This window comes from Streptosporangium sp. NPDC049078, from assembly GCF_040648855.1.
Lineage (GTDB): Bacteria > Actinomycetota > Actinomycetes > Streptosporangiales > Streptosporangiaceae > Streptosporangium.
In genome coordinates, this window is sequence record NZ_JBEZEL010000008.1 from 323,786 (window position 1) to 370,201 (window position 46,416).

Annotated in this window: 47 protein-coding genes and 1 pseudogene (1 of these 48 running past the window's edge); 24 read left to right on the forward strand and 24 right to left on the reverse strand. The window is 68.8% G+C overall.

Annotated elements, in window-relative coordinates:
• The 4 genes from aroC to aroQ form a co-directional block, all read left to right on the forward strand.
• Positions 1–1,124, forward strand: the 3' portion of a protein-coding gene (gene aroC, locus AB0B90_RS16070; protein WP_350946803.1) for a chorismate synthase. Its footprint begins 55 nt before the window's first position; 1,124 of the gene's 1,179 nt are visible here — the last part of the coding sequence; its start codon lies beyond the left edge, outside the window; the stop codon is at positions 1,122–1,124.
• A 64-nt stretch (positions 1,125–1,188) separates the two neighbouring features.
• Positions 1,189–1,692 carry a shikimate kinase gene (locus AB0B90_RS16075; protein ID WP_350946804.1) on the forward strand — a complete coding sequence of 168 codons (504 nt, stop codon included), beginning with the start codon at positions 1,189–1,191 and terminating at the stop codon, positions 1,690–1,692.
• Positions 1,689–2,765: a 3-dehydroquinate synthase gene (gene aroB / locus AB0B90_RS16080; protein WP_350946805.1), complete on the forward strand. Its 1,077-nt coding sequence runs from the start codon at positions 1,689–1,691 to the stop codon at positions 2,763–2,765. The genes AB0B90_RS16075 and aroB overlap by 4 nt, the downstream gene beginning before the upstream one ends.
• Positions 2,766–2,829: 64 nt before the next feature.
• Positions 2,830–3,264 carry a type II 3-dehydroquinate dehydratase gene (gene aroQ, locus AB0B90_RS16085; RefSeq protein WP_350946856.1) on the forward strand — a complete coding sequence of 145 codons (435 nt, stop codon included), beginning with the start codon at positions 2,830–2,832 and terminating at the stop codon, positions 3,262–3,264.
• 191 nt (positions 3,265–3,455) lie between these two features.
• Here aroQ and AB0B90_RS16090 read toward each other — a convergent pair whose 3' ends face one another.
• Positions 3,456–5,546, reverse strand: a complete 2,091-nt coding sequence (locus AB0B90_RS16090) for an ATP-dependent DNA helicase (RefSeq protein WP_362923091.1) — start codon at positions 5,544–5,546, stop codon at positions 3,456–3,458.
• 265 nt (positions 5,547–5,811) lie between these two features.
• On the opposite strand from AB0B90_RS16090, the gene AB0B90_RS16095 reads away from it, so the two are divergent.
• The gene (locus AB0B90_RS16095) at positions 5,812–7,221 is read left to right on the forward strand and encodes a hypothetical protein (RefSeq protein ID WP_362923093.1); all 1,410 of its coding nucleotides are present in this window, start codon (positions 5,812–5,814) and stop codon (positions 7,219–7,221) included.
• Between the two features lie 293 nt (positions 7,222–7,514).
• The gene (locus tag AB0B90_RS16100; RefSeq protein ID WP_362923095.1) at positions 7,515–9,098 is read left to right on the forward strand and encodes a Na+/H+ antiporter; all 1,584 of its coding nucleotides are present in this window, start codon (positions 7,515–7,517) and stop codon (positions 9,096–9,098) included.
• Between the two features lie 75 nt (positions 9,099–9,173).
• Here AB0B90_RS16100 and AB0B90_RS16105 read toward each other — a convergent pair whose 3' ends face one another.
• Complete coding sequence (locus tag AB0B90_RS16105) at positions 9,174–10,148, reverse strand: YafY family protein (protein ID WP_350946809.1); 975 nt, start codon at positions 10,146–10,148, stop codon at positions 9,174–9,176.
• An 88-nt stretch (positions 10,149–10,236) separates the two neighbouring features.
• Between AB0B90_RS16105 and AB0B90_RS16110 the strand changes: the two genes are divergently transcribed.
• Positions 10,237–10,644 (forward strand): VOC family protein, encoded by a 408-nt coding sequence (locus AB0B90_RS16110; RefSeq protein WP_362923097.1) that lies wholly within the window; start codon positions 10,237–10,239, stop codon positions 10,642–10,644.
• Positions 10,645–10,797: 153 nt separating this feature from the next.
• Here the strand turns inward: AB0B90_RS16110 and AB0B90_RS16115 are convergent, their stop codons facing one another.
• Positions 10,798–11,055: a UBP-type zinc finger domain-containing protein gene (locus AB0B90_RS16115; RefSeq protein WP_362906063.1), complete on the reverse strand. Its 258-nt coding sequence runs from the start codon at positions 11,053–11,055 to the stop codon at positions 10,798–10,800.
• A gap of 213 nt (positions 11,056–11,268) precedes the next feature.
• Between AB0B90_RS16115 and AB0B90_RS16120 the strand changes: the two genes are divergently transcribed.
• The 3 genes from AB0B90_RS16120 (at position 11,269) to AB0B90_RS16130 (ending at position 12,515) form a co-directional block, all read left to right on the forward strand.
• Positions 11,269–11,670 carry a hypothetical protein gene (locus AB0B90_RS16120; RefSeq protein ID WP_362906061.1) on the forward strand — a complete coding sequence of 134 codons (402 nt, stop codon included), beginning with the start codon at positions 11,269–11,271 and terminating at the stop codon, positions 11,668–11,670.
• A 163-nt stretch (positions 11,671–11,833) separates the two neighbouring features.
• Positions 11,834–12,175, forward strand: a complete 342-nt coding sequence (locus AB0B90_RS16125; RefSeq protein ID WP_350946813.1) for a DUF202 domain-containing protein — start codon at positions 11,834–11,836, stop codon at positions 12,173–12,175.
• Between the two features lie 7 nt (positions 12,176–12,182).
• A complete protein-coding gene (locus tag AB0B90_RS16130; protein ID WP_350946814.1) occupies positions 12,183–12,515 on the forward strand; it encodes a DUF202 domain-containing protein in 333 nt (110 codons plus the stop codon).
• A gap of 107 nt (positions 12,516–12,622) precedes the next feature.
• On the opposite strand, the gene AB0B90_RS16135 is transcribed toward AB0B90_RS16130, so the two are convergent.
• Both AB0B90_RS16135 and AB0B90_RS16140 read right to left on the reverse strand, forming a co-directional pair.
• Positions 12,623–12,997: a transglycosylase SLT domain-containing protein gene (locus AB0B90_RS16135; protein ID WP_350946815.1), complete on the reverse strand. Its 375-nt coding sequence runs from the start codon at positions 12,995–12,997 to the stop codon at positions 12,623–12,625.
• A 460-nt stretch (positions 12,998–13,457) separates the two neighbouring features.
• The gene (locus AB0B90_RS16140) at positions 13,458–13,847 is read right to left on the reverse strand and encodes a transglycosylase SLT domain-containing protein (RefSeq protein WP_362923099.1); all 390 of its coding nucleotides are present in this window, start codon (positions 13,845–13,847) and stop codon (positions 13,458–13,460) included.
• 222 nt (positions 13,848–14,069) lie between these two features.
• Here AB0B90_RS16140 and AB0B90_RS16145 point away from each other — a divergent pair, with 222 nt between their 5' ends.
• Positions 14,070–14,555, forward strand: a complete 486-nt coding sequence (locus AB0B90_RS16145; protein ID WP_350946817.1) for a glutathione peroxidase — start codon at positions 14,070–14,072, stop codon at positions 14,553–14,555.
• Here the strand turns inward: AB0B90_RS16145 and AB0B90_RS16150 are convergent.
• Positions 14,527–15,525 (reverse strand): substrate-binding domain-containing protein, encoded by a 999-nt coding sequence (locus AB0B90_RS16150; RefSeq protein WP_362923101.1) that lies wholly within the window; start codon positions 15,523–15,525, stop codon positions 14,527–14,529. The genes AB0B90_RS16145 and AB0B90_RS16150 overlap by 29 nt on opposite strands.
• Positions 15,526–15,702: 177 nt before the next feature.
• Between AB0B90_RS16150 and ugpC the strand changes: the two genes are divergently transcribed.
• The gene (ugpC, locus tag AB0B90_RS16155) at positions 15,703–16,923 is read left to right on the forward strand and encodes a sn-glycerol-3-phosphate ABC transporter ATP-binding protein UgpC (protein ID WP_350946819.1); all 1,221 of its coding nucleotides are present in this window, start codon (positions 15,703–15,705) and stop codon (positions 16,921–16,923) included.
• A 117-nt stretch (positions 16,924–17,040) separates the two neighbouring features.
• On the opposite strand, the gene AB0B90_RS16160 is transcribed toward ugpC, so the two are convergent.
• The 3 genes from AB0B90_RS16160 to AB0B90_RS16170 form a co-directional block, all read right to left on the reverse strand.
• Positions 17,041–17,796, reverse strand: a complete 756-nt coding sequence (locus AB0B90_RS16160; protein WP_362923104.1) for an SDR family oxidoreductase — start codon at positions 17,794–17,796, stop codon at positions 17,041–17,043.
• 338 nt (positions 17,797–18,134) lie between these two features.
• Complete coding sequence (locus tag AB0B90_RS16165; protein ID WP_362923106.1) at positions 18,135–18,791, reverse strand: hypothetical protein; 657 nt, start codon at positions 18,789–18,791, stop codon at positions 18,135–18,137.
• A complete protein-coding gene (locus tag AB0B90_RS16170; RefSeq protein ID WP_362923108.1) occupies positions 18,788–19,192 on the reverse strand; it encodes a hypothetical protein in 405 nt (134 codons plus the stop codon). Before AB0B90_RS16170 ends, AB0B90_RS16165 begins: the two co-directional genes overlap by 4 nt.
• 313 nt (positions 19,193–19,505) lie before the next feature.
• Between AB0B90_RS16170 and AB0B90_RS16175 the strand changes: the two genes are divergently transcribed.
• Positions 19,506–20,336, forward strand: coding sequence for a helix-turn-helix transcriptional regulator (locus tag AB0B90_RS16175; RefSeq protein ID WP_362923110.1), 831 nt, complete (start codon positions 19,506–19,508; stop codon positions 20,334–20,336).
• Positions 20,315–20,530: a DUF397 domain-containing protein gene (locus AB0B90_RS16180; protein WP_362923113.1), complete on the forward strand. Its 216-nt coding sequence runs from the start codon at positions 20,315–20,317 to the stop codon at positions 20,528–20,530. Before AB0B90_RS16175 ends, AB0B90_RS16180 begins: the two co-directional genes overlap by 22 nt.
• 29 nt (positions 20,531–20,559) lie before the next feature.
• On the opposite strand, the gene AB0B90_RS16185 is transcribed toward AB0B90_RS16180, so the two are convergent.
• Genes AB0B90_RS16185 through AB0B90_RS16195 form a run of 3 tightly spaced genes read right to left on the reverse strand, consistent with a single transcriptional unit; the run spans position 20,560 to position 22,682 of the window.
• Complete coding sequence (locus AB0B90_RS16185) at positions 20,560–21,444, reverse strand: IS630 family transposase (protein ID WP_362923115.1); 885 nt, start codon at positions 21,442–21,444, stop codon at positions 20,560–20,562.
• Positions 21,372–21,569 (reverse strand): helix-turn-helix domain-containing protein, encoded by a 198-nt coding sequence (locus AB0B90_RS16190; protein ID WP_362923117.1) that lies wholly within the window; start codon positions 21,567–21,569, stop codon positions 21,372–21,374. Before AB0B90_RS16190 ends, AB0B90_RS16185 begins: the two co-directional genes overlap by 73 nt.
• Before the next feature lie 15 nt (positions 21,570–21,584).
• The gene (locus AB0B90_RS16195) at positions 21,585–22,682 is read right to left on the reverse strand and encodes an IS630 family transposase (protein WP_362923119.1); all 1,098 of its coding nucleotides are present in this window, start codon (positions 22,680–22,682) and stop codon (positions 21,585–21,587) included.
• A gap of 89 nt (positions 22,683–22,771) precedes the next feature.
• Between AB0B90_RS16195 and AB0B90_RS16200 the strand changes: the two are divergent.
• From AB0B90_RS16200 to tgmC, 5 genes and pseudogenes are all read left to right on the forward strand, one after another.
• Positions 22,772–24,661 (forward strand): annotated as a pseudogene (locus tag AB0B90_RS16200) (LamG-like jellyroll fold domain-containing protein); the annotation flags it as partial.
• A 108-nt stretch (positions 24,662–24,769) separates the two neighbouring features.
• On the forward strand, positions 24,770–25,420 hold the full coding sequence (locus AB0B90_RS16205) for a DUF6461 domain-containing protein (RefSeq protein WP_362923121.1): 651 nt from the start codon (positions 24,770–24,772) through the stop codon (positions 25,418–25,420).
• Between the two features lie 354 nt (positions 25,421–25,774).
• Entirely contained in the window at positions 25,775–26,047 is a 273-nt protein-coding gene (tgmA, locus tag AB0B90_RS16210; RefSeq protein ID WP_362923123.1) for a putative ATP-grasp-modified RiPP, read from the forward strand.
• Positions 26,048–26,071: 24 nt separating this feature from the next.
• Complete coding sequence (tgmB, locus tag AB0B90_RS16215; protein WP_362923125.1) at positions 26,072–27,034, forward strand: ATP-grasp ribosomal peptide maturase; 963 nt, start codon at positions 26,072–26,074, stop codon at positions 27,032–27,034.
• A complete protein-coding gene (gene tgmC, locus AB0B90_RS16220; RefSeq protein ID WP_362923127.1) occupies positions 27,027–28,160 on the forward strand; it encodes an ATP-grasp peptide maturase system methyltransferase in 1,134 nt (377 codons plus the stop codon). The genes tgmB and tgmC overlap by 8 nt, the downstream gene beginning before the upstream one ends.
• A gap of 109 nt (positions 28,161–28,269) precedes the next feature.
• On the opposite strand, the gene AB0B90_RS16225 is transcribed toward tgmC, so the two are convergent.
• The 3 genes from AB0B90_RS16225 to AB0B90_RS16235 are packed head-to-tail and all read right to left on the reverse strand — an operon-like array spanning position 28,270 to position 29,877.
• Entirely contained in the window at positions 28,270–28,668 is a 399-nt protein-coding gene (locus AB0B90_RS16225) for a hypothetical protein (protein ID WP_362923129.1), read from the reverse strand.
• 52 nt (positions 28,669–28,720) lie between these two features.
• Positions 28,721–29,584: a methyltransferase domain-containing protein gene (locus AB0B90_RS16230; protein ID WP_362923131.1), complete on the reverse strand. Its 864-nt coding sequence runs from the start codon at positions 29,582–29,584 to the stop codon at positions 28,721–28,723.
• Positions 29,584–29,877, reverse strand: a complete 294-nt coding sequence (locus AB0B90_RS16235) for a hypothetical protein (RefSeq protein ID WP_362923133.1) — start codon at positions 29,875–29,877, stop codon at positions 29,584–29,586. Before AB0B90_RS16235 ends, AB0B90_RS16230 begins: the two co-directional genes overlap by 1 nt.
• Before the next feature lie 58 nt (positions 29,878–29,935).
• Here AB0B90_RS16235 and AB0B90_RS16240 point away from each other — a divergent pair, with 58 nt between their 5' ends.
• The 5 genes from AB0B90_RS16240 to AB0B90_RS16260 all read left to right on the forward strand — a co-directional run bounded on the left by AB0B90_RS16240 (position 29,936) and on the right by AB0B90_RS16260 (position 35,392).
• Positions 29,936–30,571: a TetR/AcrR family transcriptional regulator gene (locus AB0B90_RS16240; protein ID WP_350946836.1), complete on the forward strand. Its 636-nt coding sequence runs from the start codon at positions 29,936–29,938 to the stop codon at positions 30,569–30,571.
• Positions 30,572–30,897: 326 nt separating this feature from the next.
• Complete coding sequence (locus AB0B90_RS16245) at positions 30,898–32,100, forward strand: PQQ-dependent sugar dehydrogenase (RefSeq protein WP_362923135.1); 1,203 nt, start codon at positions 30,898–30,900, stop codon at positions 32,098–32,100.
• A 309-nt stretch (positions 32,101–32,409) separates the two neighbouring features.
• Entirely contained in the window at positions 32,410–32,820 is a 411-nt protein-coding gene (locus tag AB0B90_RS16250) for a hypothetical protein (protein WP_362923137.1), read from the forward strand.
• A gap of 22 nt (positions 32,821–32,842) precedes the next feature.
• Entirely contained in the window at positions 32,843–34,570 is a 1,728-nt protein-coding gene (locus tag AB0B90_RS16255; RefSeq protein ID WP_362923139.1) for a DUF4012 domain-containing protein, read from the forward strand.
• 138 nt (positions 34,571–34,708) lie between these two features.
• Positions 34,709–35,392, forward strand: a complete 684-nt coding sequence (locus AB0B90_RS16260) for a hypothetical protein (protein ID WP_362923141.1) — start codon at positions 34,709–34,711, stop codon at positions 35,390–35,392.
• On the opposite strand, the gene AB0B90_RS16265 is transcribed toward AB0B90_RS16260, so the two are convergent.
• The 9 genes from AB0B90_RS16265 to AB0B90_RS16305 all read right to left on the reverse strand — a co-directional run.
• A complete protein-coding gene (locus AB0B90_RS16265; RefSeq protein ID WP_362923143.1) occupies positions 35,370–36,722 on the reverse strand; it encodes a polysaccharide biosynthesis tyrosine autokinase in 1,353 nt (450 codons plus the stop codon). The genes AB0B90_RS16260 and AB0B90_RS16265 overlap by 23 nt on opposite strands.
• A 4-nt stretch (positions 36,723–36,726) precedes the next feature.
• Entirely contained in the window at positions 36,727–37,764 is a 1,038-nt protein-coding gene (locus tag AB0B90_RS16270) for an MraY family glycosyltransferase (protein WP_350946842.1), read from the reverse strand.
• Entirely contained in the window at positions 37,761–38,750 is a 990-nt protein-coding gene (locus AB0B90_RS16275; RefSeq protein ID WP_350946843.1) for a GDP-mannose 4,6-dehydratase, read from the reverse strand. Before AB0B90_RS16275 ends, AB0B90_RS16270 begins: the two co-directional genes overlap by 4 nt.
• 60 nt (positions 38,751–38,810) lie before the next feature.
• Complete coding sequence (locus AB0B90_RS16280; RefSeq protein WP_362923145.1) at positions 38,811–39,776, reverse strand: NAD-dependent epimerase/dehydratase family protein; 966 nt, start codon at positions 39,774–39,776, stop codon at positions 38,811–38,813.
• The gene (locus AB0B90_RS16285) at positions 39,773–40,954 is read right to left on the reverse strand and encodes a glycosyltransferase (protein WP_362923147.1); all 1,182 of its coding nucleotides are present in this window, start codon (positions 40,952–40,954) and stop codon (positions 39,773–39,775) included. The genes AB0B90_RS16280 and AB0B90_RS16285 overlap by 4 nt, the downstream gene beginning before the upstream one ends.
• A 252-nt stretch (positions 40,955–41,206) precedes the next feature.
• Positions 41,207–42,538: a hypothetical protein gene (locus tag AB0B90_RS16290; RefSeq protein ID WP_362923149.1), complete on the reverse strand. Its 1,332-nt coding sequence runs from the start codon at positions 42,536–42,538 to the stop codon at positions 41,207–41,209.
• 3 nt (positions 42,539–42,541) lie between these two features.
• Positions 42,542–43,630: a glycosyltransferase gene (locus tag AB0B90_RS16295; RefSeq protein ID WP_350946847.1), complete on the reverse strand. Its 1,089-nt coding sequence runs from the start codon at positions 43,628–43,630 to the stop codon at positions 42,542–42,544.
• On the reverse strand, positions 43,627–44,742 hold the full coding sequence (locus tag AB0B90_RS16300) for a glycosyltransferase family 4 protein (protein WP_350946848.1): 1,116 nt from the start codon (positions 44,740–44,742) through the stop codon (positions 43,627–43,629). The genes AB0B90_RS16295 and AB0B90_RS16300 overlap by 4 nt, the downstream gene beginning before the upstream one ends.
• A 1-nt stretch (position 44,743) precedes the next feature.
• The coding region (locus tag AB0B90_RS16305) for a hypothetical protein (RefSeq protein WP_350946849.1) at positions 44,744–46,416 on the reverse strand (1,673 nt) is incomplete at its 5' end.

Consider the following 46,416-nt stretch of genomic DNA (forward strand, 5'->3'; position numbering starts at 1 on the left):
TGGAAGGACTGCCCGCCGGGGTGGAGGTGACCACGGCACAGCTGGACGAGGCGCTGCGCCGTCGCCGCCTCGGCTACGGGCGCGGGGCGCGGATGAAGTTCGAGCAGGACGTCGTGACCATCGTGGGCGGAGTCCGCCACGGCCGGACGCTCGGCAGTCCCGTCGCCATCCGGGTGGGCAACACCGAGTGGCCCAAGTGGGAGACGGTGATGGCCGCCGACCCGGTCGACCCGGCCGTGCTGGAGGGCCAGGCGCGCAACGCGCCGCGTTCCCGCCCCCGTCCCGGCCACGCGGACCTCGCCGGGATGCAGAAGTACGGCTTCGACGACGCCCGCCCGGTGCTCGACCGGGCCAGCGCCCGCGAGACCGCCGCCCGCGTCGCGCTCGGCCAGGTGGCGCGGAGCTTCCTCAAGCAGGCGCTCGGCGTCGACATCGTCAGCCACGTCGTCTCGATCGGCGGGGCCGCCACCACCCCGGGTGTCGTCCCCGGCCCCGGCGACCTGGAGGCGATCGACGCCGACCCGGTGCGCTGCGCCGACCCCGCGGGCAGCGCGGCCATGGTCGCCGAGATCGACAAGGCGCACAAGGACGGCGACACCCTCGGCGGCGTCGTCGAGGTGATCGCCTACGGCCTGCCGCCGGGCCTGGGCAGCTACACCCACTGGGACCGCCGCCTCGACGCCCGCCTCGCCGCCGGTCTGATGGGCATCCAGGCGATCAAGGGCGTCGGTGTCGGCGACGGGTTCGAGACGGCCCGCCGCCCCGGCTCCCTGGCCCACGACGAGATCGAGAACACCGCCGACGGCGTACGCCGGATGACCAACCGGGCCGGTGGCGTCGAGGGCGGCATGACCAACGGCGAGCCGTTGCGCGTCAGCGCGGCGATGAAGCCGATCTCCACCGTCCCCCGGGCGCTCGCCACCGTCGACGTGCTGACCGGCGAGGCCGCCAAGGCCCACCACGAGCGCTCCGACGTGTGCGCGGTCCCGGCGGCCGCGATCGTCGCCGAGGCGATGGTCGCGCTGATCCTGGCCGACGCCGCGATCGAGAAGTTCGGTGGCGACTCCGTCGAGGAGGTCGCCCGCAACCTGTCCGGTTACCTCTCCTCGTTGGTGATCAAGTGAGCGGGCGTCCCGGCGAGGCCGCTCTCGGTTCCCCGACGGGCGGGCCGGCGTCGAAGGAGATCGTATGAGTCCCCGAGCAGTGCTGATCGGTCCTCCAGGATCGGGCAAGTCGACCGTCGGGCAGCTTCTCGCCGAGCGGCTCGGGGTCGCCTTCCGCGACACCGACACCGACGTGGAGCAGGTGGCGGGCAAGCCGGTGAGCGACATCTTCGTCGAGGACGGCGAGGAGGTCTTCCGCGAGCTGGAGGCCGACGCCGTACGGCGGGCGCTGGCCGAGCACGACGGGGTGCTCTCCCTGGGCGGCGGCGCGATCCTCGCCGAGGCCACCCGCGCGTTGCTGGCCGGACAGCCGGTGGTCTACCTGGAGGTCGGGCTCTCCAACGCCGTCCAGCGGGTGGGCCTGGGCTCGGCGCGACCGCTGCTCGTGCTGAACCCGCGCAGTCAGCTGAAGAAGCTGATGGACGCCCGTCGCCCCGTCTACGAGGAGCTCGCCACGATCGTGGTGGCGACCGACGAGCGCGAACCCGGCCAGATCGTCGACCAGATCGTGGAGGACCTGAAGCCGTGACGATCTCCAGGATCGGTGTGCCCGGCGAGAGCCCGTACGAGGTGGTGGTCGGCACCGGTGTGCTCGGCGAGCTGCCAGGCCTGCTGGGGGCGGGGGTGAGCACCGTCGCCGTGATCCACCCGGAGAGCCTGCCGGAGATCGCCCGTCCCGTCTGCGGCGCGATCGAGGCGGCCGGGTACGAGGTCGTCGCGCTGCCGGTGCCCGACGCCGAGCGCGCGAAGACGGTCGAGGTGGTCGCGGAGCTGTGGTCGGCCTTCGGCCGCGCGGGCGTCACCCGCTCGGACGCCGTGGTCGGCGTCGGCGGGGGAGCCACCACCGACCTGGCGGGGTTCGCCGCCGCCACCTGGCTGCGCGGCGTCAAGGTCGTGCAGGTGCCGACCACCCTGCTCGGCATGGTCGACGCGGCGGTGGGCGGCAAGACCGGCATCAACACCCCCGAGGGCAAGAACCTCGTCGGGTCCTTCCACACGCCCGCCGGGGTGCTGTGCGACCTGGCGACGCTGGTCTCGGTGCCCCGCGACGACTACGTGGGCGGTCTGGCGGAGATCATCAAGGGCGGCTTCATCGCCGACCCCCGGATCCTCGAGCTCATCGAGGACGACCCGGACGGCGCCAGGCGCCCCGAGGGACGTCACACCCGCGAGCTGATCGAGCGGAAGATCCGGATCAAGGCCGAGGTCGTCGGGGCCGACCTGCGCGAGAGCGGTCTGCGGGAGATCCTCAACTACGGCCACACACTGGCGCACGCGATCGAGCGCGTCGAGGAATACCGGATGCGCCACGGCGAGGCCGTCGCGATCGGCATGGTCTACGCGGCCGAGCTGTCCCGGCTGGACGGCAGGATCGGCGCCGACGTCGTGGAGCGGACCAGGTCCATCCTCACCTCGGTCGGGCTGCCCACCGCCTACCGCCGCGAGGCCTGGCCCGAGCTGCGCGACCACATGCGCCTCGACAAGAAGAGCCGCGGAGCCAAACTGCGCTTCGTCCTCCTGGACGACCTGGCGAAGGTGTCTCCGCTGGTCGACCCGCCGGAGGAGCTCCTGGAGGCCGCCTACCACGAGGTCGCCCGGTAAGTCTGCTGAGTCACGTCGGCCGCCGCGGCAGGCGCGCGGCCATCAAGGAGCGGTGAGTGACCCGATGAGACCCGTCTACGTGCTCAACGGCCCCAACCTGGGGCGGCTCGGCACCCGCGAGCCGGATGTCTACGGCGCGGAGACCTTCGCCGACCTGGCCGCGCTCTGCCGGGACACCGGCAGGGAGCTCGGCCTGTCGGTCGACGTCCGGCAGACCGACGACGAGGCCGAGATGCTGGGCTGGCTGCACGAGGCGGCCGACGGCAGGATCCCCGTGGTGCTGAACCCCGCGGCGTTCACCCACTACTCCTACGCGCTGCGCGACGCCATCGCCCAGCGCACCGCGCCCCTGGTCGAGGTGCACATCAGCAACCCGGCCGCCCGCGAGGAGTTCCGGCACAACTCGGTGGTCGCCGCCGTGGCGACCGGCACCATCGCGGGCTTCGGCCTGCGGTCGTACGTGCTGGCGTTGCAGGCCATCGCCGAGACCGCCACCTGATCCCGGGCCGGTAAGAGGGCCTCGGGCTGCCGCATCGGCCGTCACCTTGAGGTGCCCGGCCGGTGGCGTTGTTCGCCGTGAAGCGGTCCGAGTCGATCGGCGGCGGCCACGCCTCGGCCTGCCGCACCGGCCGTTTTCTGATCCGCGGATCCCTCGGCGACGAGGGACCCGCGGATCCGGCGCCGATGGTCTCAGGAGGAGCTGAGGCGCTTGAGGGCGCTGCGGACCTTCGCCGGATCGTTGGTGGGCCAGAAGGGTGGCAGCGAGTCGCGCAGGAACCCCGCGTAGCGTGCCGTCGCGAGCCGGGGGTCGAGCACCGCGACCACACCCTTGTCGTGCTGGCTGCGCAGCAGACGGCCCGCGCCCTGGGCCAGCAGCAGCGCGGCGTGGGTGGCGGCGACGGACATGAACCCGTTGCCGCCCTTGGCCGCGACGTGGCGCTGGCGGGCGGAGCTGAGCGGGTCGTCGGGGCGGGGGAAGGGGATGCGGTCGATGATGACCAGGCGCAGCGAGGGACCGGGGACGTCGACACCCTGCCAGAGCGACAGCGTGCCGAACAGGCAGGTCGGCTCGTCCTCCGCGAACTGCTTGACCAGCAGCATCGTGGAGTCGTCGCCCTGGCAGAGCAGCGGCACGCTCAGCCGGTCGCGCAGGGCCTCGGTGGCCGCCTTGGCGGCGCGCATCGAGGAGAACAGGCCGAGGGTGCGGCCTCCCGCCGCCTCGATCAGCTCGGTGATCTCCTCAAGGTATGCCTCGGGCAGACCGTCGCGCCCCGGCTGGGGCAGGTGCTTGGCGACGTAGAGGATGCCGCTGCGCGGGTGGTCGAAGGGGGAACCGACGTCGATGCCGGTCCAACCGGCTCCGCCCTTGTCGCGTTTCCTCCGCTTCCTGTCCCCGCCCTCCACGCCTTCCCGCGTCTCCTCTTCCACGGGTTCCGCGGCGTCCTTCCCGCCGCCCAGGCCCCACTGGCGGGCCAGGCCGTCGAAGGCGCCGCCCAGGGCGAGCGTGGCGGAGGTCAGGATGACCGTACGGTCGCCGAAGAGCTTGTCGCGCAGCATGCCCGCCACCGTGAGCGGCGCCACCCGCAGCAGGGGAGGGCGCCGGTCGGTGCCCCCCTCCAGCCAGACCACCTCGGCCCGGTCGATCTCCTCGGCGTGGCCGAAGGCGTCGAGCATGCGCTGCGCGGTGTCGTGGACCTCGTCCAGCGAGGTGAAGGCCGCCCTGCGCAGTCCCGCGCCCTCCGGGTCGTCCTTGTCGCCACTTCGCGGGCCGAGGGCGGTGATGCACGCCCACGCCGCGTCGCGGATCAGGGCGAGGGTCATCCCGAGCACCTGGGGGAGCTCGTCGAGGCGCCCGGCGGGGGCCGCGGCGAGCAGGGCCTTGAGGTCCTCGCCGGCCTCCATGAGCCGGTCGGCGAGGTGTTGCTCGATGAGCTTGCCGACCCGCCGCGCGGCGACCGCGACCATGGTCTCCGACAGCTCGCCGCTCACCACCGAGGTGACGCGGTCGACGAGCTCGTGGGCCTCGTCGACCACGACCACCTCGTGCTCGGGCAGGAGCGGGAAGTCCTCCATCGCGTCGATCGCGAGCAGCGCGTGGTTGGTCACGACCACGTCGGACTCACCGGCGCGGGCGCGGGCCAGCTCGGCGAAGCACTCCATGCCGCTCGGGCAGCGGGTGGCCCCCAGGCACTCCCTGGCGCTGACCGAGAACTGGCGCCAGGCCTGTTCGTTGACGCCGGGGACGAGCTCGTCGCGGTCGCCGGTCTCCGTCTCGTTCGCCCACTCCTGGATGCGCTGGACCATCCGGCCCGTCGCGTTGACCTCCCGGGGGTCGAAGAGCTGGTCCTGCTCCTCGTCCGGCCATCCCGCGCTCGCCTTGTAGCGGCACAGGTAGTTGCGGCGGCCCTTGAGGATCGCGAACGCGGGCTCGTGCGGCAGCTTCGGGGCGAGGGCCTTGGCGAGGCGGGGCAGGTCGCGGTCGACGAGCTGGCGCTGGAGCGCGATGGTGGCGGTGGAGACCACCACGGCGCCCTTGGAGGTCATCGCGTGCCTGATCGAGGGGATCAGGTAGGCGAGTGACTTGCCGGTGCCCGTGCCGGCCTGGACGGCGAGATGGTCGCCCGACTCGATCGCGTGCTGCACCGCCCTCGTCATCGTGATCTGCCCGGGGCGTTCGACCCCGCCGACCGCCTCGACGGCGGTGCTCAGCAAATCCTCAACCGGGGGAATATCCACCTTTGAGGAGACGTCTTCGGATGGGGCGATGGAGTCGGTCGGCACGACAGCCAACCGTACCCGTTCGCCCCGACAGTCGCGGCTGCTCCGGCGAGTCGCGGCGCGGACGCATACCCGTATTCCGGAACCCGAGGTTCACGTCACATGGCAAACTGGCTGGATCACCCGGCTCATCAATCCTCGTAAGGTCAAGGGAGGGGCTACCGTTTCGGTGCCGCTGAGGCGGAAGATGGGGACGTAAAGACCGGTTCGGTAGGGTTTCCCGAGGTCGAGTGGACGAATAAAGGCTGGTTAAAGCACTATGTCTTCCATGTCGGAAGTTGTCCCGTTGCCGTCGTTCGGTGAGGTGTTCTTTGACGAGCGTGGCCAGGAGCGGGTGCTCCGGGTCACCTGGCACGAAGGCACGCTGGTGCTGAGCCTGTGGCGCGGCGAGATGTGCACCGCGAGTTTCCGCATGCCCATGAGCGATGTGGGACGCCTGGTCGACACACTTGACGAGGGTTTCGTCGAGGCCGGTGGGCAGTACCCCGACGAGGTGGGCGAGCCCGTTCACGCCGAGCAGCCCTCCCAGGACGAGCCGCAGCCCTACGGCGAGTATCCCGGCACCGGTCAGTACGCCCGGCCCCGCCCGGAGGACTACGTCCAGGCGCAGCAGTACTCCGACCCGGCGGGTCACGTCCCCTCGCCGCTGGACGAACCCCGCCAGGCCGCCACCCTCGGTCCGAACGACGTGCTCGTCGCGCGAGGCGCGGTGCCGCCGCCCCCTCTCGACCGCCCCCAGGAGCGGATGCCCCAGGGGTACGGCTCCCCGGACGTCGTGCCGCGCGAGAACATGATCGTGAACGACTCCCTGCCCTACGGGCAGCCGCAGCCGGTCGAGCCGCTCGGCTCGGGCCCCGCCACCGGCGAGGCCGCCTACCAGCTGTCCGGCGACCGCTACCCGCCCGCGCCGCCCGCCCCGTACGGTGCCCAGCAGCCGGACCCCTACGGCGCCCCGCCCGCCCAGCCCGACCCGTACGGCGCCCCGCCCGCGCCGGACCCCTACGCCGCTCCGCCCGGCCGGCAGGCCGCCTACGGCGCCGCCCAGCCCGACCCCTACGGCGCCCAGCGGCCCGATCCGTACGGCGTTCCGCCCCAGTCCCCGTCCCAGCCCGCCCAGCCCGCCGATCCGTTCACGGCCCCGGCGGGCCGCAGGAAGCCGGCCACCTCGTTCACGCCGCGCCTCGACCAGTTCGCCGGACAGTTCGCCGAGTCCGCCCAGCGGCCGGAGCCCGACCCCTACGGGCAGGGACAGCAGAACTCGACCGACCCCTTCGGGTTCGCCGCCCAGCAGCAGGCCGCCTACGACGCCTCCCAGGGCGACTCCTACGGCGGCTACCCGGCCCCCGCGCAGCCCGATCCCTACGCCTACGGCGCCCAGCAGCACCAGGCCGGTCATCCCGCCGACCTGCGCGACCTGTACGGCGCGCCGCCCTCGTACGCCCAGCAGGACGTTGACCCGTCCGATCCTCTGGGCCTGCGAGGTCAGGCCGCGCCCGACCAGAGACTGCCCCGCCCCTACGTCCAGGATCAGCCACCGCACTCCACCGGTGAGAGGCTCCGCCCCGAGCAGCGCTACGACGAGCGGTACGACGATCACCGCCGAGACGAGCGCCAGTACGACGACAGGCGCCGCGAGGGCCGGCGCCGCAGCGACCGGGACGAGCAGCGCGACTGGTGACCTCTCCCCGGGACGCGGCCCCCTGCTCGCACGGCCCCGCCGTGTCCCTCGTGAGGTCTGAGCCGTTCCGTCCACTCCGCCACGCCCTGTCGCGGAGCTCTTCGTCCGGACGGACGGCGTGTGGCGTCCGCCGGGGGCGCGACTCGCGCCGTATGGTGGTCTCGGCCCGCCGGGGAGGGCGGTTCGCGAGGCGTGCCGGGGCACGTAGGCTGCTTCGGTGGCCGCTCAGCGGCCGTGCGGTGGCTGCCCGGTGACCGCCGGGTGACCGACCGATCCCTACCTGACGGGGTGGCGTGGAAGAGTCGACGGTGCTGCAGATGCTGGCGGTGTCGGCCGTCGGGATCGCGGTGGCCGCGGTGGCCAGGCGCAGGGGATGGCCGGCGCCGCTGCTGCTCGTGCTCGCCGGTGTGGTGCTGTCGCCGTTCGTACCCGAGTACGACCTCGACCCCCAGCTGGTCCTGCTGGTCTTCCTGCCCCCGCTGCTCTACTCGGCGGCGATCGACAGCTCCTACCTGAGGCTGAAGGACCTGCGCAGGCCGATCGCGCTGCTCTCGGTCGGCCTGGTGCTGTTCACCACGCTGGTCGTCGGGTGGGTCACCCATCTGCTCCTGCCCCAGCTGCCGGTGGCCGCCGCGTTCGCGCTGGGCGCGATCGTGGCCCCGCCCGACGCGGTCGCCGCCGTCGCCGTGGCCCGCAGGCTCGGGCTGCCCCGCAAGGTGGTCACCATCCTGGTGGGGGAGAGCCTGTTCAACGACGCCACCGCGCTCACCGCCTACCGGGTGGCGATCGCGGCGGCGGTCGGGCACGGCATCACCTGGCAGGACGCCGCCCTGGACTTCGCGCGTTCCGCGGCGGGCGGCGTGGCGATGGGCCTCGCGCTCGCCTGGATCCTGACCTGGGTGCTGGTCCGGCTGCGTGACGCGCTCGTCGAGAACACCGTCATGCTGCTCATCCCGTTCGCCGTCTACCTCGCGGCCGAGATCCTGAACGTCTCCGGCGTGATCGTCGTGGTGATCGTCGGCCTCTACATCGGCCACCACATGCCCAGGGCGGGCTTCGGCACCCGGTTGCTCTCGGAAGCGGTCTGGCGGGTCTTCGGCTTCTTCCTGGAGACGATCGTCTTCGCGCTGATCGGCCTGCAGATGTGGCCGATCATGAGGGAGCTGGAGTGGGGCGACGGGTGGAGGCTCGCCGGGATGGCGCTCGCCGTCTTCGGCGCCGCGGTGGTCGCGAGGGTGGTCTGGGTCGTGCCCAGCATCTACCTGCCCCGGATGCTGTCCAAGAAGGTCCGGCAGGCCGAGACCCGCGCGCCGACCTGGCAGAACGTGACGATCGTGAGCTGGGCGGGCATGCGCGGAGTGGTCTCCCTGGCCGCGGCCTTCGCCATACCCGCGACCTTTCCCGGCCGCGACCTGCTCCTGTTCCTCACCTTCTCGGTGGTGATCGGCACGCTCCTGGTCCAGGGCCTGACGTTCCCGGCGCTGATCCGCAGGTTGAAGGTCTCCAACGAGCGGGAGATCTACGCCGACAACCTGGCCGAGGCGGCCGCGCAGCAGGCGGCCGCCACGGCCGCGCTGGCCCGGCTGGACGAACTGGTGGCCGAGGGCGTCGACGAACTCCACAGGGAGGTCGTCGACCAGCTGAGAACCCGCGCCGAGCGCCGTACCCTCACCGCCTGGGAGCGCCTGGGCGGCGGTACGGGACCCGAGGGGGAGGAGACGCCGAGCGGCGTCTACCGGCGGCTCCGCAGGGAGATGCTGATGGTCGAGCGCGAGGTGTTCGTCGGACTCCGCGACGAGCGGCGCATCGACGACGAGGTGCTCCGCAGGGTCCTCCACGAGATCGACTTCGAAGAGGCCACCCTGGAGCGTGACTAGCCGACCCCGGGCAGGTCGGCACCGGAGCGGATCGGGCCGCCACCACCGTGTTCCGCGGTCGGCGGCCCGGCCACCTCAGGGCCGTCGACCGGTGGCGGACTCCCTCCGGGCGGCGTAGCGCTCGGTGAGTTCCGAGCCGAGCCGGGCGAGTTCGGCACGGACGGGATCCGGTTCCTCGACCTCGACGGCGGCGCCCCAACCGGCGAGCTGCTGAGCGATCATCAGTGGCGTCGGGGCGCTGAGGCGGACACGGACACGCCCGTCGCCGGCGGGGCCCTCGACGACGCAGTGGCGCCCGAACTGGTCGCGCAGGACCGGCAGGTGGCGGGCGTCGGCGAGCACGGTCGCCGAGACGCGCGAGCGTCGCCTCTCCATCTCGTCGACGACCCGCTGCCACGCCTGTGACAGTTCGAAATCGTCGGGTCGCTGAGAGGGGAGGTCCGTCACGACCGCTTCGACGATCCGATCGACCCGGAAGGTTCGTTGCCCGTCGTCGGTCCCGGCCATGAGGTACCAGATGTCGTCCTTGTCGATCAAACCCCAGGGGGCGACGAGCCGTCGCCTCTGTTCACCGGCCCGGTTGGTGTAGGTGAGATCGACCTTGAGGTGGCGGACGGTGGCGTTCTGCAGGACTTCGACCGGTTGGGGACGCCGGCGTTCCCGCGCACCCCAGCCGGCCGGGTCGACCACGATGGCTCTCGCCGCGGCCTCGGCGTCGGCGCGGAACGTGCCGGGCAGGGCCCTCAGAAGCTTGCGCAGCGCGGATCTGGCCTCGGGGACGACGGACGTCGCCGGGCCGAGGAGCAGGAACAGGGCCTGGGCCTCGGTCGCCGACAGGCCGCTGAGGTCGGTGCGGGCGCCGCCGACGAGGGACCATCCGCCGCCGCGTCCTGGTTGGGGGTAGACCGGGACGCCGGCCGCCGACAGCGCCTCGAGGTCGCGGCGGGCGGTGGCCACGGACACCTCCAGCTCCTCGGCCAGTTCGGACGCGGTCACTCGGCCTCGGGCCTGCATGAGCAGGAGGACGGCGACAAGACGGTCGGCGCGCATGCTTCCGGTTCTCCAGAAAAGTGATCAGTTGGTGAGCACTTTAGAGCCGAAAATGGTTGGTACCACTGATCGAACGAAGGAAACACCCATGTTGCGAGGACCGGCCACCATCAACCTCTGGGCCGATGACATGGAGGCCGCCAAGAAGTGGTACGCCGACCTGCTGGACGTCGAACCGTACTTCGAGGCCCCCGGTGACGGGCAACCGGCCGCCTACTACGAGTTCCGGATCGGCGACCACCTGTCGGAACTCGGTCTCATCGACCGGCGGTACGCCCCGTCGGAGGCGGCCGCCACCCCGGGAGGCGCGGTCGTCCACTGGCACGTCGACGACGTGCGGGCCACGTTGGACCGGCTGCTGGCGATGGGGGCCACGCCGTACATGCCGATCACCGAGCGCGGCCCCGGTTTCGTCACCGCGTCCGTGGTCGATCCGTTCGGCAACGTGCTGGGGATCATGTACAACGAGCACTACCTGGAAATGCTGGACCGTTGACGCACGGCGTGACCGTCGCCGAGCCTTCGAAGTGGAGGGCTCGCTCGTGAGCCGGGACCGGAGGCCGCCGGACGGCCGCGAGGCGGTGTTCGTCCGGGCCGGGCCGTCATCCGCCGGTCCGGCCCGGACGGTTGTGGGCGTGGGGCCGACGGGTCAGCCGATGATGTTGTCCACGTAGCACCAGCGCCAGTCCTCGCCCGGTTCGAACGAGGCCATGACCGGGTCGGAGGTCTCCCGGAAGTGGGCGCTGGCGTGCTTGTTGGGCGAGGAGTCGCAGCAGCCGATGTGCCCGCAGGACAGGCATTTGCGCAGGTGGACCCAGCGACTGCCCATCGCCAGGCATTCCTCGCACCCCTGAGGCGTGCGCGGCGGCGGGTCCTGGGCTTTCAGGATGTGCTCACAGGTCGGCATGGTCTCCCCCTCGCTCGTGTGACTACCGATCGATCGTACGGCCAGCGTGGCGTCCCGGATCCGGAGCCTCCCCGTGTCCCGGCTCCGCGGTCTTCCCGCGCCTGGTTCCCGGGCCCTCCCGCGTCCCGCATCCCGCCTCCACGGGCGGATCCGGCGGGTAACGAGCCGGTACGGCGGCGCCTGTCGCGGCGGCCCGTTGGGTAGGGTCGGGGCATGCGACCCCTTCCGCGACGAATTCCCGTCCTCGCCGCCTCCGTGCTGGCCGCAGTCCTCGTCACCACCGGCTGTTCGGAGCTTCAGGAGGTGAGCCAGGGCATCGACAAGGCGCAGGAGTGCGTGCAGGCGACGGGCATCGTCACCGAGACCGTCGCCAAGGTCTCCGGGCTGCTCAACGACCCCGCCGCGATGGAGCAGGCGCTGAACGAGGGCGGCGCCAAGCTGGGCGACCTCGCCGACAAGGCGGCCAACACCTCGCTGAAGGAGGCCGCCGAGGGCGTCTCCAACACCCTGGAGGGCATCAACGTCACCGACGCCAACAGCGCCGTCGACGCCGCCCAGAAGGTGGCCACCGACTCGGCACGCTGGGTTCAGCAGCTGACGGAAGCCTGCGGATAGTCCTCGCCGCCTGAGTGCGGAGATCACCCGCCGCCGGAGCCTTCGCCCCGGCGGCCGGGCGGGTGAGACCCGGAGGTGTCGGAGCGCACCTCCGGAAATCCCGGGTTCTCTAGGGGGAATGTCGCTGAAATAGCGTCGTTCCTATGAAGACCCAGGAAAGTTCATGAACTCTCCGGACAACGAGCCGGACCCCCGGTTCACCCTCGCCAACGAACGCACGTACCTGACCTGGTTGAGTACGTCGCTCGCGCTGAGCGCGGGCGGCGTGGCGATGGCCGCCGTCTCCGCCGACGTCTTCGTCCCGTGGATGCGCACCCTGCTCGCCGTGATCCTGGTGTCGCTCTCGGCCCTGGCGGCCGCGATGGCCTACCCTCGCTGGCGCCGCGTCCAGAACGCCCTGCGCAGCTCCGCCCCGCTCCCGCCGCCGGCCCTCGCGCCCCTGTTCGGATACGGTGTGGCGGCGGTCGCCGTGCTCGCCCTCGTCCTCATCCTGCTGTCCAGGTGATCCCGCGGTGAACAGGCTCTGGGACGAAGGGCTGCAGAACGAACGGACCCGTCTCGCCTGGGTCCGCACCACCGCGGTGCTGGCCGTCACCAGCCTGGCCGGCGCGGGCGTCGCCCTGCGCGAGGGAACGCCCGTCCTCGCCGTCGTCCCCTTCGTCCCCGCGGTGTTCTGCGCCGTCCTGCTGCTGACCCACACGGGCGTCCGCTACCGGCGCACCCAGGAGGCCCTGCACGGGGGCCACCCCCTCGACAACCGGGCCGACGCCCTCATCGTCTGGATCGGCACCCTCGCCGCCGTGGCCGGGGCCGTCGTCTTCGTGCTGGGAAGGTTCGGAAGGTAGAGAGCGGGGGAGCGGCTCGAAGGGGTGGAAAGGGTGACGTCCGGGGCCTGGGGCCCCAGGCCCCGGACGTCAGGAGAGTTGTCCCTTCCCCTGGAAACTCTCCTGGGTCAGTACCAGTTGCTCGACCGGAAGTGACCCCACGCGCCGCACGGTGACCCGTAGCGGCTCTTGATGTATCGCAGACCCCAGTGGATCTGCGTGGCCGGGTTGTGGCGCCAGTCCTTGCCACTGCCGGCCATCTTGCCCGCGGGCAGCGCCTGCGGGATGCCGTACGCGCCCGACGAGCGGTTGTACGCGCGGTGGTTCCAGTTGCTCTCCCTGGTCCAGAGACTGTCCAGGCAGCGGAACTGGCTGTGCGGCCACGCTCGGCGGGACACCAGACGATAGGCGATCGTCTTGTTCCTGCCCTTGGCGGTTCTCGCGACCGCTTTCACCCTCGGCTTCACCTGGGTGGCCCAGGTGAGCCTGTGCACCGTCCTCATCGTCCCTTTCCTGGACGTCTCGGAGGTGCTTTCAGCCTTCCCCGTCGCCGATGGGCCGACCATCGTCGATGCTGCCAGAACGGTCGCGACGGTGTTGCGCAGAACGCGGTAGCTGTTCACGTGGATCCTTGTCCTCGGGCCGCGTGCGGAAGGCGAGGGAGTGACACGGAGTGTCCTGCCTCGTCCGACGATCCGGCGTCCGTGGCTCGGACGGGGACGTCCGCGCGGTCTCTCCGGCCTGTTTCCGGCATGAGACGCCGCGGCGATCTCTCTAGGCGGCTTTCTATTACGTGAGAGAGCGCCGAACGGTGGATAGGGACACGCGAAGGGGAGGTGTTTGCCCGATCTTCGTGATTTACGGGTGGTTCGAGGAAGGGCCGGTTACGACCGGTGAATCACCCATGCCGGGAGACGGGGTGAAAATCACCCTGCCATGGGGTTTCAGGGCACCGCTTCCTGATCAGTACCAGCCCCGCGCCAGGGAGTGGTTCCAGGCCTGGCACGGTGAGCCGTAGCGCTGCTTGATGTAGCCGAGTCCCCACTTGATCTGCGTCCTGGGGTTGGTGCGCCAGTCGCGCCCCGCGGTGGCCATCTTGCCCGCGGGCAGCGCCTGCGGGATGCCGTACGCACCCGAGGAGCGGTTGAGTGCGCGGTGGTTCCAGTTGCTCTCCTTGCTCCAGAGCTTGCGAAGGCAGGTGAACTGGGTCTTGTTCCAGCCGTGCGCGGACACCAGCGGCTTGGCGACGGCCTGGTTGCCCGCTCGTGCCGAGGACGCCTGAGCGACCGTGGTGGTGCCGAGGGCGAGCACGGAGGTGATCACCAGCACACCGGTACGGCGTAGCGTCGACATGGGACTCCCTTGTGCGTTGAGTACGGGGGAACGGCCGACACGATGCCTCGCCGTTCGGCGGCGGGCCAGTCGACAGCGCCTGTCAGGAGTCCTGTCAAAGATCGGTAAGAGAATGATCAAAGCCTTGGTGAGGGGGGCATCGTCTCACCTGTGGCCTCAGTCACATTTCACTTTATGGACGGCATAACTCCCAAATGTGACAGGGAGATTAGGCTGCGACTCATGGGAATCCGTGATATCGCCATCGACACTCTCGCCGACACGCCCACCACTCTGGCCGAGCTGGCCGGAGACAGGGCCGTTCTCGTGGTGAACGTCGCCTCCAGGTGTGGCCTCACCCCTCAGTACGCCGGTCTCGTCGACCTGCAGCGGACCTACGGCGAGCGGGGCTTCACCGTCGTCGGAGTGCCGTGCAACCAGTTCTACGGCCAGGAGCCGGGCACCGCCGAGGAGATCCAGGAGTTCTGCTCCACCACCTACGGCGTCGACTTCCCGCTGCTGGCCAAGACCGAGGTCAACGGTGACGGCAGGCACCCCCTCTACGACGTGCTGACCGCCACCCCCGACGCCGAGGGCAAGGCCGGTGACGTCGAGTGGAACTTCGAGAAGTTTCTCGTCGGGCGGGACGGGGAGGTGCTGGCGAGGTTCCGGCCCAAGGTCCAGCCCGACGACCCCGCCGTCATCGCGGCGATCGAGAAGTCCCTCTAGCCGCGCAGCTGCCCCGCACGATCAGCTCGGTGGGCAGCAGCACACCCCGCGGCCTCCTGGTGCCGCCGCGCAGCACCAGCTCGGCGGCGCGGTAGCCGATGTCCCTGGCGGGCTGGGCGATCACCGTCAGCGGCGGTGAGCACAGCTCCGCCCAGGGCACGTCGTCGAACATGATCAGAGACAGATCCCTGGGGATGCGCAGGTCCAGCTCCCGCGCCGCCAGCACCGCCGCCTCGCCCAGCAGGTTGCCCCCGGTCAGCACGGCGGTCAGGTCCGGCCGGTGCTGGAAGAGCCCGGCCGCGGCGGCGTACGCGGAGTCGCGGCTGCCCCGGGCGACGACGATGAGGTCCTCGTCGACGAGAGGGCCCAGCGCCTGCCTGAAGGCCGACAGGCGCTGCTGCTGTCCCGGGCCGCCCAGATAGGCGATGCGCCGGTGCCCCAGCCCCGTCAGGTAGTCGACCGCGGTCCCGACTCCCGCGCGGTCGTCGGCCACCACCGCGGGGATGTCGTCACGCCCGGCCGAGAGCCGGTGCGCGAACACCGTGATCACCCCGGCCCGCAGGGTCGGCGCCCAGCCGTCGCCGTCGCCGGAGGGGATCGCGATCACCCGGTCCACCCCCTGCTCCAGCAGCATGCCGATCAGCTCGGCCTCGCGCTCCGGGTCGTCCCCGGTCGTGCCCACGATGACCGGCTCGCCCGCCGAGCGCGCGCAGGCGAGCACGCCGTCGGCCACCCGGCCGTAGAAGGTGTCGGTGATGTCGGGCAGCAGCAGCCCGATGCCGCCCGAGCGCCGCTGGCGCAGGTTGCGTCCGAGCGCGCTGGGCCGGTAGTCGAGCTGGGCGGCGACGGTCAGCACCCGCTCCCTGGTCTCCGGGCTGGCCGACCCGCCCGACAGCACCCGCGACACCGTGGCGACCCCCACGCCGGCCGCCCCGGCGACATCCTTGATCGTCGTACGACGCATGTTCATGGAAACGATTCCATCATGTTTTCCGTGTTCGTTCCAGTGCGGAGCGAGAACGACTGTCGTGCTGACAGGCCAGAACCGGGCAAACCCTTGACAGGGTTATCCGTTTCCGGTGAGATGCATGAAAACGTATCCAATATCGGGTGAACGCGGGGTTGGCCCGAGGCGACAAGGACATCCATGGCATCCATCGTTCTCAGCAAAGTCGACAAGATCTACGCGGGCGGCGTCAAAGCAGTGAACGGCCTTGATCTTGAGATCAAGGACGGGGAGTTCATGGTGCTGGTGGGGCCGTCCGGATGTGGCAAGTCCACCGCCCTGCGGATGATCGCCGGCCTTGAGGACATCAGCGGCGGCGAGATCGCGATCGGCGACCGGGTGGTCAACCACCTGCCCCCGAAGGACCGCGACATCGCCATGGTCTTCCAGAACTACGCGCTCTACCCGCACATGACCGTCGAGGAGAACCTCGCCTTCGGTCTGAAGCTCCGCAAGATGCCCAAGGCGGAGATCTCCAAGCGCGTCGGCGAGGCCGCCAAGATGCTCGGCCTCGACCAGTACCTCAAGCGCAAGCCCGCCGCCCTCTCCGGTGGTCAGCGTCAGCGTGTCGCCATGGGCCGCGCCATCGTGCGCGAGCCGCAGGCCTTCCTCATGGACGAGCCGCTGTCCAACCTGGACGCCAAGCTCCGCGTCTCCATGCGGGCCTCCCTCAACACCCTGCACGAGCGCCTGGGCGTGACGACCGTCTACGTCACCCACGACCAGGTCGAGGCGATGACCCTCGGCGACCGCGTCTGCGTGCTGCGCGACGGCCTGCTCCAGCAGGTCGACACCCCGCAGAACCTCTTCGACAAGCCGGTCAACCTGTTCGTCGCGGGCTTCATGGGCTCGCCGTCGATGAACTTCGTCAACGCCGAGCTGGTGCGCGGCGACGGCGGCCTCGCCGTCGCGTTCGCGGGCTTCAGGCTGCCGGTGCCGAACGAGACCGTCGCCGAGAAGCGCGCCCTGGAGCAGTACGTCGGCAAGAAGATCATCCTGGGCATCCGCCCCTCCGACTTCGACGACTCGGTCGCCGCCAACGCCTCCTCCTCCGGGTGGGTGCGCCTGCCGGTCCGCGCCGAGGTCACCGAGGAGCTGGGCTCCGAGATCAACGTGCTCTTCCTCATCGACGCCCCGCCGGTCCAGCACCAGGACACCGTGGCCGCCGCCGCCGACGACGGCGACGAGGACTCGGCGCTGCCGCTGGTGGGCGACAAGTCGCTGTGGACCGCCCGCGTCAACTCCCGCAGCCACGTCCGTCCCGGCCAGAACATCGAGCTGATCGTCGACACCCACAACCTGCACTTCTTCGACCCGGTCTCGGGTCTGGCGATCGGCCACGAGGCCGGCGTCCGCGTCTGATCCACCGAACGGGCCGCCTGTGAAGGAAGGCCCGTCCACGACCATCACCGCAGGCCGGAAGGGCCCGCGCCACGACCCCCTCCCGTGGCGCGGGCCCTTCCGTCGTGCCGGGGCTCGCTACCGGTGGCGGCCGAAGCCGCGCGAGAGCCTGTCGACCAGGGAGACGGGGAGCACCCTGCCGAGGCCGGCGATGACCTTGTAGCGCGGGTCGGGGACGCTCACCCACACGCCGCGGGCCAGATCACGCATGGCGTCGCGGACGACGTTGTCCGCCGACAGCCAGAGGAACCCGGGGATCCCCGACTTGTCGATCGCGGCACGCTCGTGGAACTCGGTGTGCACGAACCCCGGGCACAGCGCCATGACCCGCACGCGACTCCCGGTCAGCTCGGCGGCCGTGGACTGGCTGAAGCCGACCACCCACGCCTTGGACGCGCTGTAGGAACCCTGTACGAAGAACGCCGCCACCGACGCGACATTGATCACCGCGCCCCGGTCGCGCTCCCTCATCCCCGGCAGCGCCGCCAGCGTGAGCCGCAACACCGCCTCGCAGTGCAGCTTGAGCATCTTGCGCTCCTCCTCCACGGGCACGTCGAGAAAGTGCCCCTGGTGGCCGAAGCCCGCGTTGTTGACCAGCAGATCGACCCCCTCGTGAAGCCGCCGCTCCACCGCCTCCAGCCCTTCTTCGGTCACCAGGTCGGCGGCGAGCACCTCACTGCTCACCCCGTACCGCAGGCGTAGCTCCTCGGCGGTGGAGACGAGACGTTTCTCGTCGCGGGCGACCAGGACGAGCGAGAATCCGTCGGCGGCGAGGCGGCGGGCGAAGGCGGCACCGATGCCGGCCGTCGCCCCCGTGATCAGTGCGGTTGGCATACCTGCAGTCTAGGGACGGGTGCGGACGACCCCGGCGAGGCGGCCAACGTGGACGCGGTCGTGCCCCCTGACCGCTCCCTGCCCTCGCGGGGGTGCGGAGGGAAGGTGGTGTGGGGTCTCACCTTGCGGTCAGGGGGCGTTACCCCCGGTAGGGCGCGGTCAGGGGGACTGACCAGGGAAGAATCGCGCCCTACCGGGGGAGTTTCAGGAGGTGCGCCACGGTCCCGGATGCCGTGGTCGCCACCCGTCGCACCGGTCCTCCACGAAGAAGGCGGCCACGGGGCGCGCAGGACGGTCACGGTGATGGAGTCGGTGTCTCTCCTCGAACGCTTCGAGGATCATGGCCTTCCCATGACCTGCCACCGGTTCGCCAGATGCGGCGCGGGTTGTAGGTCGCTCACCTGAACGATGAGCTGGGTGGCCAGCGCCCGGGGGAGCAGGTGGGACTCGTCCAGGCCGACGGCGATCTGATGGTGGGTCTCCACCACCCGGCCGCTGTCGTCCTCGCCGTACAGGTTGGCGAGGACCCCGATCGGGGAGTAGTCGCCGACGGTGCAGATGACCGGCGCTTCTCTGCGCAGGTATGGGCAGTATGCGAGTGCCTCGCCGACGTGTGCTTCGCAGGTGGGCGGGTGAGCCGTGGGCCAGGGCGAGCGGAGGTCACCGGCCAACGCGGAGGGCAGGACCCAGCAGACGCGCCCGGTGTCGGGGTCGGTGGCCGTCCTGCCGCACATACGGCAGAGCCGTTTCAGCATGCACCGTCGTTGCCGCAGCGTGTGAACCATGTTCCAGAGGATCTTCCCCTCCCGCGCCGTGCCGCAGCGTGCCCACAGCGCCCCGAACATCCACTCCTGCGGGAGTGCGTCCCGGTAGGTCAGCCGGGGCACTCCATCACCCCACTCGAAGGCGAGTGGTAGATCCAGGCTTTCCTCGGCGTACGGGGTGAGGTAGGGCTTCTCACGAAGAGCGGTGCCCGCTGCCGCGAGGCCGGTCACTTCGCCTCCTTCGGAAGCGCCGCGAGGATCAAGTCCACGACCGCGTGAGGTTGATCGGCGTTCACCAACTGGGGCATGAGCTCCACCGGGGGCAGAGAGACCAGATAGCAGCCGGAACGCGAACCCACGGTCACCTTCGCCACCTCCCGGCCGTCGAGGTCGTGCGCGACCAGGTGGGGGGTGCGCCGCGTCTGCCTGCCAAGCGGCCACCGATCGCCGGTCTCGCCTAGCTTCAGGGTGACCGCGTGAACGGTGTAGGAATGAACACCCTTCTCCCGCAGTAGTCGCTGCACGACGGCGAGCACCTTGTCATGGCGCTCCGCTGTCGCATTGGTGGTGGGTGCGCCCTGTGTTTCGGTTTCCCCTGCGATGAATACCGCTTTTTCCCGCTTGATTGTCACTTGCCCTGTCCTTCCCGGCCTCCATGCTGAGCTGGCGAATAGCGGTCTTTCACCGGCGTTTTGATGGCAAAAAGTGAAAGTCGCCATGCTTATAGCAATGTGTCCGATAAGCGACGTACACGTCCTACGCCAGGGGAGGATGCCCTGTCGGATGAGACCTGTTGTGCTTACCGACTCCCTGCTTCCGCTTCATAGATTGCAGCCCGAGATGTATTTTGTGGGCAGTGTTAGAAGGGCAATCGTCCGGCAGGATGTCGGTTCATTGTTTGACGGACACGTGGGATGTTGTCGAATGCAACACCGGGAGGTAGGAATGCCTGCGGCGCGTGATCTGGACCCAACGGCAGGAAGAAACCAGGCGTTCGGCGCTGAAGTACGGCGATTGCGTTTGGAGGCAGGTCTAACTCAGGAGGAGTTGGGGCGCCGGATCGGATACTCATCGAGCCAGATCGGTTCGGTCGAAATCGGGAAACGCCCTCCCACAACGCAGTTCCTGGCGAGATCCGAAGAGGTATTCGGGCCAGGGCTGGGGAAGCTGTGGGCATCGCTCTCACAGCACAAGGAGAAGGCTCCTATCTGGTTCGTGCCTTGGCTCGAAGTGGAGGAGCAAGCGCTGTCGATCACGACGTGCCAGCCACTGGTTGTGCCGGGCCTCCTCCAGACTGCGGCCTACGCGCATGCGCTGCTGGCATGCGAGCGTCGCTACAGTCGCGATCAGATCGAAACCCTTGTCGCGGCGCGGCTGTCTCGGCAGGAGATCTTCACCCGCACCAACCCGCCTCGCTATCTCGTGCTGCTCGATGAGGGTGTTCTGAGCCGTCCCATCGGAGGGCCGGAGGTCATGGGTGAGCAACTGAAGCGACTCCTGGAAGTCGCGCAACTTCCCCACGTCACCATTCAGATCACACCGTTGGGAGCCAGCCCGGCTTTGAGTGGCGGTATCGTCATCGCGCAAGTACCCAATGGCCACCGCCACACGGTCTACCTGGAAACGGCTGCGGAGCCCGTCGTCACGAGCAATCCTGAGGTGGTCGCTGCGGTTACCATGAAGATGGACATCATTAGGGCGGAGTCTCTCCCTAACAGCGCGTCGGTCGAGTTCATCGGGAAGATGGTGGAGAAGTGGACCTCACGGCTGAACTAGAGACGGCGGTCTGGCGCAAGGCTACGCGGTCGACCGGTAATGGTGGCGACTGCATCGAGGTCGCTCCCCTCTCCCAGGGGCATGTGGCCATTCGTGACACCGAGGCTCCCGACCAGGTCCCCTATGTGGTGAGGGGCGAGGTCTGGACGGCGTTCATCGACGGAGCGAAGAAGGGCGAGTTCGACTTCTACTGAGCCGATCATAAGTTTTGGGACTGTCGGTGTTATGCGCTGATGTATGTCAGGTGAGGGTCGGTGAAGAAGGCCCGGACGATGTCGGAGCGTTTCTGTAGCCGGTGCATGCCGCTGTGCATGGCCGCGGCCGGCTCGTGTTCATCGGCGACCGCCTCACGAGCCACCCGCGCCTTGGGGTTTTGGTTGACCCACTCATCGGGGTTGAGATCGGGGGCATAGCCGGGCAGGAAGAACAACCGCAACCGGCCGCCGGTACGCGCGACGACATCACGTACCGCGGCGGCGGTATGGCTCGAGGAGCCGTCGACGATCAAGAAGATCGTCCCGGTGATCGTGCGCAGCAGATGCACGCAGAACCCGATGAACGCCCACCGGTCCGTCGAGCCGCGCCACAGCCGGTAGCGCAGCATGCCGTCCATCCCGACCGCCGAGAACATCTTCACCGACAAGCGCTGCGCTCCGGCGCACACCAGCGGGGTCTGCCCGATCACCCCCCAGGTGGTGCCGGCGCGGTGATCGACGCGCATGCTCATCTCGTCGGCGAACAACACCACCGCTGCCCCTGCCCGGGCCAGGCGGCAAATCCCGGGGAAGGTCTCGGTCATCCACCGGCTGACGGCCACCTGATCACGCCGCCACGCCCGATAGGCCGGACGCTGCGGCGACAGGCCCAACCCGCGCAGCAACCTCCCGACCGCCGCCACCGACACTCCGATCCCGAACCAGGCCGCGATCACCATCGCCACCAGCGCCCGCGTCCACAACGCCGCCGCCACCCCCAGCACCTGACGGGGGGTGACATCACGCACCACCGCCTTGACGCTCTGCTCCTGCCCAGACGTCAGCCACCTCGGCCGGCCCGGCGACCTCTTGATCCGCAGCGCCTCCTCCCCGCCCGCGCCTGGCGCCTCCACCGAAACACCGACTCGCGGCCCACTCCCAGCGTCTCGGCCACCCGATCCGGTGACATGCCCTGCTCCATCAACCGAAGGGCGAAGACCTTCTCCTCGAACGTCGCTCTGCGACCTTTTCTCGCCATACTCCTAGTGGCGCGTCACGCAACCTTGGTGGGGTAACTGGTCCATGAGCGGATTGGGGAACTGGCCGCGAAGCTGACCTTGGGCCGGGCGTGCCGGTTGTGCCAGCGGATGTAGGCGGCGATGGCGGCGTTCTGCTCGGGGTGGCTGCGGTGATCGGTGCCGTTGAGGGCGAAGTAGCGCAGTGCGGCGAATTCGGACTCGATCCAGTTCAGCCAGGAGGCGTAGGTCGGCAGGAACACCAGCTCGACGTCGTTGGCGGCGGCCCAGGCTTTGACCTGGGGATGCTTGTGCGGCGAGTAGTTGTCCACGATCAGGTGGAGGGTGCCTGCGGGCCAGCGGGTGCGCAGGGACTTGATGAACGACAGGAACTCGCGCCATCGTTTGCGTTCACGGATCCGGTAGTGGATCTTCCCGGTGGCCAGGTCCAGGGCGCCGAGCAGGTGCATGACCCCGCTGTAGCGGTTGTAGGTGGCCCGCAGGCGGCGGGGGTTCTTACCCGGCCGCCAGGCCTTGCCTTGGCGGGGCTGCAGGTTCAAGGGGCCGAACTCATCCACGCACACCACCCGTCCGCCCGGTGGCGGGGCGTCGTACAGGGCCAGGATGCGCTGCATCTTGGCGACGAAGTCGGTGTCGTTGCTGCTCTTCCACGTCGTGGTGGTCTGCCATGACACCTTGCCGGCCTTGAGGATCCGCGCCAGGTGCTGGCGGCTGATCGAGGTCACCAGCCGCAGCTCGATCAGGTGGGCGGCGAGCTTGGACAGGCTCCAGGTGGAAAAGCCGGTCAGGCCCCACTCGGCGGGGGTCGTCCGGGCGATCAGGCAGATGCGCTCGCGCACCCACTCACTGATCCTGCGTGGACGACCCCCGCTCCATTTTGGGTCCAGAGCCTCGAACCCCCGCTCGTTGAACGCGTGCACCACCTGGCGCACGTAGTCGTCACTGACCTGCATCAACGACGTGATCGCCGAAGCCGATTGTCCTTGTGCGGACATCAGCACCACGATCGCCCGCCGCAGCTTCACCGGATCCTTGGCCGACCGGGTGATCCTTTGCAGGCGCCGCCCCTCTTCCATCGTCAACGCACGGACGAACACCTCAGGCTTACGCGCCATGACCACCTCCCAGAACTACTCCGGGACCAGGCTGGCCTGCTCACCCGCCGAGATCAAATAGCCCAGCAAGGTTCAGTGACGCGCCACTAGACAGCGGGGATGGAGCCTCCTACGGCCTGTACGCCTCTGACAGTGCGGCGCCATCGGGTTGGCTCACCACGCTCGACGGCGTCGTCTCTCCGAACGGCACGACGGCGTTGCCGATCAACACGTGGAGCCATCTGGCGGTCACGTATAACGGCACGACGGCACGACTGTTCGTCAACGGCAGTCAGGTCGTTTCAGAGGCAGCCTCTGGCGGCCTGTTCGACGATGGCGGGCCGCTGCACATCGGCGGCAATAGCGTGTGGGGTGAATTTTTCAGCGGAGCGATAGACGAGGTCCGCGTCTACAACATCGCCCAGAGCGCCGCCCAGATCCAAACCGACATGAACACGCCGATCAGCGCCCCAGGCGGGTTCGGCACCCTTTCGGCACCCCAATCTCGGGTGGCGACGGGGACAACCTCGTCCATCCTGAAACTGGCGGTAGACAAGTCCAGCCCGAGTCATCACGGCTCATTCAATTCCACCATGACGCCACGGTTCAGAGTATGGGCATCGGGTGCCACGGCGGTAGAACTCCAGGTGGCTCCCCGTCCGAACAAGTCCGCCAAGGGCGCGAAGCTGATCTGGTCTGGAAAGACGCAGATTAAGAAGAGAGGCGTCGCGACGCTGCAAATGCCGCCAGGGAAGTTGCGAGTTGCCCAGCACGTTCGATGGCGTGCTCGTACGACAACGACAGACACTGCTGTCGGTGATTGGTCAGCGTGGCAAGATCTATACGTAAGCGGCCAATCCGCACAATCCAGCGCCGGACTGTCGCAAACAAGGGCTTCTGTGGCGACTGACCTGGAGTGGTGTCGCAGCATCCCGCAGATTCGCATGACGGGTCTCAACGGCTGGACAAAAAACGGACATGCGAAGAACAGGTACACATCCTGCTTCTGGCAGTACCGCAACTTCAATCGGTACGACAACGCGAACAATGTGATCGGTTATATTAGTTACCGAGTCACTGTTCTCGGCTACTTGCAGCCGAACAACCGTGAGTTCGATTACCGCGGATACGTCGACAAAATCACCCAAAGTAACCATCCGGTAGGGTGGGTCTCTCGGCTGAGAATCGGTTTCTCGATTTCGGAGGACATCAATTCACCAGGCCAGGGCTCGGACTGCGACACGAATCCGTCCAATCAACATCGCGAGGCCACATTCGCACAGTGGCACGCCAGCGGCGACAATATCGTCGCTGAAGCGACCTTCAGCACACCGTCCGGCCCCAGGGTCGGAACGAATGAGCAGCGTGATTACTGTCTCGTCCGAGTCTGGGCTTACTTCCCGGACGCAAACGTCGGGCCTAAGGGCGTACAGTACGCCATGAAGCAGTTGGTTCGCTGTGACAGCGCTCTCTATCTATATCTGGCAGGCGGATGTGTGTATCCCTGGTCCATCCCCCACATGAAGCTTCGCTATGAGCCTCAATTCATGCAGCAAGTCGTTCATATCTGGTTCGCGCTTAAATATCCGAAATCAACGGAACCTAAAACTATTCGAGGTGTATCCTTAAATAAGGATATTCCTGGCGGTGACCTAAATGACCGGATAACACGAACCGCCGACCAAGATGTCAACAAGCGTAACCGCGCCAGATCGCAACGGACCTGCAAGAAGATTTGGGGAAGAAGCTACGTAACACAATATATTCACCAAGGCATCGTGGGGAATTGTGACGAGTACCCGTTCGCATCAACTTACGAAGGGGCCGCTCACCGAGACTCCAACAACAGATTAACTAATAATTGGTCTGTCTTGGTCATCGAAGAACGAGCCAACCAGGATTGGGGTTCGCAGCGGCTCAACGTCTGGCTCGGCAACGAACGTATCCTAGAAGGTGACACGTACTGGATTAACCTAGATAATGTCGGACTCCCCGGCTAATGTGATCCATCCATGCTCAGATCCGAGCCATTAACCTGAGGCCTTGGAGTGGCCACCCAGATCGTGGCCACTCCAAGGCCTCCCACAATGAAACATGCAGGTAAACAAATGGACAGCCAAGAACGCCAGTGGTTCACAAGTGATGAATACAATGATTACTGGGTTAACGGGTTCTGTCTTACCTTCGTAGCCGGAAAGCCTGGTAGCCATGTTCAGGAAATCTTACACACGTCCATCGGGGCGCTCATAGAAAGTGCAGATGAAGGGAAGCCTTTCCTCGCTACCATATTCGATGTCACCGGTGGGTCGATAATACTCGAGCGGGGTGGATATGCTGGGTCAATGCGCCGCGTATCCCGCGCGCTATCTGATGATACCCGCCTCGCTCTGGTGGTGAACCCTTTCATCGGCCATCCCAAGTTCGCCTACCTGGAGAACACGGATCTCATCTGTGCGTTCCGACTTGAGGATCCAGAATTCAGATGGGGAAGCTCGCCCGACTTCGTGTTGTCCGATCTTACTTCCGCAGGCGTTCTGCCTGTACAGGAACCAGACTGGGAGTCAGAGGAAGACGAATTGGAACTGGAACAGCTTGACTTGCAGAATGCAGTAAATCGCGTTCTCGGTGCGATATCCATCGCCGAGCGAGCCACCGGCTTGCTGTTCGGGCGGCAACTCATAAACAGCACTCAATACTTCGTGTCATTTCAGGATATTTACTCGTCTACTGCCGGAAAACCCGAAGAATACCTTATATGATCGCGCTTGTGTGATCCAATACTGGATTCGACGGCCAATCTGCTGAGCCGATCATGAGTTCTGGGACTTTTGAGGGGACCAGAAGGCGAGTCGTCCCTGCTGGAGCGGCGGGCGGAATCTCTGGAAAGTCTCAATACTTATGATCGCCTCAGTAGTCTTCTTCAGACTGAAAGGGCCCCCGGCTTCATAGCCGGGGGTCTTCTTGTCGGATCACACAGCTTGTTTGTCATACGACAGACACGGCAGACATCTGGTCCGTCCCGCTGGCCGCACATAACGTCGGTGGAGATCAGGTTTTCAACGGAGATCCGTTCACCGGCGCCTTGGGCGCCGCTTGCCGAAGGAGCGCTTGACATGTCGAACTCTCAGACCATGCGGCCTTGGGGTTTGTCGCGGATGACCGAACGTCTTCCCGAGGCCCCGGCGCCGTACGAGACCTTCAAGCTCGACCCCGACACCCAGCTCACGAACTTCTACGACGCGAGCGGCGCGATCGTGGACATGGGTAAGGACTCAACCAGCAGGAGCTTCGTCACCGTTACCGTGTCGAGGGGTGGTGGCGGGGATGGCTCAGGCGGTGCCTCCCAGACAGCAGACGACTCCCAAAACGACAGCGCGTCGGACTGACCGGTGCATGACTCGCCACGGGTAGTGCTGGTCATCACGTCGGCCGAGGACGTCACCGCCGACGTGGTGATTTCAGCTTTGAACGAGCGCCGAGTGCATGTCGCTCGCATCGACCCCGCTGACATCGGCCCCGAACTGATGTTCAGCGCCCACATCGGCGATCACAGTCCGGCCTGGGGCGGCCGGTTGCGGACGCCCAGTCGTGACATCGCGCTGGAAGACGTCTGGGCGGTGTACTACCGGCGCCCCAGCCCTTGGCGTTTTGAGGGCTTGGAGAAGCAGACCCGGGAGTTCGCCGTGGCAGAGGCCAGACACGGGCTGAGTGGGTTGTTGTACAACCTGCCGAACTGCCGCTACGTCAACCATCCCACCAATATCGGAAGGGCTGACTTCAAGGTCGCGCAACTCCAGGCGGCCGCCCGATTCGGCCTGAAGATACCTCGGAGCCTGGTGACCAATGATGTGACCCAAGCGCGTAAGTTCGTCTCTGAGCCCGCCATCTACAAGTCGTTTCGAGGCGCCCCGACCGCTCCGGAGGGCAACGTCGCCGCGATATGGACGCAGCGGATCACTCCGCGAGACCTCGACGACTCCTTGTCGATGACCGCCCAGTTGTTCCAGGAGGAAGTACACAAAATCGCGGACGCCAGGGTGACTGTGATCGGACGGGCCGTGTTCGCGAGCAGCATCATCACACCTGACGGCGCGCTCGACTGGCGCAGTGGGGACTGGGATGAACTGGTTTACGAACCCATCGCCGTCCCTGAGTCGATCAGAGACAGGTTGTATGAGTACCTCGACCATTTCGGGCTGGTCTTCGGCTGCTTCGACTTCGCCATAGGAGCGGGTGACGGAAGCGGACAGAGCCCGGACACCTGGACGTTCATCGAGTGCAACCCCAATGGACAGTGGGGGTGGCTGCCCGACTCCAACGCGATGGCGGAAGCCTTCGCCGATGTGCTGCTGGAAGGATGGGGCCATGAGTGAGGTGGCCGCGAAGCTTCGCCTCGCCATGGCGGACCAGATAGGTTCCCCTGGCTGGCGCCGAGCGCTGGAAGTCGTACCGCGTGAGCTGTTTCTGGGCGATGCCGTCTACCTCGCGGAAGAGGGCCGTGCCGATCGGTGGAATCTCCTGCGCCGCACCGAAATGGAGGAAGACGGCTGGCTCGCCCTGGCCTACACCGACGCGACATGGGTCACCCAGGTCGAAGGGGTTCTCGCCGAGGACGCGACCGACGTCATCGTCGGGCAGCCAAGCTCGTCCTCCACATTCCCGAGCCTGGTCGTGCTCATGTTGGAGGCCGCCCAGATCAGCGAGGGTGACACGGTTTTGGAAATCGGCACGGGTACCGGTTACTCGACGTCGTTGATGTGCGAACGGCTCGGGCAGGAGGCCGTCACCTCGGTCGAGTACGACCCGGAGGTTGCCGTTCGGGCCAGAAAAGCGATCACCGAGGCCGGATACACGCCGACCCTCGCAGTGCAGGACGGGCTGTTCGGATACGGCTCGGACGATGAGTACGACCGACTGATCGCCACCTGCTCGGTGCGTACCATCCCGGCAGCCTGGATGCGGCAGGTCCGCAGCGGAGGGACCATCACCGCCCCCATGTGGGGTTGGATGGGCGGGGTCGCCTTCGCGCACCTGACCCTGGCCGATGACGGCAGCGCGAGCGGTCGTTTCCTCAAAGACGATCTGTACTTCATGACCGCCCGCTCCCACCTGCCGCCGCCACGGCCCCCGGTGACAACCGGTTTCGGAGAGGCCCGCAGGTGCAGAATCGACCCCTCGATTCTCAGAGGCGACGATACGGCCGTGTGGATCGCCCAGCTCGCCATCCCGCAGGCCCAGCTGTCTTGGAGCGGGGAGTCCACACTTCTGCTGGATGTCGGTACCGGCTCGCGGGCCGACACCGCACCGGATCCCGCGGGCGGATGGACGGTGTACCAGCACGGGCCGATCAAGCTGTGGGACAAGGCCGAAGAGGCCGTTCTCATCTGGCAGGAGGCTGGATCCCCGCACCAGTCCGGGTTCGGGCTCACCGTCACGAGGGAGCGCCAGCGCGTCTGGCTCGGTGACCCCGCCGGGCCGAGCTGGGACCTTCCGGCGTAGGCGGTCGCGAGAGGTGAAGCCCTGGAGTTTTCGCCGTCTTGAGCCATCGTGGATGTGGAGGCGACACGGTCTTGCACCCGAGATGCGAGACCGCATCGCCGATCGTGGCTCAGGGGATGCACTTCATGCCGGTGATGCCGTTGGAGATTTCCACGTCCGACCGGGATTTCACCGAGATCGCGTTGATGTCCCCGGTGTACGCGACCTCGCCCGCGCGCTCGCACAGCTGCCGTGCGGCGGTGGTGTCGTCGTCGCCGAGCGTGGTCTCCACCACGACCAGGGTGCACTGGCCCACGACGGTGACCGAGGTGACGTCAGGGCTGTTCAGGTGGTTCTTGACCGTGTCCGCGGCCTGGTCGCAGGTGGCGCCGGAGGGTTCGGGCGCCTGTGTCGCCGCGCCGGTCGGCGGAGCCGGATCGTCCGCATCGCCACCGCCGCAGCCGGACAGGAGCAGCGCGCAGCCCAGCATCGTCGCGGTCAGAAGCGACTTCGTTCTTCCTGTCAACACATTGACGCCGTTCTGAAAGGTTGATGGCCGTCGAGGTTCGGTCGGTGTGGCTTCACGGTGCCCGCAGTGCCGTGACGAGCCAGATGCCGGCCGGGATCCGGTATCCGCAGGGTTGTTCGCGGAACCGCTCAAGCAGTCTGGCCGTCGCCGCGCGCGCGGCCGCCTGTTTTTCGGCGGAGGTGGCCCGGTAGGCGGCGCCGGCGGGGCCGATCTCGATGAGCCACTCGGCCACCGGTTCGGGTTCGTCGGGTGTGGACATCACCACATCGTGTGGCGTGAGATCGATCTCCGTGAAACCGGCGGCGGCGAGAATCCGGGTGGCGCGGGCCGGTTCGGCGAAGGAGAACGGGCCCGGCTCGTTGCCTATCGGCAGCGGCGGTAGCGAGCCCACGTGCGGTGCGGTGCCGAGTACCGCGAGCGTCAGCCACGGGTTGGCGCCGCCGTCGCGGAATACGGTCGCGGCCAACCGGCCGCCGGGGCGCAGTGCCCGCCGGATCGTGGTGCAGCCGGCCACCGGGTCTGCCAGCAGCATCAACGTCATACGGGAGAAAACCGCGTCGAACGGTGCTCCCGGGATGTGTGCGACGGTCTCGATGTCGGCGGTCACGAAGTTCAGGCCCGGATGCCGATCTGCGGGAAAGCGCGCGGAGGCGGCGCTCACCATCGACTCCGCGAGGTCCACGCCGACGGCCGTGCCCGCCGGGCCGACGGCGAGCGCCATCTCGGCGGTGGTGCCGCCGCACCCGCACCCGATGTCGAGGACACTCTCCCCGGGGCGGAGCGCGAGCCGGTCCATCGCCACGGCGCCGAGCGGTCTGCCGTACTCGTCCTGACGCCGCGCATGGCGGACCCATCCCGGCGCGGCCTGTGTCCAGAACGCGACGTTGCGGGCGCGTAGCGTGCCGACATCGCTCATCAGAACGGCATTTCGGTGCCGTCGACCGTCATGGATCTGAATCCGGAGCTCTTGCCGGCGTCGAACCCTTCCGCCTGAGCGGCCAGCCCCGCCGCCCGCATCAGCCGCTCCGACTGAAAGCGCCGGAACGCCGCCTCGTCCTGCCAGACGTTGATGATCCGCCAGCCGCCCTCGACCGGCCCCGCCACATGGGCGAGCAGGCCCGGCGGGCGGTCCGGGCCGAGATGCTGCTCGACCAGGCGATATTCCGACTCGCTGACACCGGGCATCTCCTGGAGCACACCGAACGGCATATGATCACATCCTTTGAATAAAGTTCAACTCTATCCAATAGAGCACTACAGTGAGGCGATGGTTGTCAAGAGGCGGTACGAGTCGAAGCGGCGGCAGGAGCAGGCACGCCAGACCAGGCGCGCGATCCTGGACGCGGCCGGTCGGCTGTTCGTTCGATCGGGCTACGCAGCCACCACGCTGGCCGCCGTCGCCGCCGAGGCGGGCGTCGCGGTTCAGACCGTCTACGCCGTGTTCGGCAGCAAACGGCAACTGCTGTCGCAGCTCGTCGATGTGTCCATCGCCGGCGACGACGAGCCCGTGGACATGCCCAGCCGGTCCTTCGTCGTCGAGATCCAGGCGTTGACCGACCCGCGTGCCAAGCTGGCCCGCTATGCCCGGCACCTTTCCGAGGTCCACGCCCGGCACGCCGCCATAATGATCATCCTGGCCGGTGCGGCCACCGCCGACTCCGACGCCGCCGAGATCTGGCGCAAGAACGTCGAGGAACGCCGCCGCGGCATGACCATGTTCGCCGCCGAGCTGGTCGAGACCGGTGCCGTGCGCGCAGGCCACGACACCGACAGCGTCGCCGACGTGCTCTGGCTCGCCATGGACTTCCGTAACTACGACTGGCTGGTCCGCGAACGCGGCTGGCCGGTGCAACGCTTCGAACGCTGGTACGTCGACACGGTCGCCGGCGCGGTGTTCGACTGAGTCCTGTCGTCCGGCCCCGCAGCCGGCTGTCCGCCGGATGCCATCTCACTGAGCGAGCGCGCGGGGTGAAGCCTCCGGCCGAGGGCTTTCGCCGTCTTGAGCCATCGTGCTCGTGGACGGCATCCAGAGCACCGTGATCTCGCAGACCAGGCTCGCCACCCAGCGGACAGGCCGGGGAAGGCGGCCCGGAAGAATGGATGGATCTGGATGGGGGAGGGCCAGGTGTGCGGGAATCGCGAGGTATGGCCGGAACCTTTGCGGCGGCCGGTGCGTAGACCCGTACAGACGATCATTCGAGCAGGCGAAGAACACAGGAGGCTGAAACCGTGCCGATCTCCCGCCGGACAGGACTGGGCCTGGCCCTGCTGAGTGCGGCGCTGGTCGCCTGCTCCTCCACCGGGACCACCGGGTCCGCCGACTCCGCGTCCGTCCCACCCGCCGCCTCGCCCACCGCCACGGCCTCCCAGACGCAGTCCACGGGGCAGGCGGCGCCGAAGGTCCGCTTCACCGAGTTCGCCCAGCTGGACATGCCGGTGGCGATGGCCCTGCGCAAGGACGACCAGACGCTCTACATCGCCGAGCAGACGGGGCGGCTGCGCGCGGTGAAGGACGGGAAGGTCGCCGAGGCGCCCGTCGTCGACCTCTCCGGGGAGATCAGCAAGGGCAACGAGCAGGGACTGCTCGGGGTGGCCTTCCACCCGGAGGGGGACTTCCTCTATCTCAACTGGACCGACCGCGAAGGGACCACCCACGTCACCGAATGGGCCTTCGCCGACGGCAAGGCGACCGGCCGCAGGGACGTGCTGACCCAGCGGCAGCCGTACGCCAACCACAACGGCGGGCAGCTCGCCTTCGGACCCGACGGATACCTCTACATCGCCCTCGGCGACGGCGGCAGCGGGGGAGACCCGCAGGGCAACGGCCAGAAACTGGACACCTGGCTCGGCAAGATCCTCAGGATCGACCCGCGCGGCACCCCGTACACGGTTCCCGACGACAACCCGTTCGTCGGCAGGCAGGGCGCCAAGCCGGAGATCTGGTCGTACGGCCTGCGCAACCCCTGGCGGTTCACCTTCGACGCGGAGACCGGCGACATGTGGATCGGGGACGTCGGCCAGAACGCCTGGGAGGAGGTCGACTTCGAGCCGAAGGGCGAGGGGGGCCGCAACTACGGCTGGAACCTCAAGGAGGGCACCCACCCCTTCGACGGGGGTGGTGGCGGCGACACCGCCGACGCCGACGACACAGTGGACCCGATCATCGAGTATCCGCTGCGTGAGGACGGCAACTGCTCGGTCATCGCCGGATACGTCTACCGGGGCGAGAAGATCCCCGGCCTGGAGGGACGATTCGTCTACGGCGACTTCTGCGCGGGCTGGGTCAAGGCCGCGCCCCTTGGAGGGGAGGGGAGCGGCGACGACCTCGGCAGGGTGGAGCAGTTGTCGTCCTTCGGCCAGGGCCACGACGGCGAGCTGTACGCGCTCAGCCTGTCGGGACCCGTCTACCGCCTGGAGCCGGGAGCCGGTTAGAACCCGCCCCCCGGACGTTCACCTCGGGAGGGGCGGGTTAGCGATCCCGGCGCACCCTCCGGCTCCGCCCGCCGCGACGGGTGTCCGAGAGCGCGCCGTCGGAGGTCGTGTCGTCTCGTCACGAGGGGGAGAAAAGTCGGTGATTGTTCGACAAACGTGGCGAGGCGGCGTTCTCGCTCCCGGCGATGGTGCATATAACGGATTCCGTGGACATGTTGCCCGAATTACGGGTGCTATTTCCATAGCCTGAAATGCTGCCGCCGGGAGTTTGAAATGGTAAAAAATTATCTAATATCTATTGTTTTGGCGGTGAGCGCCGGGGCCGCCTTGCCCCTCGGGGCCTCCGCGACGGCCTTCGCCGCGACCGTTCAGCCGACGCCGGCGGCCGAGGAGGTGCTGTACCCGCCGGGTCCCAACGAGAGCGTCAACAGCATCAAGCAAGAGAGCGACAACGCCAACAACATCAACCTGAGGGACAGGGAGAACAACCACCAGAGGGACCGGGAGGGCAACGGCGGCTTCTCGGACAACTGTGAGGGGAACGACTGCTCCGACGGCTGCGGAGCAGAGGGCTGCCGGTCGTCGGACCCGGTGGCGGAACTGCCGTTCACGGGAACGCCCGTGGCGACGGTGGTCCTGCTCGGTGGTGGGCTGCTGGCCGCCGGAGTCGTGGTCACGCTGATCTCGGTACGGCGCCGCCGATCCGCCAGTGTCGAATAGGAGACGACGCCGAGTAGTCGTAGTGGGCCTGCCGGTCTCCGCAGCGCTGGTGCTGGCGGGGGGCTGGTCGGCCCATCTCGGTATGCGCGTCCGCGACCACCTGGAGGCCACCGGGACCGCACTGGTCCGGCTGCGCGCGGTGGTGGGTGCGGGTGACCCGCACCCGGCGGTCACCGCGCTGGCCGAGGCCCGGTGGCACGCGGCCGAGGCCCGGCGGCTCACCGGAGGCCCGGAGTGGTGGACGATCGCCCACGTTCCGATCGTGGGGAACGCCGCGACGACCGTGCGCGGGCTCGCCGACGCCGCCGCGGAGCTGACCGACGTTCTCGCCGGCGTGCGGGAGGTCGCCGCCCCCTTCCTGATGAGCGGGTCGCGCTCCCCGGATGACCCGCGCCACCGGCTGGCCGCGCTCGACGCCGCGGCACCGGTCCTGGACGACGGCGTCTCCCGCCTCGGGCGGGCGCTCTCACGCCTGGCGGCCACCCCCGGCGATACCGGCCTGGACCGGCTGGACGAGGCGCGCGGCACGGCACTGGCCGAGATCGGCCGGCTGCGCGGCCTGCTCGGCGACGCCGCGGACGTCGCCACCCTGCTGCCCCCGATGCTCGGTCGCGACGGCCCCCGCCACTACTTCCTGGCCTTCCAGACCAACGCCGAGGCCCGGGGCACCGGAGGGCTGGTCGGAGCCTTCGGCATCCTGAAGGCCGACCGTGGCAGGCTCACCGTCGAGCACCTCTCCGCCAACAAGGGACTGGCCACGAGTCCCGTCCCCGTCGCCGAGCACGGCCCGGACTTCCTCGGACGTTATGGAACGGGTGCGACCAGGATGCTCTCCGTCTCGAACCTCTCCCCGCACTTTCCGTACGCCGCGGCCACCTGGACGGGGTTGTGGGAGCGACAGGGCCGAAGGCGGCTGGACGGCGCCGTCGCCACCGACCCGGTGGGCCTCGCCCACCTGCTGAGGTTGATCGGGCCGGTGCCCCTCCCCGAAGGGGGGAGGGTCACCGCGGAGAATGTCGTCGACCTCACCGAGCGGAAGGCCTACGCCCGCTACCCCGACCCCGCGGCGCGCAAGCGGTTCCTCATCGAGATCGCCGGTGCCGTCGGAGAGGCGCTGCCCGCTTCGCTCGCCGCCCCCGCCAGGCTGCTGCCCGTGCTGTCCGACATGGTGGGCGAGCGGCGGATCCAGGTGTGGAGCCGCCACGAGGCGGAGCAGCGGCGCCTGTCGGGCACACCGGTCAGCGGCGTGCTGCCGTCGCGGCCTGGACCGTTCGCGGGCCTGGTGGTCAACAACTCCGCCGGTGGCAAGCTCGACTACTACCTGGAGCGCGCCCTCGACTACGAGCTTGGCCCCTGCCGGGGCGGGCTGCGTTCCTCGACGGTGCGGATCGGGCTCACCAACGATGTCCCGCGGCGGACACTGCCGTCCTACGTCACCGGACGGCTCGACGATCCGGGGCACCGCCACGTCCCCGGTTCCAACCTGCTCTGGGTGTCGCTGTACGGCGGACTCGGCGCGAGGATGACCGCGGCCCGCCTCGACGGCGACCGGGTGGCGGTCATCAGGGAGACCGAACGCTCCCACCCCGTCTACTCGGTCCTTCTGGAGTTCGCCCCCGGACAGTCCAGGACGCTGGAGTTCGATTTCACCGAACTCGCCTCCGGCGAGCCGCCGCGGGTTCCGGTGCAGCCGCTCGTTCGTCCCCAGCGGACTCGCGTCACCCAGGACCCGCGGGGTTGCCCACCCTGAGGCCGAACTTTCCGGTGGAGGGCCGAGGGCGCCACCGGGTGGGCTTCCACGCCGTATCGCCTGTTCGTATCGGCAGAAAAGAGCAAAGAACCGCGCGTCACGGGCGGCGGCGCACGGGGGGCGATCTACTCTCGCGCCATGAAGGCTTCACCGCGGACCGGTGGGACCGCACAGGACGCCGCGATCCCGTGGGAGAGCGTCCCGCCCGGGCACGAGGGCTGCGGGCAGCGCTGCTGGCGGGATGTCCGGGAGGGTGTCCGCTTTCGTATCCTCTTCGTGTGCACCGGCAATGTCTGCCGCTCCCCGCTGGCCGAGCGGCTGACCCGCTCGGCCCTGGGTCCGTGCCAGGCGGTCCAGGTGATCAGCGCGGGCACCCGCGCCGAGCCGGGACGGGAGATGACCGAACGCGCCCGGCGGGTTCTGGTACGGCTCGGCGGCGATCCCGCCGGCTTCGGCTCCCGTCCGCTCGTTCCCGCCCTGGTGGCCGCCGCCGATCTCGTACTCACGGCCACCCTCGGGCACCGCGCGGAATCGGTGGCCATGCACCTCTCGGCGGTCACGCGGGCCTTCACCATCGCCGAGTTCGGCACGCTGGTGCGGGCCGTGCCGCCGGAGGAGATCACCCGTCACCGGGATCCCGTGCGGCGGGCCCGCGCGCTGGTCGACCAGGCGCGGGCGCTGCGCGGGCTGGTCCGGATCGACCGGTTCGACATCGCCGACCCGTACGGGCGCTCCCGGCTGGCCTACCGGGCGGCGGGACGGGACATCGCGAGGTCGCTCGCCGTCCCGCTCCGGCTGCTCACACACTCACCGGATTCTTGACCTCGGACTCGTAGCCGTAGTACATGCCGCTACGGACAGGGACGAAGTTCAGGACGCCTCCCACCACACGGGCGTTGATCGACGCCAGCAGTTCCGAAGCGCGGGCCATGTGCTCCCGGCGGGTCTTGCCGTACCGGGCGACGAGCAGCGCGCCGTCGCAGAGCGCGGTGATCGTCGCCGCGTCGGTGACGGGCAGCAGCGGGGGCGCGTCGATGATCACCATGTCGTACGTCCCGGTGAGCTGGGCGAGCACCTGACGCATTCCGTTCGAGCCGAGCAGCTCACTCGGGTTCGGCGGAATCTGACCGCTCGGCAGGACGGACAGGCCGGCATCGCCCCAGACCTGGATGACCTCGTTCAGGCGCGCCTTGTCGATCAGCACGTCCGTCAGGCCCGTCGCCCCCTCGATACCGAGGTAGGAGGGAATGCTGGGGCGGCGCAGGTCGCCGTCGACCAGGATGACCCGCCAGCCCGCCTGGGCCAGCGTGATCGCGAGGTTGGCGGAGGTCGAGGACTTCCCCTCGCCGGGCAGGCAGCTGGTGACCACGAGTGACTTCGGCTGCCGGTCGACACCGATGAACTGCAGGTTGGTCCGGAGTGCGCGGAACGCCTCGGACCGGGACGACCGGCCACGGTCGCGCAGGATCAGGGGGTGGTGCCGCGCGTCCCGCTCGTAGCCGATGACCCCGAGCACCGAGCTGCCCGACGCCTCCCGTAGCGCCTCGGGGGACGTGAGGGTCGTGTCCAGGCGGTCACGGAGGATGATCACGGCCATGGTGGCGAGCAGCGCGATCAGTACGGCGACCGCCAGGTTGACCAGTGGCCTGGGGCTGACCGGTTCCCGGGGGACATCCGCCTTGTCCACTATCGTGATCTTGATGGTGGGGCGGCTGCCCGGAGTGGGCCGCTCGATCTGGTCGATCAGCTTCGAGAAGCGGTCCCCCAGGGCGTTGGCCAGCAGGGAGGCTCGCGCGGGGTCGGTGTCGGTGACCGTGGCACGCAGGAGCACGGTGCCGGGGACGGCCTCGGCGCTGATGTTCCTCTGGACGCGCGCGATGTCCTCGCCCTCGACGATCTGGCCGACCACCCGGCGGCTGGACAGCAGGTTGGCGTAGGACTGCACCCGCTGGGCCGACAGCATGCCCGCCTGGTAGGCGGTGGAGAGGCTGCCCTCCCTGTCGTGGCCCGACACCAGCATGGAGATCGTCGAGACGTATTTCGGCGGCATGTTCGCCGTGACGGCGAGCGCCGCCCCCACCGCCAGGATCAGTGAGAGGAGGATGATCAGCCAGTTCCTGCGCACCAGCCGTGCGTAGTAGAGCAGATCCACGGGATCAACGCCGCCTTTCGTGGGTTTTCTGAGGGATCCGAGGGGGGTGGGCCGGCGGGTGGGCCTTCGTGTCCCGTAGCAGGCCGGCGAGAGTGACGGCGATCGCGCCCGCCACGACCATCGCGACGAGTGGTGACAGCTGGCCCGAGACCGTCGTCAGGCAGAGGGCGCCGGTGAACGCCGTGATCGCGCCCAGCGTCGTGGCGACCGCACGGGTTCCCAGGCCCATACGGCGCAGCCGGTGCGACACGTGGTCGGTACCGCCCCGCAACGGCGGGCGGTTCGCCAGCAGGCGGGAGAGGAGGACCATGCAGGTGTCGACGGTCGCCATGAACGTCGGCAGGAACAGTCCGGCGATCACCCCGTCCGGGGACCGTCCCATGACCAGGACGGTCGCCGAGCAGGCCACCGTGAATCCGAGGAACAGCGACCCGGAGTCCCCCATGAACATTCTCGCGGGCGCCCAGTTGTGCGGCAGGAAGCCCAGGCACGCGCAGGCGAGCGCGCACAGGAGCACCGCGAGCGAGGTGTGGCCCTGGAGCAGGGCCGTGGCCGCGAGGAGGCCGGCGGTCACGGTGGTGACGGTTCCCAGCGCGCCGTCCATGTTGTCCAGCAGGTTGAAGGAGTTCGTCATCACGATGATCCACACCACGGTGAGGACGCTGTCCAGCCACGTTCCGGTGACGGTCGCCTGGACGCCGGAGAACACCACCCCGATCGCCACCGCGGTCTCCACGATCAACCTGGTGACCGCGGGCAGGGGGGTGATGTCGTCGATCAGGCCGAGGAGGGACACCGTGGCGGCGGCGAGGAGGATCGCGATGATCTGCAGATCGGCGAGGCCGAGCACGATCACGGTGGGCACGGTCGTGCCCACCGTGATCGCGACACCGCCGAGGTACGGGGTCGGGCGGGTGTGGGCCTTGTGCCCGCCGGGGCGGTCGGTGAGATCCCACCGCAGCGCCAGACGCCCCAGCGGCACGGCGGCCGTCGCGCTGAGCAGGAAGGCCGCTCCCGCGACGAGGGCGATCGTCCCGCTCACCGCGGGAACGCCGCCGGATCGCCGGAGGCCTCGCCGATGATCTCGGTGAGGATCTGGTCGAGAGAGCGCCGCGGAGTCCAGCCGGTGAGCGCGCGGAGCTTCGCGGTGTCCGGAACCCTGCGGGTCATGTCCTCGAATCCCCGCTCGTAGGCCTGGGAGTAGGGGATGAGATCGACCCCGGAGGTGGATCCGGTGAACTCGATGATGAGTTTCGCCAGTTCCATGATGCTCACCTCGTCGCTGGAGCCGATGTTGAAGGTCTCACCGACGGCCCTGTCCTCGTCGAGCAAGCGCAGCAGCGCGTCGACGATGTCCGAGACGTGTGCGAAGCAGCGGGTCTGGGTCCCGTCGCCGAAGACCGTCAGGGGCGTGGCCGACAGGGCCTGCCGGACGAGGCTCGGGATCACCATGCCGTAGGTCGGGCTCTGCCGCGGTCCCACGGTGTTGAACAGCCGGACGACGATCGTCGGCAGGCCGCGCTCCTTGTGATAGGCGTTGGCGAGGATCTCGTCGACGGCCTTGGCGGTGCTGTAGGCCCATCGGACCACCGCGGGGCTGCCGAGGATGCGGTCGGCGTCCTCGCGCAGCGCGCCGGAGGAGTTCTTGCCGTAGATCTCGCTCGTGCTGGTGACCAGGATCTTCTTCCGGTATCGGTGCGCGGCCTCGATGACGATCTCCGAACCCCGGATGTTGGTCGTCAGCGACCGCAGCGGTTGCTCGACGATCAGCTTGACGCCGACCGCGGCCGCCATGTGGACGACGACGTCGCATCGGTGGACCAACTCGTCGACCATGAGTTCGTCCAGGACCGAACCGTGCACGAAACGCAGGGCCGGATGAGGGCGCAGGTTCTCCAGCCGTCCCGTCGAGAGATTGTCCAGGGCGATGACGGAGTCACCGCGCGCGAGCAGCGCGTCGGCCAGATGCGATCCGATGAATCCGCTTCCGCCTGTTATTAGATATTTAGTGCTTGATGTCGTGCTCACGGGGTTCTCCTCGTCACGTTCTTGGAGGGAGATCTCTGTTGGCGGGAAGGAGGCGGTGGATCACGCGTAGCCGGCGACCTGCGCCCCGATGGCCGGGGCCTGAGTCCTCTCGAACCAGGCCACCGTCGTGCGGAGCCCGTCCTCAAGCGGGACGGGACACACACCGGGGAACAGTTCGCGCAGCCGACGGGGAGAGGCCTGGGACTGCCGGATGTCGCCCGGCCGGGGTGGCAGGCAGGTCTCCTCGACGGGGCGGCCGAGTATCTCGGCCAGGACGCCCATCAGGTGCCGGAGGGAGACGAGGGTCCCGAACGCCAGGTTCACCGGCTTCGTGCTGGTCATCCGGCGCGCGGCCGCGTCGGCGAGGACCTGGGTCACCGAGCCCACGTAGGTGAAGTCCCGCGACTGGAGGCCGTCGCCGTGCAGCGGGACCGGCTCGCCCCGCAGCGCGGCGGAGACGAACGCCGGGATCACGGCCGCGTACGCGTGTCCGGCGCTCTGCAGCGGGCCGTAGACGTTGAAGAAGCGGAACGGCAGGACCGGCAGGCCGTAACTGTGCGCGTAGGCCAGTGCGTACGCCTCCGCGGCGAGTTTGCCGGCTCCGTACGGGCTGAGCGGTCTGGTGGGCAGGTCCTCGTGCTTGTGGGATTCGGGACTGTCGCCGTACACCGAGGACGAGGAGGCGAGGATCACGTGCGGTCTGCTCGCGCGACACGCCTCCAGCACGTGCAGGGTGCCGGTCGCGTTGACGGCGTGCGAGGCCAGCGGGTCGGCCAGGGAGCGGGGCACCGACGGCCGGGCGGCGAGGTGGATCACGTGTGTGGCACCGGCCACCAGGTCCGTCAGCAGGTCTCGGTCCAGAATGCTGCCCGTCACCACCGTCGCCTCGACGCCGTCGAGATTGGTGAGATCCCCGCTGCTCAGATCGTCCAGCACCGTGATGTGCCCGACCTCGGGCCTGGCGGCCAGCGCCCGGCACATGTGCGCGCCGATGAAACCGGCGCCGCCTGTCACCAGCACTCTCATCGTGCGTTCCCCTCCGCCACGAGCCGGCGGCCGCCCTTCCCGCACAGCGACCGGTAGAGGTGCTCGGTATCGGAGACGAGGCGATCCACGCCGAACGCGTATCGTGTCCACTCCTGGGCCGCCTCGCCCATCTGGCGGGCCAGGCCCGCGTCGCGGAGCAGATGGACGGTGTGCGCCGCCAGTTCGGCCGGGTCGGTCGAGGCCAGCAGACCGGTGTGGCCGTCCCTGACGACCTCGGCGACGCTTCCCACCCGGGTGGAGACGACCGGCGTGCCCGCCATGCCGGCCTCGATGAGGCTGAGCGGGGTCCCCTCGTTGTCGGAGGTGAGCACGACCACGTCGGCGGCGGCGTAGACGGTCTCTACGTCCTTCCTCCAGCCGAGCAGGTGAAAGGAGTCGCGGACGGGCTCGACGTCCCGGGTGACCTGCCGCTCCAGGTCGCCGCCCCCGCATACGACGAAGCGGCAGCCGGGGATCTGCCTGGACACGGCGTCGGCCACGGCGAGGAACCGGTCGGGCCGCTTCACCGCGGTGAGGCGGCCCACGTACGCCACGATCGGCGCGTCCGGAGGCAGTCCCAGCGCGGCGCGTGCCGTCCCGCGGTCGGGGATCGGTTTCAGCCGGACACCGGGAGGGATCACCACGTACTGCGAGGGGCGCCCGATCCCGGCCTGGAGCAGATCGTCCCTGACCTGGGCCCCCACCGTCACGAGCCGGTCCGACACGGAGGCCAGGAGCCGTTCCGACCGCACGTAGAGCTCGCGCCTGACCGGGGAGAAGTAGCCGTGCAGGAGATGTCCGTGGAAGACGTGCACCCGGGCCGAGCCGACGCCGGCCAGGCGGGAGGCCACCCTGCCCAGGGCGCCCGCCTTGGCCGTGCGGGTGTGGACGATGTGCGGACGGAACGCCCGCATGGCGCCGATCAGCCAGAAGAGCGCGCGGTAGTCGTCTCCGGGTCTGACCGACCGGCCGAGGCCGGGGACCCGCTGGACCTGTGTCTCCGTCCCGTGCAGCCGGAGGTGGTCGCACTCCTGGCCGTCGACGTAGCCGGTGTAGAGGCGGTGGTCGAATTCCTTCGCGTCCAACCCCTCCGACAACCCCGACACCTGCGTGGCGGGGCCGCCGACGTTCATTCGGGCGATGATTTCCATGACACGAATCCGGCCGTCCGGCTTCATGCGGGCTCCTCGGTGACAGGCCTGGTTCACGTTGGAGAAACTAGTTCGCTCTTTGGGTTGTTCGCCGACACCATCACGGTGATGGCGCGATGTTTTTCCTATTCCCTACCTAGGCATGATCTAGCTGGGTCGTCCCAAGTGTTCGCAGTCCGCCCGATGATCCCTATCGGGTCCGATGGCTTTGCGAGTGGCCGCGCGGGAAATATGGGCGAATTAGCCTTTTTTGTATTTCTGCGTTTCGATGCCGGCAGATCACTCGCGCTCTGGACAACCGAGGTCGGTGATACGCCGCAACGACCCGATCCAGAAAGCCGTGCCGAGCGTGGCGACGGCGAGCGTTCCCCACGCGAAACAGAGCGACGCCTGGAACGGGCCCGAGGTGGTCCGGCTGCCGACGAGGAGCACGCCCAGGAGCATGCCCCCCTCCGCCAGGAGGTACGCGAGCCGCCGGCCGGGCCTGCCGAGGGCGAGGGGGAGCACGTTGGACCAGCAGACCGCTCCCTTCACGCAGGCGGCGCCCAGGAGCACCACGGCGACCACGCCGAGGTGGGCGTAGCCGGGGCCGTAGGCCATGCCGATGACGGCGTCGGTCACCGGGAGCGCGACGGCGATGGTCACCGCCCCGGCCGCGGCGAGCAGCAGGGTGGTGCGCGTGACGTCCCGGATGATGGCTGCCCTTCCCGCTCCCGCCGTGGCGCTCCGGATGATCCGGGGATAGAGCATCGCGGCCACCGGGATCGCCAGGTTGGCGTAGAAGCGGCCGGGGGCCGATGCGATCTTGAGGATGGTCACCAGGGTCGGTCCGCCCAGCAGGCCGGCCAGAGTGAGGATGCCCGAGTCGGAGATTCCGGCCACGCTGGTGCCCATGGATGTCTTCACGGTGAAGGCGACCATGCCCGAGGGCAGCCGGACTCGTGCGACCGCCGGTCCCATTCGTGCGAGGAGCCCCCGGGTCGCCAACAGGTAGAACACCACCGCCATCACCAGCGCACCCGCGGCCTGCCCCCCCAGGTAGAGAAGGGGCCCTCCAAGGAACAACCCGCCAAGGGACAGCCCGAACGACAGGACCGCGCATCGCGTCCTGAGCGTGCCCAGAGCGCGCAGCCGGTCTGTCAGCGCGAAGGCCGCGCCCGCTGTGCCGTACGACGCCATGGACCCGCGTGTGACGATCGCGAGAGCGAACATGAGCGCGAACTCGTCCGACAGGGAACCCAGCAGACGCGCGGCCAGCACCGCCACGAGACCGACACAGGCCGCGGCCACGCCGATCGCCACGTCCCAGTGCATCAGGCGCATGAACAGCGAGGAGCCCTGCCCGCTCCGTTGCTGCTCGATGGGGACGAATCGCTGGGCGGCGTTCTCCAGGCAGGGGTCGCACAGGAGAAACCAGACGGTCGCCACAGACTGGGCGAAAATGACCTGACCCGATGTCTCACTCCCCGTCAGGCGTACCAGGGCGATCAGGCTGAGAGTGGGAAGAACCGCCTCGCCAAGGCCGGCGGCGGTCAGCGATGTGAAGGTCCGCAGATGGCGCCCGCCGGGTGGGCGCATCCGCTGGACGGCACGTCCGAGAGTGGTGACCATGTCCTACGAGCAGACCTCGTCGTAGAGCCTGTCGAACCAGGCGGCCGCCCGGCTGATGTCCACGAGCTCGGCGCTTTCCCGCGCTCCTTCGCGAAGGCGTGCGTGGATCTCCGGTCGCGTCGCCCGCAGGATGCCCTCGGCGAGGGCGGCTGGGTCCCCCGGCCTGACGAGGAGGCCGTTCCTCCGGTCCTCGATCAGATGGGGCACCCCGCCCACGGCGGTGGACACGACGGGCACGCCCGCGGCGAGAGCCTCCATGACGACCACGGGCAACCCCTCGTACGAGGAACTGAGCACGAGCAGATCGGAGGAGGCGATGAGCCGGTCGGCGTCGGGCACGTGACCGAGCAGGCGCACGTTGCCCAGGCCGAGATCCTCGACCCGGCGAGCCACCCGCGCGTGCAGGGGACCGGATCCGGCGAGCAGGAACACGGGACGGGGGTCTCGCTCCCCGACCCTCGCCGCGGCTTCGACGAGTAGCTCGTGGTTCTTCTGCGCGCGGAAGTTGGCGACGTGCACGACCAGGAAGGAGTCCGGGGAGACGTTCCACTCTCGCCTCGTCTGTTCCGATTGAGCCGCCCAACGGCGTTGTTCGGCGACGTGGACGCCGTGCACGCGAACGGACAGGCCCCGCGAGCGCCTGCCGGTGCGAGCGCGGGCGACCTCGGGGGAGACGGCCACGGTCCGGATGTCCAGCCATCCCGTCGCCCGATCGAGCAACATCGTCGGCAGGCGGTAGCGCACGTTGTGCACCGTCGAGACCAGGGCCGGGCGAGGACTCAACAGCTGGGACACGGGCCGCAGGAGCGACGCGGGAAGGGGCGAGTGGATGTTGAGAACGTCGGGTTCGAGCCTTCGCACCACGTACGCGAGGCGGGCCAGGCGGAGCCAGCGCGGGCACGAGGTGAGGTCGACGACCCGGATGCCCGCCGATCGCAGCCGCCCGCTCAGTTCGTGGGTGGAGGCACGCAGGCATACGACGGTGTAGCGCTTGCCCGTCGGGGGAGCGGAGAGCAGCCTCTCGACGAGCAGGACCTCCGCGCCGCCCACGTCCAGCGTCTTGATCACTTCACAGACGTGCAGGCCGCTCATGACGCGCCCGCCTGGGCGAGGGGGCGGTCGGCGATGAGCGTCTCGTACCATTCCCCGATGCGGTCGCCCACCATCCGCCAGTCGAGGTTCGACACGGCCCGCACGCCGCGTTCGGTCATCTCAAGGCACAGCGCCTCGTCGTCGAGGACCGATCGCAGGTGCGCCACCAGGTCGTGCACGGATCCCGACCGGAAGACGCGGTAGGCGGAGCCGTCCGCCACGACCGCGCCGAGTGAGGCGTCGGACGAGACGATGACGGCGGTGCCCAGCGCGAGGGCCTCCAGGAGGGCGAAGGGAATGCCCTCGCCGATGGCGGGAAGCCGCTGGGAGGCGTGCACGACCACCTGGGCCCGGCTCACCAGCGAGTACACGTCGTCGGCGGGGATGTGCCCGGTGAACTCGATTCCCTGCCCCGTCCCGGCGAGCCGTTCAAGCCGGGCGCGTTCCGGGCCGTCACCCGCGATGACGAGGCGCGCGCCGGGGTGGTCGGTCCGTAGCCGGTGGAAGGCCTCAACGGTCAGCGCGTGGTTCTTCACCTTCACCAGCGAGCCCACACTGACGATCAGTCCTGGTTCGACCGGATGTCTCTCCCGGAATCCGGCGAGGTGATCGAGGTTCAGGCCGCCGGGTATGACCCGCATCCGCCGCTCCGGCACGCCGGCCGCCAGCAGGTCCTCCCGCGGCCGTTCTCCGGCCACGATGAATCCGTCGGTGTGCCGGAAGGCCCACGGCATGATCCGCCGGTGACGCACGGTGAGGGCACCGTGGACATGGATCAGGAGGGGGATCCCCGCTCGCCGTGCGGCGGAGCCGAGGCCGAGTGCCTCGCGGTGGTCGCCGTGCGCGTGCACGATGTCGATCCGGTGTGCCCGGCGGAGCGTCCGCGCGCACTCCATGGCGAAGGCGATCACATCCGACCTCCTTGAGACGGCGCGGCTGGCAGCGGTCCGTGCCAGCGGAAACGCCTTCGCGCCGCCGGGGACGTCGCCGCGCCGGTGGGCGACGACCACCTCGTGCCCGCGCAGCATCTGCTCGTGGCTGAGGCGCTCGATATAGCGCTCCTTTCCTCCCGGCTCGGGTGGAAGTCGGTATCCGATGTGCAGAATCCTCATGTCAACCTCCCTGATGGGCTCGGTGTCCTTCCGGCCCGGCTCGCCGGGCCGACGCGTCGTCACCCGGTGGGTCGTCGTCGGCGCCTGGGGAGACCTCGTGCTCCGGGATCCGGTAGACGGCGCAGTCGCCGGAGCGGAACCGCAGTTCGGCGAAGTCCCCGATCCTGGAGGTCCGGCCGGTGCGGCGCTCGTCGGCGAAGAGCCAGCGCACCCCGTAGCGCTCGCGCAGCCGCCCGATCGTGGCCGCCGAGGGGGCCTGGAAGGCGGCGTCGTTGAGGGCGAGCCGCTCGCCGTCCCAGAACGGCAGGCGCTCCGGCAGGGACCCCGGCCGCCAGCGGCTCGTGTTCGCCGCGGTGTAGGTCCATCCCTCGACCAGCACCCGCCGCTCCGACAGGGCGGCCACCCAGGACTGGCGGCTGTCGCACGGGTTCTCGTACCCCCAGCGGCAGTGCGCGTTCGTGGCGACCAGGTCGTCGGGGTCCGAGTGGGCGCGCAGCCACCGGCCGGCCTCCAGGGCACCCAGAGGGACGGGTGAGGCCACCGGCCTGACCGGGGGAGAGCCGTTTCCGATGAGGCGGTCCATGACGGAAAGGACACGCGCGTGCCCGTAGGCGGGCAGGCCGATGGCCGCGAGCATGATGGTGACGAGGGCACATCCGCGAAGGCCGCCGCACCTGACGACCAGGACGGCGGACACCAGGACGACGGCCACCGCAAGCACGATGTACGGCCGGTAGAGGACGGTGTCCCCCTCACCGGGACCGAGGGGGATCCTGACGCCGCACAGGACGGGAATCGCATAGGCGGCGACCGCTCCGGCGCCGGCCGAGCACATCGCCACTCCGGGTGAAACCCGTGCACGCCGCAGGAGGACGAGGATCCCGTAGACCGCGACGATCACCAGGTAGGGATAGGCGCCCCAGAGGAAGAAGAGCTGGCTCCTGCCCGGGTGCCCGAGCAGGAGCGCCGCGCCCATGCCCGCCGCGCCCATGCCGAGCAGGAGGACCACCGTCGGCCGCAGGAGCAGTCTCGGCCTGCACAGCAGCCCGAGGATCCCGCACCACGCGACGGCCCAGCACAACAGGTAGAGCGACGCGACGGCGAGCACCGAGGCCGACGGAGGGCTCACCTGCTCGCCCAGGCCGGTCAACTCGCCCCACGCGGCTCGCGCGAACGAGAGGGGGTCGACGACCAACCCTTGCCGCACCCGGCCGAACAGCGTCACCTGCGCGCTGAGGAAGCACACCGCGGTCATCCCGAGCGCGACGAGCGCGGGCCACGGCACCCGGCGCCGCCTGATCACCTCGACCGCGACCACCGCCAGCAGGCCCGCCGCGAGCAGGGGCAGGTAGACGGCCTTGGCTCCCATGACCGCCACCATGAACACGCCGAGCAGGAGCCATCTGCCGACGTCACGTCTGCGTCCTTCGAGGAGGTCGACGAGCAGCAGGACGACCGGGGCGAACAGCAGAGCCCCGAACGCCTGGGTGGGGCTCGTCCATGAGGCGTCGGGAATGCCTCCCCAGGTGAACAGATCGCTGCTACCCAGGTAGAGGCTCGCCGCTCCGACCGAGATCGAGCCCGTGATGGCGAGGAGTGTGGCGGGGTGGGAGCGGGTGAGGCGGTGGGTGATCATGGCCAGGAGGATGGTCAGGGTGAACATCATGGGGAGCA

Excerpts from the sequence above, each read along its gene's own strand:
- AB0B90_RS16095 (WP_362923093.1), top strand. The coding sequence starts at position 5,812 with ATGTCGGAAGTTGTCCCGTTGCCGTCGTTCGGTGAGGTGTTCTTTGAC.
- tgmC (WP_362923127.1), top strand. The coding sequence starts at position 27,027 with ATGAGTGAGGTGGCCGCGAAGCTTCGCCTCGCCATGGCGGACCAGATA.
- AB0B90_RS16235 (WP_362923133.1), bottom strand. The coding sequence starts at position 29,877 with ATGCCGTTCGGTGTGCTCCAGGAGATGCCCGGTGTCAGCGAGTCGGAA.
- aroQ (WP_350946856.1), top strand. The coding sequence starts at position 2,830 with ATGAGACCCGTCTACGTGCTCAACGGCCCCAACCTGGGGCGGCTCGGC.
- AB0B90_RS16205 (WP_362923121.1), top strand. The coding sequence starts at position 24,770 with ATGGACAGCCAAGAACGCCAGTGGTTCACAAGTGATGAATACAATGAT.
- AB0B90_RS16075 (WP_350946804.1), top strand. The coding sequence starts at position 1,189 with ATGAGTCCCCGAGCAGTGCTGATCGGTCCTCCAGGATCGGGCAAGTCG.
- AB0B90_RS16105 (WP_350946809.1), bottom strand. The coding sequence starts at position 10,148 with ATGCGCGCCGACCGTCTTGTCGCCGTCCTCCTGCTCATGCAGGCCCGA.
- AB0B90_RS16110 (WP_362923097.1), top strand. The coding sequence starts at position 10,237 with ATGTTGCGAGGACCGGCCACCATCAACCTCTGGGCCGATGACATGGAG.
- AB0B90_RS16125 (WP_350946813.1), top strand. The coding sequence starts at position 11,834 with ATGAACTCTCCGGACAACGAGCCGGACCCCCGGTTCACCCTCGCCAAC.
- AB0B90_RS16260 (WP_362923141.1), top strand. The coding sequence starts at position 34,709 with ATGAAGGCTTCACCGCGGACCGGTGGGACCGCACAGGACGCCGCGATC.
- AB0B90_RS16290 (WP_362923149.1), bottom strand. The coding sequence starts at position 42,538 with ATGGTCACCACTCTCGGACGTGCCGTCCAGCGGATGCGCCCACCCGGC.
- AB0B90_RS16175 (WP_362923110.1), top strand. The coding sequence starts at position 19,506 with ATGCCTGCGGCGCGTGATCTGGACCCAACGGCAGGAAGAAACCAGGCG.
- AB0B90_RS16295 (WP_350946847.1), bottom strand. The coding sequence starts at position 43,630 with ATGAGCGGCCTGCACGTCTGTGAAGTGATCAAGACGCTGGACGTGGGC.
- AB0B90_RS16240 (WP_350946836.1), top strand. The coding sequence starts at position 29,936 with ATGGTTGTCAAGAGGCGGTACGAGTCGAAGCGGCGGCAGGAGCAGGCA.
- AB0B90_RS16140 (WP_362923099.1), bottom strand. The coding sequence starts at position 13,847 with ATGTCGACGCTACGCCGTACCGGTGTGCTGGTGATCACCTCCGTGCTC.
- AB0B90_RS16135 (WP_350946815.1), bottom strand. The coding sequence starts at position 12,997 with ATGAGGACGGTGCACAGGCTCACCTGGGCCACCCAGGTGAAGCCGAGG.
- AB0B90_RS16285 (WP_362923147.1), bottom strand. The coding sequence starts at position 40,954 with ATGAAGCCGGACGGCCGGATTCGTGTCATGGAAATCATCGCCCGAATG.
- AB0B90_RS16160 (WP_362923104.1), bottom strand. The coding sequence starts at position 17,796 with ATGCCAACCGCACTGATCACGGGGGCGACGGCCGGCATCGGTGCCGCC.
- tgmA (WP_362923123.1), top strand. The coding sequence starts at position 25,775 with ATGTCGAACTCTCAGACCATGCGGCCTTGGGGTTTGTCGCGGATGACC.
- AB0B90_RS16195 (WP_362923119.1), bottom strand. The coding sequence starts at position 22,682 with ATGGCGCGTAAGCCTGAGGTGTTCGTCCGTGCGTTGACGATGGAAGAG.
- AB0B90_RS16120 (WP_362906061.1), top strand. The coding sequence starts at position 11,269 with ATGCGACCCCTTCCGCGACGAATTCCCGTCCTCGCCGCCTCCGTGCTG.
- AB0B90_RS16190 (WP_362923117.1), bottom strand. The coding sequence starts at position 21,569 with ATGGCGAGAAAAGGTCGCAGAGCGACGTTCGAGGAGAAGGTCTTCGCC.
- AB0B90_RS16145 (WP_350946817.1), top strand. The coding sequence starts at position 14,070 with ATGGGAATCCGTGATATCGCCATCGACACTCTCGCCGACACGCCCACC.
- AB0B90_RS16280 (WP_362923145.1), bottom strand. The coding sequence starts at position 39,776 with ATGAGAGTGCTGGTGACAGGCGGCGCCGGTTTCATCGGCGCGCACATG.
- AB0B90_RS16300 (WP_350946848.1), bottom strand. The coding sequence starts at position 44,742 with ATGAGGATTCTGCACATCGGATACCGACTTCCACCCGAGCCGGGAGGA.
- AB0B90_RS16230 (WP_362923131.1), bottom strand. The coding sequence starts at position 29,584 with ATGAGCGATGTCGGCACGCTACGCGCCCGCAACGTCGCGTTCTGGACA.
- AB0B90_RS16150 (WP_362923101.1), bottom strand. The coding sequence starts at position 15,525 with ATGAACATGCGTCGTACGACGATCAAGGATGTCGCCGGGGCGGCCGGC.
- ugpC (WP_350946819.1), top strand. The coding sequence starts at position 15,703 with ATGGCATCCATCGTTCTCAGCAAAGTCGACAAGATCTACGCGGGCGGC.
- AB0B90_RS16115 (WP_362906063.1), bottom strand. The coding sequence starts at position 11,055 with ATGCCGACCTGTGAGCACATCCTGAAAGCCCAGGACCCGCCGCCGCGC.